Below are 42,828 nucleotides of genomic sequence, written 5' to 3' on the forward strand. Positions count from 1 at the left end.
GTCTTGCGTGGATTCCCTGTGCATCTGTTACTACATACTTAAATTCTTTCATGATAAATTCTCCTCTTCTTTTTTCATTTTAGTTTATCTTTTGACAGTACCTTGCTTTTCAAAGCGCCGCCATTATTAAAACAGCTTTTGCTGTTCTATTCTACTGTATCTACGGCAAATAATGGATCGCCGGCTTTAACTTCTCCCGTCGCAAGGAGACGTACTCTCTGATTCTCTTCCAGTTCTGTACAAAGTACCGGTGAACAAAGAGACGGTGCATGTGAAGCCAGGAATGGAATATCGATCTTCATAAGCGGATCGCCTTTTTTCACTTTCTGACCATTTTCTACAAATACTTCAAATCCTTCACCGTTCAGAGATACGGTATCAATACCGATGTGAAGCAGCATACCAAGTCCGCTTTCTGTCTGGAACCCAAGTGCATGCTTTGTTTCAAATACAAAAAGCACTTCTCCATCTTCCGGTGCGCATATCACAGCATCTTCCGGTGTAACAATGGCTCCGTCACCCATCATTTTTCCTGCAAATCCTTCGTCCGGACAGGTTGTAATATCGCCTGCCATACCGGTGATCGGGCTGGATACAACAATTGTATTTACCACTTTTTCCTGTGTTTCATTATTTACATTTACAGTATCTGTATTTTCTTCGGCTGAATTCTCTTCTGACACGGCAGCGCTCTCATAATATTCATCCGGAGCTGTTTCCAGATAATCTTCCAGTTTAGACTTAATCACAGTTACCTGAGGACCATAAATGATCTGGACACCCTGTCCCTTTTTCACAATTCCTCTGGAACCTGTTGTCTTGATGATCTCATCATTTACGCGGGCTGCGTCATGGACTGTGATACGAAGTCTCGTTGCACAGCAATCCACATCACTGATATTTTTCTTTCCGCCAAGTCCCTGTGTGATTGCCTCACTTACCGGATCTGCGGCCCCTGTATTTCCTGCTTTTTCTTTTCCTGCTTCTTTTCTGGCATTTACATCTGCCTTTGTATATAATTTTGTCTCTGTATCATCATCTTCACGTCCCGGTGTCTTGAAGTCAAACTTCTTGATCAGGAAGCTGAAAATAAAGTAATACAGGAAGAAATAAATAATTCCGACCGGAATGATCCGAAGCCAGCTTGTCTTTGCATTTCCCTGCAGGATACCGAAGAGAAACAGATCCAGAAAACCACCGGAGAAGGTAAGCCCTACTGCTATATTCAGGATATGTGCGATCATGTAAGCAGAACCTGCAAGTACTACCTGTACAGCAAAAAGTGCCGGTGCAACAAAAAGGAATGAGAATTCCAGTGGTTCTGTAATACCTGTCATCATGCAGGCAAGTGTTGCTGAAAGAAGAAGTCCTCCTGCCTGTTTTTTCTTTTCCGGTTTTGCACAGCGGTACATTGCAAGTGCCGCTCCCGGAAGTCCGAAGATCATAAAGATAAATTCACCGGAGAAATATCTGGTTGCATCTGCGCTGAAATGTGCAATATTTGCAGAATCAGCAAGCTGTGCAAAGAAGATGTTCTGTCCTCCCTGTACCATCTGTCCCGCAACTTCCATTGTTCCACCGACTGCTGTCTGCCAGAATGGCATATAAAATACATGGTGAAGTCCGAACGGAATCAAAGCTCTCTTAATAATACCAAAAATCAGGGTTCCCAGATATCCGCTTCCGGTTACCAGTCCGCCAAGTGCATAAATTCCATTCTGTACAACCGGCCAGGCAAAATACATTCCAATTCCAACGAACATGTACACCAGTGTAGAAATGATTGGAACAAATCTGGATCCTCCGAAGAACGATAACGCATTTGGAAGAACGATTTTGTGAAAACGGTTATGCAGAGCAGCAACACCAAGTCCTACAATAATACCACCAAACACACCCATCTGTAAGGACTGGATTCCGCAAACAGAAGTGATGGTTCCTTCCAGTACATTCGATGCGATCGTTCCATCTGCGGTAATCTCGCCTGTGATCACAAGCATCGCATTGATCGCAACATTCATAACAAAGAATGCAATCAATGCAGAAAGTGCCGCTACTTCTTTTTCTTTCTTTGCCATACCGATCGCAACCCCAACCGCGAAAATCAGTGGCAGGTTGTCAAATACAGCACTTCCTACTTTGTTCATGATAATGAGTAACGAATTCAGGATGGTTCCGTCTCCTAAAATTTTCTCCAGACCATAAGTCTGGATTGTGGTAGCATTGGTAAACGAGCTACCGAATCCCAGCAGCAGACCCGCTACCGGAAGAATTGCGATTGGAAGCATGAAGGATCTTCCAACTCGCTGCAATACACCAAAAATTTTGTCTTTCATTGCATGTACTCCTTTTCCTCAAGAAATTTTAATTACCTGGCTTATGCCAATGATATTATTTTCTTTCGTGGAAGCCTTTTGTCCGAATTTTTGACACAAAAAAAGGCACTAACCCCACACAAATATCAAAATAATATCTATGTATGGTTAATGCCTGCCGTACAGTTACACACCAAAATCTATAATTTACAATAATTTATTTTTCACTAAATGTCAAGCCTTTTCTAAAATTTTCTTTTTATAATCCTACGGACTGGGCTAAAAGAACCAGAAGCATCAATGGCGCAATTACCTTGATCATTGCAATATAAAGTTTTTCTCTTCCAAACCTGTAACCGCCAAGTGTCACTTCATCGATGATCGCTTTGGGTTTTACAACCCATCCGATCAGAATACAGGTAAGCAATGCCACCATCGGCATCAGGCAGTTATTGCTGATATAATCCATCACGTCCAGAATCTGCGCTACCGTACCGTTCGGAAGTTTAAATTCGAAATAAAGCTTGTTGTATCCAAGACATACGATCACACCAACGATCATTCCATACAAAGTAGTCAGGATCGTTCCTTTTTTTCTGGATACATGGAATTTATCCATCATGCTTGATACGATTGCCTCCATAACAGATACAGAAGAAGTAACTGCCGCAAAAGATACCATCAGAAAGAATACAGTTCCTACCAACACTCCTGCTGACCCCATTGCTTTAAATACTTTTGGCAGAGATACAAACATCAGTCCAGGTCCTGCAGACATTCCTTCAGTTCCCATAAAAGTATAAACAGCCGGAATGATCATAAGTCCTGCCAGAAGCGCTACAAGCGTATCAAAAAACTCAATCTGGTTGATCGACTTCATCAGATTGGTCTCTTTCTTCGCATAGGATCCGTAAGTAACCATAATTCCCATCGCCACACTGATTGAAAAGAAAAGCTGTCCCATTGCATCCATCACAACCGAAAGGAAACTTTTAATCGTCATCCCTGTAAAATCCGGGATCAGGTAAATCGCCAGTCCCTGCATACCGGTTCTCGTCACTCCATCTGCGTTTGTATGTTTCAGGGTAAGGGAAAATACAGAAATCCCGGCGATCAGTACAAACAGGATCGGCATCAGAATCTTACTGTATTTTTCAATTCCTTTATTTACTCCTTTATAGACAACCGTTGCCGTAATAAGCACATAGATCAGCATCCATATGATCGGCTGTCCGACCTGTGTAATATAACCTGTAAAATATCCGTCTTCTGCAGCCTGCGCCCCATGACCTGTAAGAAATACCGACAAATATTTGAGTACCCATCCACCAATCGAGCAATAATACGGAAGAATGATAACCGGTACTGCACATGCAAGCACACCGATTCCTCCCCATCCTTTATGCATCTGCTCATATGCAGTAAGCGGACTCTGTCCTGTCTTACGTCCGATCGCGATCTCTGTTGTCAGCAGCGTAAACCCAAAGGTAAGTGCCAGTACCACATAGCACAGGATAAACACTCCTCCTCCACCTTTTGCTGCCAGATACGGGAATCTCCAGATGTTCCCCAGTCCGACTGCACTTCCTGCAGCCGCCAGCACGAATCCGATCGAACCGGTAAAATTACTTCTCTTCTTTTCCATCTCTTCTACTCTCCTTTTGCGGTGGTACCTCCGTACACACCGTTCCCAGCTTTTTAATAATATAGATCCTATAAGCCAAAAACACCTCCGCCGTGTGGCGAAGGTTCCTTCTTTAGCTTTCTTCTCATTTTAACAATCGGATATAGGAAAGTCAATGGAAGTATTTTACTCATTTTCTTGATCTTTTTTACACCGGGGCAGGCTCTCACCTGCCCCTTTATGAGTAGTATATCAATAATTTTTACAAAACGTCTTATTTTATGCAGTTGCCGGAAGAACACGGGATAAGAATGTCTGTGTTCTTCTCTCTCTTGGTGCTGTAAAAATTGCATCCGGTCTGCCTTCTTCAACAACATATCCGTCTGCCATAAAGATGACCCTGTCTGCCACATCACGTGCAAAGCCCATTTCATGTGTTACAACGATCATCGTCATTCCTTCTTTCGCAAGAGATTTCATAACATCAAGAACATCTCCTACCAGCTCCGGATCCAGCGCAGATGTCGGCTCATCAAACAACAACGCTTTCGGTTCCATCGCCAGTGCTCTTGCGATCGCAACTCTCTGCTGCTGTCCACCTGAAAGTGTACTCGGATATACATCCGCTTTATCCTTTAATCCTACCTTATCCAGAAGTTCCAGTGCTTTTGCATGCGCTTCTTCCTTATTCATGTGTTTGGTAAGGATTGGTGCCATCATAACATTCTGCGCAACTGTCTTAAGCGGAAACAGATTGAATTTCTGAAAAACCATTCCGACTTCCTCACGGAATTTGCGAATGTCACAATTCTTATCAAGAAGATTTTTTCCCTCATACTGTACAGTCCCGCCTGTCGGTCTTTCAAGCTGATTGATACATCTTAAAAATGTACTTTTTCCCGATCCGGAAGGGCCGATGATGCAGACCACTTCGCCTTCATTGATATCAAGATTGATATCCTTTAATACCTCCAGGTTCCCAAATTTCTTCGACAAATGCTTTACTTTAATCATACCAATCACCTCATTTTCCTTTCTATCTGTTTCTGGACAATTATCAGTACCGAAAGTATCACCAGATAAAACGCAGCCAGTGCTGTGTATGTAGGAATTGCCTTAAAGCTCAACGCTGCATACGCCTGTGCCTGATGCGTGATCTCATTAACCGCAATCGCAGATAAAAGTGCGGTATCCTTAACAGAAATGATAAACTGGTTAAATAATGCCGGAAGTGCCGCTTTAAATGCCGGCGGGATAACCAGATGGATCATCGTCTGCGTGCTTGTAAGTCCAAGTGATGCACCTGCTTCTTTCTGTCCCGGATCAATGCTCATCAATGCACCCTTTACAATTTCTGAAATAAATGCACCGGAATTCAATGCGATAACGCCAATTCCCACTGCAGTGCTTCCAATATCGACACCCAAAAGCTTCGGAATTACAAAATATCCGTATAAAGCCTGCACCATAAGTGGGGTTGCCCTGATGATCCAGATGTAAACCTCTGCAATCGCTTTTCCTATTTTATATTTTGACTGAAGCAGGTATCCGCACAGGCTTCCGATCAGGAAGCCAATTGCGATACCGACAACAGCAATTAAAATCGTAAGTTTTAACCCGTCAAACATCATCGGGAGTAAAACATCCAAAAATTTCATATCCATATACTATCTCATCCTATCTGCTGTTTTTTGTTGCTGTCTGTTTCTGCTTATTCACACCATTTAGCGTAAAGTTCATCAGTTGTTCCATTATCAATCAGTACCTTTACAGCTGCATTGATTTTATCATAATATTTGCATTCTTTAGAAATTGCTACGCAATACGGTGCCTGGCCCTGATTAAACTCATCCCCGACTACCTCCAAGTTGCTTTCCGGTGTTGTCTTAATATAGAAATATGCTCCAGGTCCATCCTGAATAACAGCATCTACTTTTCCCTGCTCCAAAGATTCATATGCAGTTGTGATCGTGTCATGTACTTCAAGTGTTGCACTTGTAAGATTCTTGCTTGCATAAGTATGAGATGCGGTTCCCTTTTCAACAGCTATTTTTTTATCCTTCAGATCATCAACACTCTTAATTCCTTTATCGTCGTTTTTATTTACCATAACAACCTGACCGGAATCACAATAGATATCACTGAAGTCCATAACTTCTTTTCTTTCATCTGTTGCACAAAGTGCTGCTGCTCCGATGTCCAGTTTGTTTTCAGCAAGTGAAGTAGTAAGTGCCGAATAATCCATTGCCTGGAGACCACCATCGATTTCGAATCCCAGAAGCTCCTGCAGATCATTTAACAGATCAACATCATATCCGATCAGCGTCTTTCCGTCCTCATCATAGTATGTAAATGGCCCGAAAAGTCCGGTTGTTCCGACTTTCAGTTTGACACCTTTCATGCTGTCCTTCAGCTCGTCTTCTGTATATTCTTTCTTTGTATCAGAGGTTTCCTTTGTATCTTCTTTTTTACTTCCACATCCTGCTCCAAGGACTGTTACCATTGCTGCACACATTAAAACTGCTATTAATCTTTTTTTCATAATAATAATCCTCCTTAACTGTGTAGTGAAAACGTAAGGGCGCATCACAAATTCTTTTGTAATGCGCCCTTGCATTTCCGTCCGCAGACACTCTCTCGTTCCCGGGATTGTTCGAGAAATTACTTTGCACTTCTGATTACTTTCTTTTCTGAAATACAAAAAGGATGCCGCATCTGATGCGACATCCTTGTCTGTTCGGTTCTTTATGAACTTGTGATTATTCTACCGTACTTTCACACTTTAGTCAATGAAACTTTTATCCAAAATTGCCAGTTTTATATATCTCTTTTAAGTAAATTTTCACAAAATTGATTTTCTACAGTATATGTGATACACTATTTCCATATTCATGATCTGGAAAAAGAATATGTCAAGGCACATTCCTTCATCAAAAATGAAGTACTTTTCCAGATCCAAACTGACTGCAAAGGAATTCCTGCGCAAAAAGAATACAAAAAAGGAGATTACAAAACTATGAGTCTTAACAGCACCCCTTCTGCTGACCGCGTACATATCGGTATCTTCGGTCGCAGAAATGCCGGCAAATCCAGTATTATCAACGCTATTACCGGACAGAATCTTGCCATTGTATCTGATGTTCTCGGAACAACAACCGACCCGGTTCCAAAGGCAATGGAGCTTCTCCCACTCGGTCCTGTCGTGATCATTGACACTCCGGGACTTGACGACACTGGAGAACTTGGACAGCTTCGTGTCAAAAAAGCTTACCAGATTTTAAATAAAACGGATATCGCCGTTCTGGTGATCGATGCCTCTCTTGGCATGACACCAGAGGATTTATCCATTTTAAAGAAAATACAGGATAAGAAAATCCCTTACGTTGTGGTAAATAATAAATCCGATCTCTGCTCTTCTGCTGAAAATGGCACAGTCTGTCCGAACCCGGATACGCTACCGGATACTTCTTTTCATTTAGATGCTTCCAACAGTATCGATGTCAGCACCGTAACTGGATATCATATCCATGAATTAAAAGAGCTGATTGCAAGACAGGTGTCAGAAGACGAACAGGACAAGTATCTTGTCCGCGATCTTTTAAGTCCGAATGATTTTGTCGTTCTGGTCGTCCCGATCGACTCTGCCGCCCCGAAAGGACGTCTGATTCTTCCGCAGCAGCAGACCATCCGCGATGTACTGGAAGCCGGTGCAATCTCTATTGTAACCCGTGACACAGAACTGAAAGAAACCCTCGCATCCCTCGGCAAAAAGCCACGCCTTGTCATCACAGACAGCCAGGCTTTTGCCAAAGTATCTGCCGATACACCGGAAGAGATTCCTCTGACTTCTTTCTCGATCCTTCTTTCCAGATACAAAGGAAATCTGAAACTTCAGGTTGAAGGAGCACAGATGCTGGACAAGCTGGAAGATGGCGACAGGATTCTCGTCTGCGAAGGCTGCACCCACCACAGACAATGCGATGACATCGGAACAGTGAAGCTTCCCCGCTGGATCCGCCAGCACACAGGCGATAAAAATCTGGACTTTGTCTTCACCAGTGGAACCGAATTCCCGGTAGATCTGTCACCATATAAACTCATCATTCACTGCGGCGGCTGCACCCTGAACGAACGCGAAATGCAGTACCGCCTCAAATGTGCCGAAGACCAGGGAGTGCCGATTACGAACTATGGAACCGCAATCGCTCACCTGAAGGGCGTACTGGAGCGGAGTCTCATCCCGGTGAGTGGAAGTTTGGAATAGACCTTCGGGCTAAGCGGGGACGAGGTGGCAGTTTCACGCCGGTCTTCATCGCCTGCATTCTGTAAAATTTAATTGGGACGGAAGTTGCGACACCGGACTGATTCGACGGAAAATCTAATGATTTTCCATCTCAGGCAGTCCTCAGATTCCGTACTTGTAGTACGAAATCCGGTCACAATTTCCGTCCCAATTAAATTAACAGACTGCACGGCTCTTACGAATGGCGTGAAACCGTCACCTCGTCCCCGCTCAGCCCTTACGTTATTCAAAGCTTCCGCATTGGCGCATCGTGGATGCGCCTCGCTGTGGATGGAAGGATTGTTTGTTCAGAATTGAAATCCATTCTTATTATATTTACTTTTGTTCTGGTTTATATGTTATGAGTGATTTTGTTTTGGTATAGACACACATAACGGTTGAATAAAGCTTAAAGCCAGGTATCGTTTTAAATTGTCTGCAGCGCCCAGGGCGTCGGATCACGGTGTGGATTTGGCGGTATATGGCGGCGTGTTACAGCCTGTTAATGAAAAAAAGAGAAAAGTGTGATCGGATTTCGTACCACAAGTACGAAACTCCGAAGACTCCTGAGATGGAAAATCATCAGATTTTCCGTCGAATGAGTCTGGTATCACACTTTTCTCTTTCTTTTCATGTTACAGGCTGTTCACGCCAGAGTCCACCGCCAAATCCACACCGTGATCCGACGCCCGTCCCTGCAGCCAAATTTTTTTCAATTAAATATTCTCAATTCTCTTGATTGCTTCCAGCGTATTCTCGTAACTTCCAAATGCTGTCAGACGGAAGTATCCTTCCCCGCTCGGTCCAAATCCCGATCCCGGAGTTCCGACTACATTTGCTTTTTCAAGAAGGAAATCAAAGAATTCCCATGAAGTCATGTTATCCGGTGTCTTTAACCATACATATGGTGAGTTCACTGCTCCGGATACCGTGTATCCGGCATTCTTCAGACCTTCATAAATCGTTTTTGCATTCTTCTGATAATATGCGATCTGCTCTTTGATCTGTGCTTTTCCGGCCTCTGTATAAACAGCAGCTCCGGCTTTCTGCACGATATAAGGTGCTCCATTGTATTTTGTTCCGTGACGTCTTGCCCACAGTGAATGAAGCATCACATCTCCGCACTTAAGATCTTTCGGAATGATTGTTGCGCCAAGACGTACTCCTGTAAATCCGGCATTCTTAGAAAAACTTCTAAGTTCAATCGCACAGGTTCTTGCTCCTTCACATTCAAAAATACTGTGTGGTACATCTTCTTCTGTGATATATGCTTCATATGCAGCATCATAAATGATCACTGCCCCGTTTTTATTTGCATAATCTACCCATTTCTGGAGTTCATCTTTTGTGATAGCCGCTCCGGTCGGGTTGTTCGGGAAACATAAATAGATCATATCCGGTACTTCTTTTGGCAGTTCCGGTACAAATCCATTTTCTGCTGTACAAGGCATGTAGATTACATTGCTCCATGTTTCTGTCTTTGGATCGTATATTCCGGTACGTCCTGCCATTACGTTTGTATCTACATATACAGGATATACCGGATCTCCTACTGCGATTCTGCAGTCAGGTCCAAAAATCTCCTGGATATTTCCAGAATCACTCTTTGCTCCGTCTGAGATAAAGATCTCATCTGCTGCAATATCGCATCCTCTTGCCTGGAAATCATTCTTTGCGATCGCGCTTCTTAAGAATTCATATCCAAGATCCGGTGCATATCCGTGGAATGTCTCTGCGTGTGCCATCTCATCAACTGCACTGTGAAGCGCTTCGATGATTGCAGGTGCAATCGGCTGTGTGACATCACCGATTCCAAGACGGATGATCGGTGCATCCGGATTCGCTGCCGAGAACGCTGCAACTTTTTTGGCAATATTGGAAAACAGATAGCTTCCCGGTAACTTTAAGTAGTTTTCATTTACACTGTACATATGTCGTCTCCTTTGTGATTTGGTCTTTATAGTACACCATCAAATACTTTAACCGCAGGTCCCTCCAAAAACACATGATTTACCTTACGGTCCCATCTGACAGATAACTCTCCACCTAATAATTTAACGATTACTCCCTCATCTGTCAAGTCATTCAGCACAGAAGCCACAACTGCTGCACATGCTCCGGTTCCGCAGGCAAGCGTTTCACCAACCCCCCGCTCCCACACACGAACCTCCATCCGGTCCCTCGCAGTCACATGACAGAACTCGATATTCGCCCTCTCCGGAAATCTCGGATGAAATTCCAACTTCCTTCCTGTCTCCTCCAGAGGAATCCCGTTTATCTCTTCTGAAAAGATTACCGCATGCGGATTTCCCATCGAAATCCCGGTCATGCGGTAGTTCTTCTCCTGTACCTCAATCGGATCATTGATCACCAGATCCTTTTCACTCAGGATCGGAATGCTGTGTGCGTTCAGTCTTGGAACACCCATATCAACCATAGCACCGCAGGCTTTCCCACCATGAATCTGAAGGTGCATGTTACGAATTCCGGATTTCGTCTCGATACTGAGTGTTTCCTTTCCGGTAAGTCCGTAATCATATACATATTTTCCCAGGCATCGGATGCCATTGCCGCACATTCCGGCAACAGATCCATCCGAATTGTATATCTCCATTTTAAAATCAGACACCTTTGACGGACATATCAGAATCAGACCATCCGCTCCGATCCCGTAATGCCTGTCACAAAGTGCTCTTGCAAATCCAGGTGGATCTTCCACCCTTTCTCTGAAGCAGTTTATACACACATAATCATTTCCAAGACCATGCATTTTTGTAAAGATCATATATCCTGCCTCTTCAATCTCCTTTATTCCGCCATAATACTAAGTACCATCTGAGCTGTCTCCACCATATTGACACCGCTCTCCATACTACATTTCTGCAGATAGCGATGCGCTTCTTCCTCCGTCATATTATTACGTTCCATCAGAAGACTCTTTGCCTCTTTTACAAGTGCCTGCTGCTCCGGATTCCGGTTCTTAAGCTCTGCTCTTCTTTTCTTTCTCCGCCTGCTGATCGATTGTGCCATCATCTCGATCGTATTCATCAGATCAAAGACCTTAAACGGCATCGACAGGCTGATCACTCCCGGCGTCCTGTCACTGCATTTTTCCGGCGATGCGATCAGAAGCATCTCAATCGTACCCGGCAGATAATCTCTCAGTTCATTATATAACATATCTGTCATTTTATAACCACAAACTACAATTCCATCATCCAGATTATCTGCCAATTGAACCGCCTGCGCTCCGGTTACCCCCACACCGATCACATCAAATCCATTTCGTACCAGTATATTGCGAATATTGGTTGCAATCTCCTTTTTTGGAAATACAACAATAATACTGCTCATAATACCAGCCTCCTGCCTTTAGAATTGGAAAGTTTCTTTAGAATTTCTGTAAGTACTCATTAATTTCCCATTCTGTAACCTGAGTGCGGTATTCTCTGTATTCTGCGCGCTTTGACTCGATCAGCTTCTGTGACAGTTCTTCTCCTAATACTTCCTGCATAAACTGATCTTTCTGGAATTCTGTGATTGCTTCTCTCAGGCTTGCCGGAAGCTCCTCAATTCCAAGTGCATTTTTCACCACATCTGTCATTTCGTAAATATTCTCATCCACACTCTCCGGCGGCAGGATCTTGTTTTTAATTCCTTCCATTCCGGCAGCCAGACATACGGCAAGTGCCAGATATGGATTTGCTGCCCCATCCGGACTTCTGAGTTCGACTCTTGTGCTTTTCCCTGACACCCGTGGAATACGGATCAGAGGAGTCCGGTTATTCGCTGACCAGGCAATATATACCGGTGCCTCATATCCGGGAACCAGTCTCTTATAGGAATTCACGATCGGATTTGTGATAAAGCTGATCGCTTTGATATGTTTCATAAGTCCGCCGATAAAATAATATGCCTCCTGGCTCAGACCATTCGGATCTTTTTCATCTGCAAAAACATTCTTTCCATCTCTTGACAGAGACATATTCAGATGCATTCCTGAGCCATGGATACCATCCTTTGGCTTTGGCATGAATGTAGCATGAAGCCCGTGTCTTTTTGCGATTGTTTTGGTAACAAGCTTAAATGTCATGATATTGTCCGCTGCATCCAGCGCCTCTGTATATTCCAGGTCGATCTCATGCTGTGCCGGTGCCATCTCGTGATGAGATGCCTCCACACCGTACCCCATATCTTCCATTGTAAGAACGATATCACGTCTTGCATTCTCTCCCTGGTCCAAAGGTCCCAGATCAAAATATCCTGCACGTTCATTGGAAATCGTCGTCGGATTTCCCGCATCATCCGTTTCAAACAGGAAAAATTCGCATTCCGGTCCTACGTTAAAGTCATATCCCATCTCTTTTGTCTCGGAAAGTACCTTCTTAAGAACATGTCTCGGATCGCTTTCGTAAGCTGTTCCATCCGGTCTGTAAATATCGCAGATAAATCTTGCAACCTTTCCCTGCTGCGGCCGCCACGGGAAAATTTCAAATGTATTCAGATCCGGGTGCAGATACATATCCGATTCTTCGATTCTGGCAAATCCTTCTATCGAAGATCCGTCAAACATGCATTTGTTATCCAGTGCTCTCTTAAGCTGGCTTACTGTAATCGCTACATTCTTCATTGTTCCGAAAATATCGGTGAACTGCAGCCTGATAAATCCTACGTCTTCTTCCTCGACAAGATTCAGGATATCTTCTCTCGTATAATTTTTCATACTCATACAAATCCTCCTGTTTTTACTACTCATAAATAAAATATCAAAAAGTCTCATGTTAAAGACTGATGATAATCGAGCAGGCTGACTCCTACTCGATTCGTATACTTTGCGCACCATCTCGCTTAACAGCCAGGTGATGTACATTCGCCAAATGCAGATTCTTGTGCAAGCACAAATCTGCACTTGGCTCATCGTATACACAAAAAGGGCGTTCTCAATCCCTTTTGAAAACGCCCTTGTTTGTTATATTATAATTTTCGTCTGAATATTTGTCAATACTCTTAGTCTTCTACGAGTGCTGCTGTGATGATTGCCATAGAATAAACCTCTTCTGCATTGCATCCACGGGACAGGTCATTGATCGGTGCATTAAGGCCAAGAAGGATCGGTCCGTATGCATCAAAGTTACCAAGTCTCTGTGCGATCTTGTATCCGATGTTACCTGCGTTGATATCCGGGAAGATAAATGTATTTGCCTGACCTGCTACTTCACTGTTCGGGCATTTTGTTCTTGCAACACGCGGAGATACAGCTGCATCAAACTGAAGCTCTCCTTCGATTGGAAGTGAAGGATACAGTTCTTTTGCTTTTGCTGCTGCATTGCGCATCTTATCTACATCTTCTCCTTTTCCAGAACCAAGTGTAGAATAGCTCAGGAATGCAACTTTTGGATCGATACCAAAATGTTTACCACATTCTGCTACTTCCCATGCGATTTCTGCAAGCTGATCCTCTGTTGGTTTGAGGTTGATCGCGCAGTCACCCATAGCAAGAACTTCGTTCTCACCTGTAGCTGACGGACGAACCAGAATGAAGCAGGAAGATACACAGCTTGATCCCGGTTTGGTCTTGATCAGCTGAAGTGCCGGACGTACGGTGTCTGCTGTAGAGTAAGTAGCTCCTCCAAGAAGTGCGTCTGCAACGCCCATCTTAACCAGCATAGTTCCAAAAAAGTTGCTGCTCTTAAGTGTCTTTGCTGCCTGCTCCGGTGTAACCCCTTTGCTTTTACGAAGTTCGCAGAACAGTTCTACCATCTCATCGAATCTGTCATAGTTGTCCGGATCGATGATCTCTCCGCCACGAATGTTGTATCCATATTTTTCTGATGCTTCTAATACTGCTTCTTTATTTCCAACAAGAATTGGTGTAAGGAAGTTTCCTGCTAAAAGACGGGAAGCTGCCTCAAGAATTCTTTCATCTGTTCCTTCTGTAAAAACGATAGTTTTTGGGTTCTCTTTCAGAGCATGAATCATCATGCCGAAGCCTTTCATATTGTCCATTATATTGCCTCCTTATTTCGTGTGTTCGATACTTTCACATATACTTTACCACGTTTTTTTTGGATTGCAATCTAATTAAATTTTTAACAAGGATTGTATTTAAAAATAACCAAAAACCGACGTTTTTCCCCTATTTACGGTATCCTTTATAGCCTTTCAGATTGTTGGCAAGAGCCATAACGATCGTATCCACATCATCTACCATCAGTTTTACACGTTCCGTAATCTGCTCTTCCTCAATCCCGTTTTCATATACATCCTTGAAATAGCCTTCAAAGAGCATGCACACCATCCGGTTTAATTTTACTGCATTGTCATATGTAATACCACCGACATTGATACACCGCTTGCACATCTCAAAATCACGAGCAAGAAAGCTTGGTGTCTGAAGCATATTGTAGAAAAAACGGTTAACATTTACAATGTCCTCCGGAAACATTTCATAATATTCCCGCATTGCTTCTTTGAGCTTTACATTGTTATACTCAAAAAATAACAGATTATATGCTTCCGGATTATGAAATGCCTCCGTTGCATAACAATCCCACACCCCTACATATACCTGCCACATATTCTTCCAGGATTTTTCAGCCTCATTCAGCCTGTCAATGTAACCGGTTAAAATTCTGAGTTCTGCATAGTATAAAAGTTCAGACACATTATCAAAGTACCTGTACAGACTTGCTGATGAGCACCCCATCTCCTTAGCAATCCTGCGGATAGATACTGCCTGAATCCCTTCTTGCTGAATGATCTCATGTGCTTTCTGGATATAATCCCTTCTGGATAATCCTTTAAAATAATTGCTGCTCGTACTCTGTTTCTGTTCTTCCATAGTTGCCTCTCATTTTCCATGTGAATCTCTACACAGATTGTATCCGGCACTCTTCCGTACCGAATTCAACCATTTTTTAATTTTAGTCATATTACTTTTTATTATACATGATTCTGTTTTTGATATAAAATAGAAAAAAGCTATAATATCTCATAGCTTTTTTCTATACATTATACCTTTATTTTCCCACTTGTAAACAGTTTTTTAACAATGAAAAATAAGCTCCATTTTTGTTCCTTTTCCTTCTTCACTTTCCACATGGATTTCTGCATTATGCAAAAGTGCTCCATGCTTTACAATCGAAAGGCCCAGACCTGTTCCGCCGGTCTCTCTGGAATGGCTCTTATCCACCCGGTAAAAGCGCTCAAAAATACGGTCCTGATGCTCTTTTGGGATTCCGATCCCGGTATCCTGGACAATGACCTTTTTCCCGTTCAGTGTATTTCCAACCCAGATATTTACTTTTCCATTTTCTTTATTGTATTTGATGGCATTTTCACAGATGTTGTAGATCATCTCATCCAGGATCTGACGGATTCCAAAACATTCCACATGTTCTCCTACCACTTCAACCTGTATTCTGCGTTTTTCTGCCTGAAGCGCCAGACGGCTCACGATCTCCCTTGTCATCTGATACAGATCCACATTCTCTTTTTCAAGCTCCACACTGCCCTCATCCAGCTTTGACAGCTTGATAATATCACCGACCAGAGTGATCATCCTGCTTGCCTCTTTATAGATCCGTTCACTGAATCCCTGCATATCTTCCGATTTTACAAGACCGTTCATCATAATTTCTGCATATCCCGAAATTGAGGTCAGAGGCGTCTTCAGCTCATGAGAAACATTTGCAGAGAATTCTCTCCTCATCTGTTCAATTGCTGCTTTTTCTTTATTCTGCCTGTCAATTCTTTCAAGCAGCGGATGTAACTCTTCATATACATCATTTTCCAGTGGTTCTTCCAGATCCAGATTGTTAATCGGTGCAATCAGTCTTTTCACCTGATGCCTTGTCATAAACCACGCAACACATGCCATCATGACCCCGATCGCAATCATATACGGTAAGATCATGAATGCTGTATTCCAGACCGTATCCATGCCTTTTGACACACGCAGGACAGAGCTATCATCCATCTTCAGCGCATAATAGTACATCTCCTGTCCTTTGCTGTCTGACATACGGATATCCTGTCCACTGCCATTTGCCAATGCCTCTTTGAATTCTTTTCTTGATTTGTGGTTTGCCAGCGTTTCCTGATCATCTCCGGTATCATAAAGTACTTTTCCGTCTTTATCGATCCATGTTACCCGGGTATTCTTGCTGACCTTATCCATGGTACCAAAATATTCTTCTCCGGATATATCTATTGCCGCCCGGATATATTCTGCCTCCTGAACCAGTTCACTGCGCCGGATATCCAACGCCTGCCGGTAAATAACCAGAGTAACCAGAATATATGAGATCAGAAGTGACATCGTAACCACAAAAATCATACTTTTCTGGATTCTATTTCGCATCGATCTCTCCTATACGGTATCCAACTCCACGGACAGTCTCAATATATTCTCCTGCCTGTCCCAGCTTCTGGCGCAGGGTTCTTACATGGACATCTACCGTTCTGGTCTCACCGTCAAAATCATATCCCCAGATTTCTTCCAGTAATTTATCTCTTGTCAGAACAATATTCTGATTCTCCATAAGTTTTCTCAACAGCTCATATTCTTTCAATGTTAATGCTACCGGTTCTCCCGCTACCGTTACTTCATGCTTTTTACGGTCCATGCGGATCTCACCCAGCACATAGGTATCATCCTCTTCTTTTTTCGATGTCCGTCTGAGTACTGCACGGATTCTGGATACCAGTTCCATCATTCCAAATGGTTTGGTCACATAATCATCTGCTCCCGCATCCAGTCCCATGACCTTGTCATATTCTGCACCCTTTGCCGTAACCATGATGACCGGAATATCTTTGGTTCTCCCGGAAGTCTTCAGCTTCTTCAGGATCTCCATTCCATCTTCTCCCGGGAGCATGATATCAAGCAAAATCAGCTCTGGCAGTTCCTCTGCCAGAGCTTCAAAGAATGATGTGCCTTCTTCAAATCCACGGGCCTCAAATCCCGTAGTTTCAAGTGTATATACTACTAATTCCCGGATATTCGCTTCATCCTCCACACAAAAAATCATTCTCGTTCTCCTTTAATCTCTTTTAGATTGCAGTTCCGCCTGCATGAATACCTGTAATTGAAAATTCAACCCACTCTGCAATATTTGTTGCATGATCTCCGATCCTCTCCAGATATTTTGCGATCATGATCAGGTCGATTGCCTCATCTCCGGCATTTCCTTTGTGATCAGAAATAAATTTTACCAGATCTCCTTTTACCAGATCAAAAAGATCATCTACCTCATCATCTGCTGCCATGACTCTTCTCGCAAGCTCCAGATCTTTCTGTACATAGGCAGATACACTGTCTCTTACCATCTTTACTGTCGACTCTGCCATCCGGTTAATATCCTTCAGACTCTTTTCCTCTGTTGATTTCGTTGCAATCACAATATCTGCAATATCCGCAGTCTGATCTCCGATACGTTCCATATCCGTGATCATCTTAAGTGATGCCGAGATCCTTCGCAGATCCCGCGCTACCGGCTGCTGCTGAAGTAAAAGCTTCAGGCAGAGATTTTCAATTTCTTTTTCCATCTGATCGATCTCGCTGTCTGCTGTAATGACAGCCTTTGCTCTGGCAATATCATGTCCTTCCAGGGCTCCTGTTGCTTCCTCGATTGCCGTCTCGCAAAGTTCTCCCATATGAATAAGCATCTCATTAAGTTCTTCCAGCTGTCTGTCAAATCTGTTCCGCATTTAACCAAACCTCCCTGTAATATAATCTTCTGTCCTCTTATCGGACGGGATCGAGAATAATTTTTCAGTATCATTATATTCTACAACTTCTCCAAGAAGGAAAAATGCGGTGTTGTCCGACACTCGGACTGCCTGCTGCATATTATGAGTTACCATAACGATAGTATAATCTTTTTTCAGTTCCATCGCAAGGTCTTCTATCTTGGATGTTGAAATCGGATCCAGTGCGGAAGTCGGTTCATCCATCAGAAGTACTTCCGGCTCTACTGCAAGTGCACGTGCAATGCAAAGTCTCTGCTGCTGTCCACCGGACATACCAAGTGCACTCTTTTTCAGACGGTCCTTACACTCGTCCCAGATAGCTGCATTACGCAGTGATTTTTCTACAATATCATCCAGTTTTGCCTTTGAACGGATTCCGTGCGTTCTCGGTCCGTAAGCAATATTATCATAAATGCTCATCGGGAATGGATTTGGTTTCTGGAATACCATTCCGACTCTTTTTCTCAGGACATTTACATCCATTCCTTTAAAAATATTCTGTCCGTCCAGAAGGATCTCTCCGTCAATCCGGCATCCTTCTACCAGGTCATTCATGCGGTTGATCGACTTGAGAAGTGTGGATTTACCACAACCACTTGGCCCGATAAACGCTGTGATCTTATTTGGCTCAATTTCAAGATTGATATTTTTCAGTGCTTTGAAATCGCCATAATATAAATCAAGATTTTTTACACTTATCTTTGACATTTTCTTTTCCTCTCTATGCTTTCGTCAGTTTCTTCGCAACCACGCCGGAAAGGGTGTTGATCGTAACAACCAGTACAAGCAAAATAACTGCTGTCGCATACGCCTGGTCCATATACAGTCCTTCACTGGACAGCATATACATATGGATCGCCAGTGTACGGCCGGAACCAAGTACATTCTTTGGCACCTGTGCAACCGTTCCTGCTGTGTAAATCAGTGCTGCCGTCTCTCCTACGATACGTCCGATGGCAAGGATCACACCTGCCAGGATTCCAGGCACTGCTGATGGAAGTACAATACGGAATACCGTACGGAGCTTTCCTGCTCCAAGTCCAAAGCTTCCTTCTCTGTAAGAATCCGGAACCGCTTTGAGTGCTTCTTCTGTCTGGCGCATGATCAGCGGAAGAATCATGATCGATAAGGTAAATGCACCTGCCAGGATGGAAAATCCCCATTTCAGTGTATTTACAAAGAACAGCATACCGAACAGTCCATATACGATTGACGGAATACCGGAAAGTGTCTCCGTAGTAAGACGGATCACTTCAATAAATTTATTTCCTTTTCCTGCATATTCTACAAGGAAGATCGCTGAAAAAATTCCAAACGGTACTGCAATCAGAAGAGAAAGCAGTGTCATAACGACCGTATTGATCAGCGCCGGTATAACGGATGCATTCTCTGAGGTATAATGTAACGAGAACAAAGACGGCTTGATATACGGAATTCCATTTACCAGAATATAAAAGATCAGGAACAAAAGCAGTGCAAATGTGATAAATGCTGCAAGCATTACCAGAAGCATCAAGATCATGGATCCCGGATGTCTTAAATAGCTCTTTACCTTATCTGCAAAATTTTCCCGGTTGACTCCCACAGTTTTTTTCATCTGATTACTCATGTTCACCCCTCCTCTTAAGCAGCGCAACACTAAAATTGATGATCAGGATAAATACAAAAAGTACGACTCCTGTTGCAATCAGCGCTTCCCTGTGAAGTCCGGTCGCGTATCCCATCTCGATCACGATGTTACCGGTCAGGGTACGGACACCGAGTAAAATATTATTTACCAGTCGTGGCTGGTTTCCTGCGATCATGATCACCGCCATCGTTTCACCGATCGCACGTCCGATTCCAAGGACAACCCCTGTGATCACACCGGACTTTGCCGCCGGAATCACAACTTTGAAAATACTTCTTTCCTGGGTTGCGCCAAGTGCCAGCGAGCCTTCATAGTACTGTGGCGGCACTGCACGCATTGCACTTTCTGTTGTCCCGATGATCGTTGGAAGGATCATCATACCAAGTACAATTGATGTAGTCAGGATTCCTTTTCCATCGCCGGATTCTTCAACCAGTCCCATCATCTTTAAAGTTCTTCCGAAGTCCCGGATGATCGGAACTACGATCACCATACCGAAGAAGCCATATACAACCGAAGGAATACCTGCAAGCAGTTCGGTTGCTGCTTTTAACGGCTTATAAATCTTCTTCGGACAATACATTGCCATGAATACCGAGGTCAGGATTCCGATCGGAACTCCGAATATGATCGCCCCTGCCGTCACATAGATACTTCCAATGATCATCGGGAAGATACCGAAGAGTTCATTTCCAGGCCGCCAGATATCACCGGTTATAAATTTTACAAATCCTATCTGTCTGATTGCAGGGATTCCATTTGCAAATAAGAAGATGCAAATGAGAGCTACCGCCAGTACCGAAGCACAGGCGGCAATGAAGAACACTCCCTGCATGACTTTTTCAGTCCATGCTTTTGATTTCATTCTTTAATTTCCTCTTTGATTTATTTGGAAACTTCATCCCATGTAGTAACATCTCCAACGTAGATGGATTTCACCTGATCTGCTGAAAGTTCATCTGCCGGGTTTGCTTTGTTTACGATAACTGCGATACCATCTGTTGCGATAACAGTTGCTTCAAGTTCTGCTGCTTCGTCATCTTTCAGTTCTCTTGATGCCATACCGATGTCATAGCTTCCTTCGATTGTAGATGTCATACCTGTTGTAGAATCTGATGTCTGAAGTTCGATTTCTGCATTCGGGTTTACTGCTTTGTAAGCTTCGATCAGTTTTTCCATCAGTGGTGATACAGAAGAAGATCCACCAACTACACATTTACCAGATGGTTTTGATCCTGCATAATCTTCTACATCAGATACCGGAATGTATTTTTCATCAGCAACCACTTTCTGTCCTTCTGTGCTCATGATGTATGCCATGAAATCTTTTGCTACTTCGTTGTCAAGATCTTTCTTGATTGCAATGTTGAATGGTCTTGATACTTTGTAAGATCCGTTTTCAATGTTGTCTGCTGTTGCTTCTGCTCCGTCGATTTTTAATGCTTTTACGCTGTCATTTAAAGAGCCAAGGGAAACATAACCAATTGCATATTCATCACCTGCTACTGTTGTAAGCATTACAGATGTATTGTTTGTGATCTGTGCATCTGTTGTTGTCATATCAACCTTTGTTCCATCATCCTGTTTTTCTTCAATTCCGAACAGTTCGATGAAAGCTCCTCTTGTACCGGATCCATCTTCACGGGATACGATTGTAATGTCGTTTGATGTATCGAAATCACTTCCGCTGTCTGTGCTGCTATCTGCACTGCTGTCTGCGCTCTTATCAGATGATGATCCGCCGCATCCAACTGCCATTGTTGCTGCCATTGCTGCTACAAGTGTTACTGCCATTAATTTTCTGAATTTCATAATACTAAAATCCTCCGTTTTATGTGTTTTTGTTTTTTCTTTTCTTCACGGTCTCTATCATATAAAACGGTTGTAAAATCTGAAATCCTGGACGTGTAAAGTTTTTGTTAAATGTGATTTTTCCTGTTTAATCTCGCATTTCCAATTCGAAACTCACTGCGTTCCGAATTGAGTTGTACATATTATAGGCAAAAAAAGGATCAGCCAATTAACTTTGAGGGTATTCCTCAATAGTCAGTTGACTGATCCTGCTTCTTTATAATTCTTTTCCTATCTCTCTTTTTATCGTATCATCGGATTATCAATGATCTCCGCATCCACTTCTTCTGTCTTCTCCGGAATCGGCTTCTCGCCGCCCTCTTTCAGGCATTCCAGAATCGCCTCATTCAGTGACAGCATCTTATCATCCAACGCCGATACCATGTCCGCGCATTCTTTTAATTCCCGGCTGATATACTCTGGTGCCTGTCCTTCAAACTTGTAATAAATCTTATGCTCCAGACTCGCCCAGAAATCCATCGCAATCGTCCGGATCTGGATCTCGACCTTTGTATCTACCACACTGTCCGACAGAAAGATCGGAACAGACACCAGCATGTGGTAGCTTTTATATCCACTCTCTTTTGGATTCTTGATGTAGTCTTTGATCGACAGAACCTTTAAGTCGCTCTGATTCCCGATCATCTCTGCAAGCCGGTAAATATCCGATGTAAACGAACAGATCAGACGGACTCCTGCGATATCATTGACATAACGCACCATGTTCTCGATGCTTGTCTCATATCCGTACCGCTTCAGCTTCTTCACAATACTTTCTGCGGATTTGATCCTGGTCTTGATATGCTCGATCGGATTATATCTGTGTACATGTTGAAATTCATCGTTCAGTATCTCCAGCTTTGTCCCTACTTCTTTCAATGCGGAATTGTAAAGAAACATGACGGTCTTCCAGCTGTCTACATCATCGTAATACTTCATTGCTGACTGCATGTAATCTCCCCTTTTTATGTATACTTCCCTCCGGAATCTATCTCCCTTTTTCGTCCCGAAAGTAAAATCAGTATACCATTTTTTCTCTTTGAAATCTATACAGCCGGGGCAAGCTTCATAGTATTTTAATAAATTAGACAATCTCAATCTGACACATTTTCATAGTCTCTAATGCCGCCTGATGGGTCGCCGGTGTCACACCTGCGCAGCAGGATGCATCCACCTGGATCCTTGCTTCCGGAAGTACCGCCTTTAACAGTAACGCATTCGATACCACACAGATATCTGTACAAAGTCCGACAAGTTCAATGTCTGTATATCTCATCTTTTTTGCAATTTCTGCCAGCTCCGTACTTCCAAATGTTGGCTTATCAATCTTCTTTAATACATATGGCTTTAACGCATCGATAATTTCCCATCCATGCGTACCCTGTATACAATGTTCCACCGGAAGCTTTTTTCCTTCCTGAGTCTGCAAATAATCTGCCTGATGGGTATCTCTTGTAAAAATAATATCTGTCTCTTCTTCTCTTGCATCCTGCACTTTTTCAACTACACTACTTACGATTTCCTGTGCTTCTTTTGTTCCCAGGCTTCCATCCACAAAATCATTTTGCATGTCCACTACCACTAAAAGTTTTTTCACAATGTACCTCTTTTCTTTCTTTTATTTTCGCATTGCATGAATCATTTCTACAATGTCGTATCCATAACGTTCACCGGTTGCCCAGCCATACCCTTCCGGGTTCTCTTTCTGCCCCAGCCATTCCACATATGGTGCACTCCCCTTTGTCACATAAGAGTACCGGTCATCCACACATTCCCCGGCAAGTGCTTCGTCTGTCGCATAAGCTTTCAGATGCTGGATCTGCGCCCGGATCCCGGTTCTTACATTCGGGTAGGAATTTCCCGGTACACCTCCTCCCGTCGTCCCGATCCCGGCAAAATTATACTGGGTAATCTGCATATCCCCGCCATACTGCAGCCAGCCTGTCTCTTTCATCGCCTGTGCAAATGCGACTTCCGGACGAACGCCTTCTGCCGTGGCTTCTTCATAATACATCTGTGCAAATGTCTCGATATCAGGGGCGCCTCCCTGCGCCAAAACTTCTGCCGGATAAGTGCTTCCATGCGCTTTAAAATAATTTACTAATTGCCATGCGCGGATACTGCTGATCCCCATCACCGGATACTGTCCCGGCTGGATGGATGCCTCGATAGCTTCTGCCTCGGCAATTGCTTTTGCTTCGGTGCCCGATACCTGCTTCTGTTCTGTCATCTTAGTTTTTACTGTGCTGTCCTGTTTTGCTGATCCCGTGCTGTCGTTTTCGCTTTTCTCTGCCTTCTTCTGCTTTGCATTTTTTTCTGATTCTTCTATATAAGTTCTGTCGTTTCCATTTGCATTCCCGGCTTTTGACTTACCATATATCATACCAATCGATACAACTATCATACAGATTCCCAGTATAACCCGGATTATAGTTTCTCGTTTTATTCCAGACATTTTTCTGATTCCCTGTCTTTTTTCTCTATCCTATTCCATGTTCTTGATAAAGATGCTCTTTCTTTCATAAACTTTAGTATCAAAAGAGCTTCTTTTAAGCTCATTGAGTTCATTATTAGGTTCTTTATTAAGCTCATTAGGCTCATTATTTGGTTCTTTATTGGGTTCATTGACCTCAATGATCCCATTCCGACCGCTCTACAACTTAATCCAGAAAGACTACTTCATACCATAAAACACAAAATATATCACCCTCTTAAATATAGCACATCATATCATAGAATAAAATCTGTCAGATGTTAGATTTGTTGACCTATTTTTGACTTATAAAATATATAATCAACTTTTAAGATGTTTCTTGTTGATTTATTTTTAGTTTTTGCACTTTTCGATCAACTTTCAGGACCTACTTTATTGACTGATTTTTCATTTTTCCAATATATAGTCAACTTCTAAGGCTTGTTTTGTTGACCTATTCTTTGCCTTTATCTTTTTCAATCAACTTCCTAGCCTTATTTTCTTGATCTATTCTTCGCCTTTATCTTTTTCAATCAACTTTCTAAGCTTATTTTGTTGATCTATCTTCAACTTTTCTTCTTTCCAATCAATTCAACCTCCCTATCAACTTACTTTCAATGTACTCATGTACTCCTCTGACTATGATCTTATAACTCTCCTTTACTTTCTCCCTCAAATCCGCTATACTGAAAATCACTTGATGCAGAAATATTCTTGCCTTAACTGGCGCTTTTCATAATTTTTATAAGGAGGATTTTACCATGTTCCGCTTATGGGGAAAAGAATTTAAAGACAACCGTATGATCAAAGACACTACCATCTGTGATGACAGTGACGATACCAGAACACACAAGATTTTTAATGCTCTGGATGAAATCTGCTACGAATTTGATCTTAGCAAACCAATCTGGCTGGATGTCAATATCAACGAATTCAAACGGCATTCCAAAGCAAGATTCTACCAGGACAGCTTTGTGGATTCGATCGATTTTGATTTTCTGGAAATCCAGGTGATTGAAGAATAGAAAAAGAGAGGATTTTTCAGCCACATGAAAAATCCTCTCTTCTTCTATCGTTTCGTCTCATCCGAATAAATTCCACTGGAAAGATATCTCTCTCCACTGTCCGGCAAAATTACAACCAGATTCTTCCCTGCATTTTCAGCTCTCTTTGCCACCTTGATTGCAACCCAGAGCGCGCACCTGACGAAATTCCAACCGAAATTCCTTCTGTCTTTGCCGAAAGTCTTGCTGTCTCATAGGCATCTTCATCCGTCACAGTAATAATCTCATTAAATAATTCCTGCCTTGTCACCGGAGCGATCATTCCACCACCGATTCCCTGGATCTTGTGCGGTCCAGGCTCTCCACCGGAAAGCACCGGGCATCCTGCCGGTTCCACTCCAACGAATTCCACATCCGGATTCTTTTCTCTTAAATATTCACCAAGTCCAGTCAGGGTTCCACCGGTTCCTACTGCTGCAACCACAATATCCACTTCTCCTTCTGTATCTTCCCAGATTTCCGGTCCTGTCGTCTTAAAATGTGCATTTGGATTGTTCAGGTTTCCACCCTGACCGATCACGACACCTCCCGGTGTTTCTTCCAGAAGCTGTGCTGCCCTTTCACCTGCACCACCCATATTTTTCTCAGCCGGTGTCAGATAGACTTCTGCACCATAGCCGTTCAGAATCTGAATTCTTTCTTTTGACATATTTTCCGGCATGCAGATATACGCCTTATATCCTTTAGCAGCCGCTGCCATTGCAAGACCGATCCCGGTATTTCCTGAAGTTCCTTCAATGATCGTTCCACCCGGTTTTAATTTTCCTTCCTGTTCTGCTGCCTCAATCATGTTCACTGCAATCCGGTCTTTTACACTTCCACCCGGATTAAAATATTCCAGTTTCCCAAGGATCCTTGCCTGGCTTCCCTCAAGTTTCTCAATTCTGTGAAGCTCCACAAGCGGTGTTCTTCCTGTAAGTTCTAATATGCTGTCATAGATTCTTCCCATTTTTTCTTCCTCTTTCCGTTTTCTATTTCCATTTGATCAGACTGCTCTCCAGTTTTTTTACCAGCACATCAATGATCGTAACCACGATTCCCATCAGGACAATTCCGGCTATCACATTGGTATAATCTGCATAATCCGAAAATTTCTTTACAAAATATCCAAGACCGGATGTTGCTCCGAGTAGTTCTGCTCCTGTCAGACACAGGAACGCTCCTCTAAGTGTTCCCGGAAGTCCTCCAATAATATCCGGTAACGTATAAGGAAGAATGACCTGAAAAAGCATCTTCGGAGTCGATACGTTCATAACCTTCGCCGACTGAATGATCTTCGGATCCATCCCACTGACTCTGGCGATCATCGTCTGAAATGTAGGCCAGAACACTGCTGAAAAAATCACAAAAATGGATGCGATTTTAAATGTAGGCATCACCGCTACCACATAAGGCGTATATACAAGTGGCGGAATCGGGCTGATCACATTGGCGATCGGTACGACTGCTTCTCTAAGTCTTGGAATCCATCCGGTAAAAAGCCCTAAAAACACGCCCAGAATTACCGCCAGTCCAACGCCCCACGCCAGCAGGACAAGGGAACTTACAACTCCGGCAAGCATCAGCTCTTTCTGTTCGATAAAGACATAAAATACATTTTCCGGTGCCGGCACCAACACAGGATGTGTAAACCCAAGCTTATAAGCACTTTCCCATATTCCTAAGAACAGGAAGGTAATAAATGCAATGTCGATCGCACTTTTTCTTCTGTCTTTTATGTATTTGACTAAAAATAAAACTTCTGCAAATACAATCACCGCCAGATATGCTATCGGTGATTCCACTTCCTGGTCTGTTTTCAAAAAGAGAACCAGAAAAATATTGATAAGAAACGCTATATTTGCACGATTTACCAGAATACTCACAGAACCACCTCCTCACCGATTTCTTCTGCCACACGGTTATGAAACAGCGAAATCAGTTTCTGATGAAGTTTTCGATAGTCATCCGTTCCGGCAAGCTCTTCTTTTCTTCGCGGATAAGGGATCGTAACCGGAATCTCCGCACGGATTTTTCCGGGTTCCATCACAACGATCCGGTCCGCAAGAAGAATGGCTTCATCAATGTCATGGGTAACGAAAAGAACCGTTTTCCCTTTTTCTTTACTGAGCTTTGAGAAAAATTCCTGAAGCTCCTGCCTGAGCTTTGGATCGATCGCACCAAAAGGTTCATCCATCAGTAAGATGTCTGCTTCCATCGCCATCGCTCTTGCAATTGCCACTCTCTGCTGCATTCCACCGGAAAGCTGGGATGGATACTTTTTCGCAGCCTCTTCCAATTCCACACTTTTCAGATAGCCATCTGCAAGCTCTTTTCTTTCTGCACGGGTATATTTTTTCCCGCTTTGCTTAATTCCGAAGATTACATTATCTCTGGCTGTCAGCCACGGGAAAAGGGAATAATGCTGGAATACAACGGCGCGGTTCTTTCCCGGTCCTTCCACCTTTTCTCCATCAATCAGGATCTCTCCGTCCGTACTTTTTTCCAGACCTTCCAGCACGGTTAAAAGGGTGCTTTTTCCGCATCCGGACGGTCCGAGAATGCATACAAACTCTCCCTCCCGGATCGACAGATCGATCTTTTTCAGAGCCTCAAACCTCTGATGATTATCTTCATATGTAAATGACAGATTCCTGATTTCTATCTTACTCATGGATTCTCTCCTTATGATGTTCCTCTACTTGTTGTACTTGTTAAATGTTGTAAGCTGTTCCTGATAAAATGCATCATCCGGATTTTCTTTGATCAGTTCATCCAGTGCTGTTTTGTAAATCTCAGTATCAATATGATCATCAATATCTACCTTTGTGTCATCCTCAAAGAATCCGGAATCCTTAAGTGACTGATAATAAGTCTCGATTCCCTGTTTGTTCGGATCCAGTGTCAGTACGGTGCGGTTTACAAATAAATAATTTTTTACATAGTCCTCATCCTGACCGGAAAAATCAGCCAGTTTTTTCACGATATCATCCTGATTGGCTTCATCACTGTAATATTCCCATGCCCGTAAATTTGCCTTTGTAAATTTGACAAATGCATCATGCTTTTCTTCCAGTTTCTTCTTTGAAGTTACCTGACGGCAGCATACATACAGTGGAGAAAGCTCTCCTACCTGATATACCTGCTCAATTCCGATATCTGCATAGGAATTTGCAAATTCAATTGGAAGGAATCCAACCTCCGCTTCCCCTTTTGCAACTGCCTGTGCCACATTTGCCTGGCTGTCTACTTCTACAAGCTGAACGGAATCTACATCTACGCCTTCTTCCAGAAGCTTCGCTCTTGTTACTACCCAGGCGGAGTCACCACGGACCATTGCTGCTTTGATTCCTTCATAATTTTTCAGATCTTTGAATTTGTCCACATCTTCCGGTTTGGAAATGATGGCTCCGCCTTCTGCTGCGGTTCCTCCGAAGATCACCAGATCCGAACCATTTGCAATAAATGTAAGATCCGATACAACTCCGGTTCCCAGAACATCTACATCTGATTTCCCGGAACTGATAGCAGTTAAGGTAGCTGTTCCATCCTGTGTCTCCGGAAATTCAACATTCACGCCTTCTTCTTTGTAATAACCGAGTTCATTTGCCAGAATCACAATTGCTGTTCGAATAGTTCCCGGCTGAATCGCAAATTTGATCGTACTATTTTCAGAGTCCACAGATGCTTCCTTTTTGGAACTGCTCTCTGATGTCGTTTTGCTTCCACAGGCTGTGAGCCCCGTTACTGCCAATATTGCTGCGATACTAAGTGCTGTTACCTTTGTTGTAATGAGTTTCAATTTCATCATCTTTGTCCTCCTTTTTCTTTTCCTTATTTACCTATCTATTTAATAGGTTTTTGTTGTTTTGAATTATATCGTCTTATAACATATATGTCAAGTAGGAAAACTATGTTTTTATTTTCATACAATCTGCACAACATCTTTGCTGGCACTTTTCCTGTTAAATAAAAAAACAGAAATCCCAGACATTTCTGCTTTTGCATCTGTCTGAAATTCCTGTTTCCTTTTATGTTTCTCTCAGATTTTTTATTCTTCTACAATCTTCACGCCAAACTTCGGAAGCTTTTCTCCCTTTTCAACTTCATTTCCACTTAAAAGATCCTTCTTTCCTGCAAATTCTTCCGGAATTTCCAGTTCTTCATCCTTGAAGTTCATCACAAAATAGAAGCTCTTTCCTTCTCCGTTACGTTTTACGATCTCCAGACCGTTTCCATTTCCCGCAACCGGATTTGCTCCTGCATCCTCTGCTGCCATCGCAAGCACTTTATCAGTACCTGCATCTTCCATACAGCTTCCAATATAATACAGCTTTCCATTTCCATAGGTATTTCGGGTTACCGCAGGCATACCAGCATAGAAATCTTCCGCATATTCTCCAAGTGACTCCGCACCTTCCAGATGCATCAGATCGCATACGATCTTACATTTGCTCTGGCTTCCATCTTTGAAAGTCACCACATTATACTGTTCCGGTGCGAGGGCATCGATTTCTTCTACCCAGATACCGGCCATCTCCTTTAACGGTCCCGGATATCCGCCCAGATATACATTGTCTGACTCTCCGACAATACCACTCATGTAGGTTGTCACGAGAATTCCACCATTTCTCACATATTCTTCCAATGCTTCTTTCATTCCCGGTTTCACCATATAAAGCACCGGTGCAACGACCATCTTATATTTGGAGAAATCTGCATCCACCGGAATCATGCTGACACCGATATTTTTCTCATAGAAATAACGATAATAATGATGAATCTGCTCCACATATTTGAGGTCAATGGACGGACCGCTTGTATATTCCAGAGCCCAGTAGTTATCCCAGTCAAAGATCACACCCACCTGTGCCTCATTTGCAGATCCTGGTATGATATCGCTCAGCTGTTCAAGCTCTTCACCAAGCTGCTTTACCTCGCGGAATACTCTTGTATTTTCTGTTCCTGCATGGGCAATGACTGCTCCGTGGAATTTTTCGCATCCGCCTACGCTTCGACGAAGCTGGAAGAACTGGATCGTATCCGCACCGTGTGCCATGGTCTGGTAGCTCTGTGCCCGCATCTGTCCCGGACGCTTGAGGGAATTGTACGGCTGCCAGTTCTGCTGGCTTGGTGTCTGCTCCATCAGCATAAACGGCTCATCCTTAAGGCCACGCATCAGATCATGTCGCATTGCAACCAGACTCCACGGCGTATCATATGCCGGGTAATTGTCCCAGGAAATCACATCCATTTCCTTCGCCCATTTGAAATAATCCAGTCCCTTAAAGGTTCCCATCATATTGGTTGTGATCGGGGTCTCTTTGTCGTATCGGCGGATCGCTTCTTTTTCCATCTTAAAATTATTCAGCATTCCATCGGAATTGAACCGGCAGTAATCAATGGAAATTCCTGCAAATGCCGTCATATGCGGTTCTGCCGCATCTTCGATTCCGTCACCAAGCGCATTTGGAAGCACCACTTCATCCCAGTCATAAATGGTATGTCCCCAGAATTCCGTATTCCATGCTTTATTCAGTTCATCCAGTGTCTGATATTTTTCGCGCAGCCATACCCGGAACGCTTTTTCACAATTCTCGCAGTAGCATTCTCCGCCATACTCATTGCTGATATGCCAGCAGGTCACATGCGGATTATCCCCGTAACGCTCAGCGAGCTTTCCTGCAAGACGGGATGCAAATTTCTGAAACACCGGTGAATTCGGGCAGGCATTATGTCTCTGTCCGAATTTGTGATGTCTTCCTTCATAATCCGTCCTTGCCACTTCCGGATAACGTTTTACCATCCATGCCGGGAGCGCTCCTGTGGAAGTTGCAAGCACGATATCATAATTTTCCCGGCTTAGCATATCGATGATCTCATCCAGCTCTGTAAAATTATAGGTCTCTTCTGACGGCTGGATCTTCGCCCAGGAAAATACATTGATCGTTGCACTGTTGATACGAGCATCTTTGAAAATGCGCATATCTTCTTTCCAAATCTCTTTTCCCCACTGGTTTGGATTGTAATCTCCGCCGTATAAAATTCTCTTAAATGGTCGTTTCATAATATCTCCTTTTATTTCTGTCTGTCACACGTTCTGTCAGGCTGCTTTTCCTGTGTTTCTTCTTGATTATACTAAAACTGGACAGAACTTTGTATAACATGATAAACTAATAATATAACATTTTGAAACAGGTGATATGATGCCAATTTTTTTCAGAAATCTGCCCTCATCGGAGCCGTTTACCTTTGATTCTGTTGGAAACGACCGTATTCAGGAGGCTGTAAACCGCCCACGGGGCTATCCTTTTTACCATTACCTCCAGACGGAAACCGGAGAGGGAATCGTAAAAGTACAAGAAAAAGAATATCTGCTAAAAGAAAATGAAGGAATCCTCATCGCACCCTCGATCCGGCATTCCTATCAAAGCCTCCATGTCTCTCCGGACTGGAAAACGTGCTTTGCAACATTTACCGGATCCCTGGAAAGCTCGATTGGGGATATTACCGGGAACCAGCCTGTTCTCCTCATATCCAGCGAACAGGGGATTCCCATTTCAACGATTATAAAAAAGGTGGTTACACAGTATCAGAATCCGCCTCTGGATCCTCTGTCACTGTCTTCCTCCTGTTATCAGCTCCTCCTGCTCCTCGCCGGCGGAACTGCCGTTCAGGCTGCCACAGATCCTTTGTATCAGCAATATCTGGTTCCTGTTCTTCATGAAATGGAAACAAACTATGATTCTCCTCTTACGATTCAGGAACTCAGCCGGATGGTCTATGTCACACCACAATATCTTTCCCGCCTGTTCCGACGCTTTCTCGGATGCTCTGCTTACGAATATCTGACCAGTTACCGGATCGCCAAAGCACGGGAACTGCTTCTTTCCTCTCCACGTAGCGAAGTACAGGAAATCGCACGACAGACAGGATTTACAGATCCCAGTCATTTTATTGCGGTATTCCGTAAGATTACCGGGGTTACTCCACTGGAATTTCGGAAATTAAATTAACTTCTGTATGCACGAAAGAACCGGCAGTCCAAAACCGCCGGTCCTTTCGTCATATTTTATCTCATGGCATGTGATGTAATTATGCAAGTTTTTCGCCTGTGAGCATCTCATATGCCTGCAGGTATTTTTCGATTGTCTTATCCACGATTTCCTGTGGAAGTGTCCAGTTATTATCCGGATTGGCTGTGAGCCAGTCACGTGCGAACTGCTTGTCAAATGACGGCTGTCCATGTCCCGGTTCGTAACCTTCTGCCGGCCAGAATCTTGAACTGTCCGGTGTCAGCATCTCATCACCGATCACCATGTTGCCATCTTCATCAAGACCGAATTCAAACTTGGTATCTGCAATGATGATTCCTTTGCTGAGTGCGTATTCTGCACATTTTTTATAAAGAGCAATCGTGTTGTCACGAAGCTTTTCTGCTAATTCTTTTCCTCTTCCCGGGAAATATTTTTCCAGATGATCGATACTCTGTTCAAAAGAAATATTCTCATCATGATCACCGATCTCTGCTTTTGTAGATGGTGTGTAAATCGGTTCAGGAAGTTTGTCTGATTCCTGTAATCCTTCCGGAAGTTTGATTCCGCATACAGTTCCATTCTCTTTGTAGCTCTTCCAGCCACTTCCTGTGATATAGCCACGAACGATACATTCGATTGGAAGCATGTTCAGCTTCTTGCACATCATGGATTTGCCTTCGTATTTCTCCTGCTGGAAGAATTCCGGCATATCCTTTGTATCTACAGAGATCATATGGTTCGGAAGAATCTCTTCTGTCATGTCGAACCAGAATTTTGACATCTGTGTCAGAACAGTACCTTTCTTAGTTACTTCATTATTCAGAATCACGTCAAAGCAGCTGATACGGTCTGTTGCAACCATGATCAGGCTGTCGCCATTGTCATAAATCTCACGTACTTTACCTTCTTTGATCGGTTTTAATTCCTGCATGTTCTTACACCTCATTGTTTTATTTTCTTGTAAACTGAGTTTTATAAAAACTCTCAAAAGCGGTGCACTTTGAATGCCGTATTCTCAGTATCTGCACCATATCTTGCATCCTAAATAACCGTAACACCGAACATAATGAGTGTCAAGAGAAACAAGGTTTCTGGCTTATTAGCATTTTTTATTAGCATTTATTACTTTCAGAATGAACTCTTGACATTTCCCTTTTACTGACTATACTGTATTATAATAAATCAATATCATAAATACATATTTAATATACTAGACATATATTTATGGTATATCAAAAGGAAGTGCATTTTATGCAGCAAGGCATTATAGAAAAAAACCATATGGATATTCTCTGGCATGATTATGCTCTGAATAAAGAAGATACCATTCCGATCACAGAAGCCAGCCTTATAGAAAAAGCTTCCATCGTCGGAAGAACCGGTATGATGCTTCTTTCCTGTGGTACCGGTGCATGGCGTGTCCGCAGTTCTATGAATACGCTTTCCCGTGAACTCGGAATCACCTGTACCGCTGATATCGGTCTGATGTCTATTGAATATACCTGTTTTGACGGAGAAAACTGTTTTTCACAGTCGCTGTGCCTGACCAATACTGGCGTCAACACCTCGAAACTGAATCGTTTAGAGAACTTTATCAATGATTTTCCAACAAAAGAAAAATATCTTTCCGGAGAGCAGCTCCATTCTTACCTGGATGAAATTGAGCGGATCCACGGTCTGTATTCCCCGATCGCACTCGGATTTGCAGCTGCACTTGCCTGTGGCGCATTTACCTTTCTCCTGGGTGGCGGTCCGGTGGAAATGCTTCTCGCTTTCTGTGGTGCCGGAATCGGTAATTTTGTAAGGTGTAAACTGACCAAACACCATTTCACCTTATTTTTAGGTATTACAGCCTCTGTGGCAGCTGCATGTATGGTATATGCCGCACTTTTAAAATTGACAGAAGTCCTGTTTGGAATTTCACTTGAGCATGAAGCCGGATATATCTGTTCCATGCTTTTTATCATACCGGGATTTCCATTCATCACCAGTGGTATTGACCTTGCAAAACTGGATATGCGGTCTGGTCTGGAACGCCTGACTTATGCAATGATCATTATTCTTGTCGCAACAATGACCGCATGGATCATGGCGCTGATCCTTCATCTGAAACCAAATGATTTCCCGTCTCTGTCACTCACACTCTGGCAGCATATTCTGTTCCGGCTTCTCGCCAGCTTCTGTGGAGTCTTTGGTTTCTCGATCATGTTTAACAGTCCAAAAGAACTTGCCGCGACTGCCGGGATCCTCGGTGCAATTGCGAATACCCTCCGGCTTGAACTTGTTGACCTGGCATCCCTGCCGCCTGCTGCCGCCGCATTTATCGGCGCACTGACTGCCGGAATTCTGGCATCTGTCTTAAAAAGCCGGATTGGTTATCCAAGAATTTCGCTGACCGTTCCATCCATCGTCATCATGGTACCCGGACTTTACCTGTACCGGGCAATTTACAACCTGGGCGTCATGTCACTCCAGACTTCCGCTTCATGGTTTGCGGCAGCACTACTTATCATTCTTGCTTTACCACTTGGACTGATCTTTGCAAGAATCCTGACAGACAAGACTTTCCGGTATTGCACGTAAAACGTTTTTTTCGATAAAAAAATGGTGTATGAAAAATGTTTTGTCGTTTTCATACACCATTTTTATCTGCTTTATTTCCTGTATATAATCTGGTCTGCCTTTTCAATATGTCTTTCCAGCCTGTCGGAAAAATGTTCAAGCGGAAGAAATACCCCCATTTCATCGTATCGCTTTCCGTCCTCTTCCAGCGAATCCTGTCCATAATACACAACCGATCTTGGAAGATCCTTCTGAAGCTCCATCATGATATCCCACACTGCTGCATAGGCTTCTGCTTCTGTCTTTTTTTCTTTTACCGTATCCGGAAGTTCATAAATCAGAAGAACTCCGTTATGTTCTCCCATCTTGTACTCCTGCGCTTCCATTGTATCCAGATCATAAGAGTGTCTTTTTCGATAACCGTGAGCCAGATACATTTTTACTTTGTCACGCTTCTGGTAAACTTTGCAGAACTTTTCATATTCTTTTTCTTTTACGCGAACCGGCAGATCCTCCAGCAGATTTCCATCTTCATCCGTCAGAAAATACGGATTCATCTGACCGTCCGCATTAAACTTAAACGGCACAAGAAAAGCATTTCTCAAAAGATCAAACATACTGTTCTGGCACACCGCCATCAGAAATGCTGTCAGATCTTTATTTTCATACGCATCAAATAATGCACTCGTAAACTGCTTTGCCGGAAGATTCTCCGTCATAAATTCATCTCCGGAATCAATTGCATCATAAAAAGTGCTTTTCAGGCGTCTGCATGCCTCCGGGTTTTCCAGTATTTTGTCAAATAACATCTCAGCCTTTTCTTCTCTTGGAAAAATCGTTGCCATATCTATCCTTCCTTTACTTCCTAATGATATGATTTCTTTAAATCCTACTATATTATAGGTTTATCCAAGTGATTCGTAAATTGCATAATTTGTATTGTAACTATATCACTGTGACATAATGACGATTTTGTATTTTTTCAAAAAATCATACCCGTATTCATTTTCAGAATCCCCTCTTCTCTTTACTTTTCCGGTACAGATGTTAAAATAATTTCAGTAAATACTTTTGGCTGCCATGCAGCCAGGCAGAAAGGATTCTATCTATGTCAGATTATTATATTTCTCAAATCTATCCTTCCGACAAAAGAGCCAATGACGAAGTGGACGCGCTGCTTGTCTCAGAAGGAATCCGCAGGGATGCCAACCTGGATTACACCTGTGGAATGTATGACGATGAGATGCACATTATCGCAACCGGAAGCTGCTTTGGCAACACCTTACGATGTTTTTCCGTAAGCCATGAACATCAGGGTGAGGGACTGATGAATTCCATCGTCTCACATCTGATCGAGTTCCAGTTTTCAAGAGGGAATACCCACCTCTTCCTCTATACCAAATGTAATTCGGCAAAATTCTTCGGCGATCTTGGATTCTATGAAATTGCCCGGATTGAGGGGCAGATTGTCTTCATGGAGAACCGGAAAACCGGATTCCAGAACTATCTGAACAGTCTTGCAAAGGATCCGCTCCCGGAAGGGTATGCTGTAGCTGACTCATCTGCCGCGCCAAATTCAGAGTCGGACACTGACGCTTCATGCGATTGTTCAGATAAAAAAGTTGCCGCACTCGTCATGAACGCCAACCCATTCACCCTCGGCCACCAGTACCTTGTCGAAAAAGCTGCCGCTGAAAATGACCTGCTTCACCTCTTCATCGTCAGTGAGGATGCAAGCCTGGTTCCGTTTCAGGTAAGAAAACGGCTCGTCATAGAAGGAACTGCACATTTGAAAAACATCTGCTATCACGACAGTGGTCCGTATATCATCAGCAATGCCACCTTCCCGAGCTATTTCCAGAAAGATGAAAATGCAGTCATCGAAAGCCATGCCATGCTGGATCTGACTGTATTTACGCAGATTGCAAAGACACTCGGCATCACACGCCGCTATGTGGGGGAAGAGCCGACAAGCCTAGTTACCGGAATCTACAACCAGATCATGTCTGAGAAGCTGCCGGAGCAGGGAATTGAATGTATCATCGTACCACGAAAGACCTGTGAGGACACACCGATCAGTGCTTCCAATGTACGTCTTGCCCTGCAAAATGATAATTTCGATACACTTGCAAAGCTGGTTCCACAGACCACACTGGATTACTTCAGAAGTCCGGAAGCTGTGCCTGTGATCGAGCGGATTAAAAAACAGCAAAATGTAATTCATTATTAGGAGGAATCAAAATGGAAGGACAGGAAGTTGTATTAACCGACATGCTCGCCTGCCGAGAGCGCCGCGTCAATACGCAGAACGCATATATTCAGAAATACCATTGCCCGGTGATCTCATTCTGCATGAATATCCCGGGACCAATAAAGACAAATGACAAGATCAAAAAAGCATTCCTTTCCGGGAAAAAAGCTCTGTTCGATGCATTACAAAAAGAGAACATTCCGGTTCTCTCACAGATTGAATTTGATGATAAGACCGGAAATGAAATCCTTCTTGCAGTTGACTATCCGGCAGATAAGATCAAAGAACTAACTACAGAAATTGAAGAAATGCATCCGTTTGGACGGCTTTTTGATATGGATGTAATCGGAACGGACGGGGAAAAACTCTCCCGCAGTGTCTACCGTAAATGCCTGATCTGCGGCTGTCAGGCACAGGAATGTGCCAGGTCGCGGAAACATACCGTTTCTGAGATGCAGGCTAAGATTGAAGAAATATTATTGTAATACAATAAAAATTTGTCATATAACGGTTGTTCTTATCATTCACATCGTTATATGGCAAATTTTTTATTTAGCTATTTAAATCTCAAGTTTTTCTTTTTACTCATTTCCTTAAATTTCTTTAAAACGCTTTACCGGCTCCGGTTTTTCCGGATGCTCTCCGATCATCTTCTCCATCCAGACCATATGATACCATCGTCCAAATTTGTAACCACACTTTCGGAATTCTCCGATCAGACGATACCCCAGATGCTCATGGAACTGCTCACTGTTCTTTGTCAGATATTCATCATCCACCTCGGGATAGCCGATGCACGCATACAGATTGATGATATTCTGCGCTTTCAGCGCATCCTCCAGTGCCTGATAAAGTAATTTCCCAACGCCACTGTGTCTGCAATCTTTCTTAATGTAAATCGTAGTTTCCGCCGACCAGTCATATGCAGCCCGGCCATAAAAAGCTCCGGCATATGCATAACCGATGATCTCCCCATCTCTTACCGCCACCAGATACGGATATTTCTCCAGTGTATGGTGAATCCGCCCGGTAAACTCTTCCAGAGTCGGCACGTCATATTCAAAGGTAATTGCTGTGTCCGTAACATACGGTGCATAGATATTTAAAATTTCTTCCGCGTCCGCCTCAGTTGCCGGGCGGATCCTGATTTCATTTGTATCCATTTTTCTACTCCTGATCCCTATATCCAGTTGCTGTCAATTTCTTCTTTCAATTCACAGAACATTTTGTAAAACTCCTGTTTTGCCAGCGTAATGATTCCCATCGCAATCTTCCGGTTATAAGAATGTGTTACATTATTTCTTTCATCATCTTCCATGACTGCTCAAAAGTAATTTCATATAATCCAACCAAACCAGTTAAAACGACATTATCACACGGTGTATATTATATTTTTTTACAAATGAAATGATTTCATCTATAACTTCCATTTTTATTCCGGTATTCACAAAAGTCTGCATCATTTTCCTTCCATATCAAATGCGCGTTCCCCCAGAATCCGCATCCATCTTTTTCTAGTCTTCCTCACACACTTCAATCTTAAACACATTGATCGTATCCACATCCGGACAGCAAAATACTGCCGTTCCTGGCTCCTGTCCCGGAATATTTCCGCCGTACCGCAGGATATCCACATATGGAAATGCCACATGCATCGCCATCGGGCAAAGTTCACCTCTTTGGGTATCAAAATCATAGCTGTCTCCAATCTTATGTCCTCTGTGACATCCAACCGGTCCTTTCCGGTCGATCAATGTAATTTTTATCTTCGGTCTTCTGCTCATTATACAATTTCCTCCAGATACTGTTCAATTGGAATTCCTTTGTATTTATCTTCGTTATCCTTATTTTTTGCAATCAGCTTTTCCACTGCATTCATTGCAAGCCGGACACTTTCTGTCAGCGGCGTTCCGCTCTTGAATTTACCGATCAGGACAGAAGAAAAAATGTCTCCTGTTCCGGCAAACCGAACCGGAATTTCTGTATATGGAAGGCTGGTGATCTCGCCATTTTCTCCATCCAGAATCATCGTACAGGAGTGTCCATCGATCTTCATACTGGTAATAACTACCGTCTTTGCTCCATCTGCATGAAGCATCCGGATCAGATCCTCTGCTTCTTCTTTTGTAAGATCCATCTTGTCTGTATACTTTCCTGCAAGAAAAGCTGCTTCCGTATAATTCGGTACGATCATATCTGCCACCTTGCACATCTGACGCATATAAGTAACGGTCTTCTCCGTCACACCATTGTAAAGGTGTCCGTCATCTCCCATGATCGGGTCTACGAAAATGAAAGTTCCATCCTCTTTTTTCTTCTGACAATACTCGGAAACCAGCTTTGTCTGTTCTTCAGAAACCAGAAATCCGGTACTGATCATGTCAAACTTAAATCCAAGCTCGTCCCAGATCCGCATACTGTTCTTCATATAATCCGTTGTTTCCAGAATGTCGAATTTTCCGTAGTCCAATGTATTTGACACCAATGCTGTCGGAAGGTTGTATACTTGGAATTTCATGCTGGAAAGGATTGGTATCATCGAAGATAACGCGACCTTTCCATAGCCTGCCATATCGTTGATAAGTAATATACTCTTCATGTTTTATCCTCTTTTCTGGAAATTTTCCGCACTTTTTTCTACTATAAAATTTATCATACCATGAATCAAATTTGTATACAAGCAATGAAAAAGATAGAAGCCTTCTCATATTCCGTCAGCATTTCCCGCATTACCTTTTTCCACATAGAAAAAGACTAAATATTATTCTTACTCTTGACACATCTGTACTAGCTGTATATACTGTACCTATACAGTTAAAACATGTAAAAATGAGGTGAAGACGTGAATATTTTCATAGATAACAAAAGTGGTGCACCCATCTATGAACAGATTTACACGCAGCTTAAGTCTCAGATCATCAGCGGAACGCTCCTGGAAGATGAAGCCCTGCCTTCCATCCGAAGCCTTGCCAAAGACCTCCGGATCAGTGTCGTGACCACCAAACGGGCTTACGATGAACTGGAAAAAGAAGGATTCATTTATACAATCGCAGCAAAAGGCTGCTTTGTCGCTCCGCTTAACACGGATCTTCTGCGTGAAACCAATCTAAAGAAAATTGAAGACTATATGGAAAAAATAGTACATCTTGCAGCTTCCTGTAATCTCAGTGAACAGGAGCTTACCGAGATGCTTCATTTCATGATGGAGGAATAACTTATGACCACATTTGAAACAAATGCATTAGAACTAAAAGATCTGTGCAAATCCTATCCCGGATTTTCACTGGATCATCTGAATCTTACACTTCCAAGCGGCTGTATCCTTGGACTGATCGGGGAAAATGGTGCCGGAAAGACGACCGCAATCAAGCTGATTCTGGATATTATCAGGAAAGATTCCGGTACCATACGGATTCTTGGGAAAGACTGCTCTACCGAAACTTCTATCCCAAAAGAAGAGATTGGCGTTGTTATGGACGAAGTCGGTTTTCCAGAATGCCTGACTCCGACACAGATCGGGCTGATTATGAAGGATTCTTTCAACAACTGGGATTCTTCTTTGTACAGCCAGTATCTCCAGACTTTTCATCTTCCGGAGAAAAAAGAATTTGGACAGTTCTCCAAAGGAATGAAGATGAAGCTCGGGATCGCAGTTGCCCTCTCCCACCATCCAAAGCTTCTGATCCTTGATGAAGCAACCAGCGGACTGGATCCTGTGGTACGGGATGAGATTCTCGACATTTTTAACGATTTCACACGTGATGAATCGCATGCGATCCTGATTTCTTCCCACATTGTAAGTGACCTGGAAAAAATCTGTGACTATATCGCATTTCTCCATAAAGGAAAACTGGTTCTTTATGAAGAAAAAGACCGGCTCCTGGAAGAATATGGCATTATCCAGTGTACAAAGGAACAGTTACAGGAACTGGATCCTTCTGCGATTATCGGAGTCAAACAGACTTCTTATAATACGGAAGCTGTTATCCTCCGAGATCAGATTCCGGAAGGCTTTTCCGTTCAGCCGGTCAGCATTGAAGACCTGTTTATATTTATGATAAAGGAGGCGCACTGATATGAAAGGACTCTTACGCAAAGACTGTTATCTTATGATGAAATACTGCCGTGTCTTTTTTCTGGCAGTACTCATATTTACAATCGTCGGCATCAAAAACGATCAGGTCTTTTTCGCCCTGTATCCGATTGTACTTTCCAGCATTATTCCGGTAAACCTGCTTTCTTACGATGAAAAAGCACACTGGAACAGCTATGCCTGTACTTTCCCATATACCCGAAAAGCTATCGTATCCTCCAAATACATTTTAACCTTATGTGTCCTTGGAGCATCAAGTTTACTAATTATTTTTGCACAGGTATGTAATATGTTAATAAACCATAATTTTCAACTTTTTGGCTTATTCTCAACTTTTGCAGTGATACTTTCCTGTGGTTTATTACCGCCGGCATTTATGTTTCCATTTACATTCAAGCTTGGAAGTGAAAAAGGCCGCTTTGCCTATTATACGGGATTCGTTCTCTTTTTTGTAATCCTGGCTTTCTTTCAGGAAGTTACGGATAATCTCTCACTTCGTATTACACAAATGGCAGTTCCACATGCCCCAATCGTAATTGTCTTTCTGATCGTATTCGGACTCTATGGACTTTCATGGTTTCTATCTATGAAATTTTACCAGAAACGGGACTTGTAATTCTTTCTATAATAACAAAAGCGATTTACCTCAAAGTAAACCGCTTTTGCTCGTTTATTCCATAATCGTTTCCATTCGCTCTTTAATAATATCGGCAATTTCCCATCCCGCATACTGTTCACTGATGCAGTCTCTTGAAATCACACCACCGGCTTTGTCCATATGCCCTCCGCCGTTTCCAATTCCATCACACAGCTTCGCTGCAACCTTATTTGCCAGATAATCTCTGTCTGCACTTCTTACCGAAATCTGATAACCACTGTCAATATCTGTATATGCAATACTGATCTTCGCTACATCGACTTTGATCGCCATATCGCCGATAATTCCAAGTACCGACTGTTCACAATGCATGGCACTGATCAGAAGATACTGCTTATCCTGGTCGAAATAAGCATGATGTAGAGCTTCTCCGGCAATCATAAGATCTTCCAGACTCATACAGGATTTCTTCAGACGCTCCAGCTCCGGATAATCATCCCGTAATTCATCACGCATGGCAATATCATTCTTCTTATAGAGATCCACATACGATGAAGTATCTGTATACAATCCATATAAGAACGCAATACTCAGTCCTCTGTTTGCCTTCACGTCATATCCTTCTTCTTTCAGAAGTTCCCATACAATTGTAGAACAGCTCTGATAAGAATTGTCGATCAATGTCTGCGGTGTCTTTTTCATAAAAGGCATGTGATGATCGATCACCACTATATTGTCTGCATCAAAGTGATATACATTCCCCTGACCGTATTGTCCATCAACGAGTAGCAGAAGCTCTGTATCAGGAAGCTCCTTTACATACTCTGCCGGGATCTCACAGATATTCAGCATATACAAAAGATCCTTCTTCTGTATCTCCCGTTCTCCACCGTAAATAATCGACGCTTTGATATCATGCAGTTTTAAATATGTATATACGCCATATGCCGCCGCCAGTGCATCTGCATCCGGACAGTTATGGCACTGAATACATACTTTTTTGTACTTTAATAGCTGATTTAAAAAACCCATTTTCTCCCGCCTCTTAGATTACTCTCATTCTTTCAGCATATTACCACATTTTTCCTTAAAGGTAAATAAACTAAATTTATTCTTTTTCATGTTCATGCTTTTTCATGAAAAATCAAATACCTTTTGTAAAATAAAAAAACTGCAAACCCTTATGGTCTACAGCTCCCTTACTTTTCTCATGTACCTTCAAAACCACATACAAATTTAAATCTTTACTCCATCCATTTTCTCTTACCCTGTCCTACCTTCTTGGTTATGCCCTCGACCGATTAGTAACAGTCAGC

Annotated in this window: 42 protein-coding genes and 1 pseudogene; 9 read left to right on the top strand and 34 right to left on the bottom strand. The window is 42.8% G+C overall.

Features of this window, described 5'->3' with window-relative positions; genetic code table 11:
* Positions 1-146: 146 nt before the first annotated feature.
* The 5 genes from G4407_RS13520 to G4407_RS13540 form a co-directional block, all read right to left on the bottom strand.
* Complete coding sequence (locus G4407_RS13520; RefSeq protein WP_173689288.1) at positions 147-2,336, bottom strand: PTS transporter subunit IIABC; 2,190 nt, start codon at positions 2,334-2,336, stop codon at positions 147-149.
* 238 nt (positions 2,337-2,574) lie between these two features.
* A complete protein-coding gene (locus tag G4407_RS13525; protein ID WP_173689289.1) occupies positions 2,575-3,960 on the bottom strand; it encodes a sodium-dependent transporter in 1,386 nt (461 codons plus the stop codon).
* Between the two features lie 258 nt (positions 3,961-4,218).
* Positions 4,219-4,962, bottom strand: coding sequence for an amino acid ABC transporter ATP-binding protein (locus G4407_RS13530; protein WP_334297102.1), 744 nt, complete (start codon positions 4,960-4,962; stop codon positions 4,219-4,221).
* Positions 4,959-5,603, bottom strand: a complete 645-nt coding sequence (locus tag G4407_RS13535) for an amino acid ABC transporter permease (RefSeq protein ID WP_173689291.1) — start codon at positions 5,601-5,603, stop codon at positions 4,959-4,961. The genes G4407_RS13530 and G4407_RS13535 overlap by 4 nt, the downstream gene beginning before the upstream one ends.
* A gap of 47 nt (positions 5,604-5,650) precedes the next feature.
* A complete protein-coding gene (locus G4407_RS13540; RefSeq protein WP_173689292.1) occupies positions 5,651-6,481 on the bottom strand; it encodes a transporter substrate-binding domain-containing protein in 831 nt (276 codons plus the stop codon).
* A 474-nt stretch (positions 6,482-6,955) separates the two neighbouring features.
* On the opposite strand from G4407_RS13540, the gene hydF reads away from it, so the two are divergent.
* On the top strand, positions 6,956-8,203 hold the full coding sequence (gene hydF / locus G4407_RS13545; protein ID WP_173689293.1) for a [FeFe] hydrogenase H-cluster maturation GTPase HydF: 1,248 nt from the start codon (positions 6,956-6,958) through the stop codon (positions 8,201-8,203).
* Positions 8,204-8,937: 734 nt separating this feature from the next.
* Here the strand turns inward: hydF and G4407_RS13550 are convergent.
* The 17 genes from G4407_RS13550 to G4407_RS13630 form a co-directional block, all read right to left on the bottom strand.
* Positions 8,938-10,152 (bottom strand): LL-diaminopimelate aminotransferase, encoded by a 1,215-nt coding sequence (locus tag G4407_RS13550; protein ID WP_173689294.1) that lies wholly within the window; start codon positions 10,150-10,152, stop codon positions 8,938-8,940.
* Positions 10,153-10,178: 26 nt separating this feature from the next.
* Positions 10,179-11,006, bottom strand: a complete 828-nt coding sequence (dapF, locus tag G4407_RS13555) for a diaminopimelate epimerase (RefSeq protein ID WP_173689295.1) — start codon at positions 11,004-11,006, stop codon at positions 10,179-10,181.
* A gap of 23 nt (positions 11,007-11,029) precedes the next feature.
* Entirely contained in the window at positions 11,030-11,575 is a 546-nt protein-coding gene (locus G4407_RS13560) for an ANTAR domain-containing response regulator (RefSeq protein WP_173689296.1), read from the bottom strand.
* Between the two features lie 37 nt (positions 11,576-11,612).
* On the bottom strand, positions 11,613-12,944 hold the full coding sequence (gene glnA / locus G4407_RS13565; protein ID WP_173689323.1) for a type I glutamate--ammonia ligase: 1,332 nt from the start codon (positions 12,942-12,944) through the stop codon (positions 11,613-11,615).
* 284 nt (positions 12,945-13,228) lie between these two features.
* Positions 13,229-14,218, bottom strand: coding sequence for a phosphate acetyltransferase (gene pta, locus G4407_RS13570; protein WP_173689324.1), 990 nt, complete (start codon positions 14,216-14,218; stop codon positions 13,229-13,231).
* 139 nt (positions 14,219-14,357) lie between these two features.
* Positions 14,358-15,062: a TetR/AcrR family transcriptional regulator gene (locus G4407_RS13575; RefSeq protein ID WP_173689297.1), complete on the bottom strand. Its 705-nt coding sequence runs from the start codon at positions 15,060-15,062 to the stop codon at positions 14,358-14,360.
* A gap of 204 nt (positions 15,063-15,266) precedes the next feature.
* Positions 15,267-16,583 (bottom strand): sensor histidine kinase, encoded by a 1,317-nt coding sequence (locus G4407_RS13580; RefSeq protein WP_173689298.1) that lies wholly within the window; start codon positions 16,581-16,583, stop codon positions 15,267-15,269.
* Positions 16,573-17,253 carry a winged helix-turn-helix domain-containing protein gene (locus G4407_RS13585; protein WP_008368508.1) on the bottom strand — a complete coding sequence of 227 codons (681 nt, stop codon included), beginning with the start codon at positions 17,251-17,253 and terminating at the stop codon, positions 16,573-16,575. The genes G4407_RS13580 and G4407_RS13585 overlap by 11 nt, the downstream gene beginning before the upstream one ends.
* 22 nt (positions 17,254-17,275) lie before the next feature.
* A complete protein-coding gene (gene phoU, locus G4407_RS13590; RefSeq protein ID WP_173689299.1) occupies positions 17,276-17,932 on the bottom strand; it encodes a phosphate signaling complex protein PhoU in 657 nt (218 codons plus the stop codon).
* Positions 17,933-18,682, bottom strand: coding sequence for a phosphate ABC transporter ATP-binding protein PstB (gene pstB, locus G4407_RS13595; RefSeq protein ID WP_055158199.1), 750 nt, complete (start codon positions 18,680-18,682; stop codon positions 17,933-17,935).
* Positions 18,683-18,695: 13 nt separating this feature from the next.
* Positions 18,696-19,571 carry a phosphate ABC transporter permease PstA gene (gene pstA, locus G4407_RS13600; RefSeq protein ID WP_420315004.1) on the bottom strand — a complete coding sequence of 292 codons (876 nt, stop codon included), beginning with the start codon at positions 19,569-19,571 and terminating at the stop codon, positions 18,696-18,698.
* A 4-nt stretch (positions 19,572-19,575) separates the two neighbouring features.
* Positions 19,576-20,469, bottom strand: coding sequence for a phosphate ABC transporter permease subunit PstC (gene pstC, locus G4407_RS13605; RefSeq protein ID WP_173689301.1), 894 nt, complete (start codon positions 20,467-20,469; stop codon positions 19,576-19,578).
* A gap of 20 nt (positions 20,470-20,489) precedes the next feature.
* Positions 20,490-21,416, bottom strand: coding sequence for a substrate-binding domain-containing protein (locus G4407_RS13610; RefSeq protein ID WP_173689302.1), 927 nt, complete (start codon positions 21,414-21,416; stop codon positions 20,490-20,492).
* A 282-nt stretch (positions 21,417-21,698) separates the two neighbouring features.
* Positions 21,699-22,406: a GTP pyrophosphokinase gene (locus tag G4407_RS13615; protein ID WP_173689303.1), complete on the bottom strand. Its 708-nt coding sequence runs from the start codon at positions 22,404-22,406 to the stop codon at positions 21,699-21,701.
* A 133-nt stretch (positions 22,407-22,539) separates the two neighbouring features.
* Complete coding sequence (locus G4407_RS13620; protein WP_173689304.1) at positions 22,540-23,052, bottom strand: cysteine hydrolase family protein; 513 nt, start codon at positions 23,050-23,052, stop codon at positions 22,540-22,542.
* A gap of 21 nt (positions 23,053-23,073) precedes the next feature.
* Positions 23,074-23,859 carry a glucosaminidase domain-containing protein gene (locus tag G4407_RS13625; protein WP_243259262.1) on the bottom strand — a complete coding sequence of 262 codons (786 nt, stop codon included), beginning with the start codon at positions 23,857-23,859 and terminating at the stop codon, positions 23,074-23,076.
* Positions 23,860-23,897: 38 nt separating this feature from the next.
* Positions 23,898-24,080, bottom strand: a complete 183-nt coding sequence (locus G4407_RS13630) for a hypothetical protein (protein WP_173689286.1) — start codon at positions 24,078-24,080, stop codon at positions 23,898-23,900.
* A gap of 609 nt (positions 24,081-24,689) precedes the next feature.
* Between G4407_RS13630 and G4407_RS13635 the strand changes: the two genes are divergently transcribed.
* Complete coding sequence (locus tag G4407_RS13635; protein ID WP_173689306.1) at positions 24,690-24,953, top strand: hypothetical protein; 264 nt, start codon at positions 24,690-24,692, stop codon at positions 24,951-24,953.
* 44 nt (positions 24,954-24,997) lie between these two features.
* On the opposite strand, the pseudogene cysK reads toward G4407_RS13635, so the two are convergent.
* The 5 genes and pseudogenes from cysK to G4407_RS13660 form a co-directional block, all read right to left on the bottom strand.
* A pseudogene (gene cysK, locus G4407_RS13640) lies at positions 24,998-25,941 on the bottom strand (cysteine synthase A).
* Between the two features lie 22 nt (positions 25,942-25,963).
* Positions 25,964-26,857 carry an ABC transporter permease gene (locus tag G4407_RS13645; RefSeq protein ID WP_173689307.1) on the bottom strand — a complete coding sequence of 298 codons (894 nt, stop codon included), beginning with the start codon at positions 26,855-26,857 and terminating at the stop codon, positions 25,964-25,966.
* The gene (locus tag G4407_RS13650) at positions 26,854-27,645 is read right to left on the bottom strand and encodes an ABC transporter ATP-binding protein (RefSeq protein WP_173689308.1); all 792 of its coding nucleotides are present in this window, start codon (positions 27,643-27,645) and stop codon (positions 26,854-26,856) included. The genes G4407_RS13645 and G4407_RS13650 overlap by 4 nt, the downstream gene beginning before the upstream one ends.
* A 24-nt stretch (positions 27,646-27,669) precedes the next feature.
* A complete protein-coding gene (locus G4407_RS13655; protein WP_173689309.1) occupies positions 27,670-28,782 on the bottom strand; it encodes an ABC transporter substrate-binding protein in 1,113 nt (370 codons plus the stop codon).
* Between the two features lie 240 nt (positions 28,783-29,022).
* Positions 29,023-31,038, bottom strand: a complete 2,016-nt coding sequence (locus G4407_RS13660; RefSeq protein WP_173689310.1) for a beta-galactosidase — start codon at positions 31,036-31,038, stop codon at positions 29,023-29,025.
* 136 nt (positions 31,039-31,174) lie between these two features.
* On the opposite strand from G4407_RS13660, the gene G4407_RS13665 reads away from it, so the two are divergent.
* The gene (locus G4407_RS13665) at positions 31,175-31,987 is read left to right on the top strand and encodes an AraC family transcriptional regulator (RefSeq protein ID WP_243259263.1); all 813 of its coding nucleotides are present in this window, start codon (positions 31,175-31,177) and stop codon (positions 31,985-31,987) included.
* A 79-nt stretch (positions 31,988-32,066) separates the two neighbouring features.
* Here the strand turns inward: G4407_RS13665 and G4407_RS13670 are convergent, their stop codons facing one another.
* Positions 32,067-32,939: a phosphoribosylaminoimidazolesuccinocarboxamide synthase gene (locus tag G4407_RS13670; protein ID WP_173689311.1), complete on the bottom strand. Its 873-nt coding sequence runs from the start codon at positions 32,937-32,939 to the stop codon at positions 32,067-32,069.
* Between the two features lie 320 nt (positions 32,940-33,259).
* On the opposite strand from G4407_RS13670, the gene G4407_RS13675 reads away from it, so the two are divergent.
* Entirely contained in the window at positions 33,260-34,591 is a 1,332-nt protein-coding gene (locus G4407_RS13675) for a threonine/serine exporter family protein (protein ID WP_173689312.1), read from the top strand.
* 71 nt (positions 34,592-34,662) lie between these two features.
* Here the strand turns inward: G4407_RS13675 and G4407_RS13680 are convergent, their stop codons facing one another.
* Positions 34,663-35,415 carry a DUF4866 domain-containing protein gene (locus G4407_RS13680; RefSeq protein ID WP_173689313.1) on the bottom strand — a complete coding sequence of 251 codons (753 nt, stop codon included), beginning with the start codon at positions 35,413-35,415 and terminating at the stop codon, positions 34,663-34,665.
* A gap of 263 nt (positions 35,416-35,678) precedes the next feature.
* Between G4407_RS13680 and G4407_RS13685 the strand changes: the two genes are divergently transcribed.
* Positions 35,679-36,800 carry a [citrate (pro-3S)-lyase] ligase gene (locus tag G4407_RS13685; RefSeq protein ID WP_173689314.1) on the top strand — a complete coding sequence of 374 codons (1,122 nt, stop codon included), beginning with the start codon at positions 35,679-35,681 and terminating at the stop codon, positions 36,798-36,800.
* An 11-nt stretch (positions 36,801-36,811) separates the two neighbouring features.
* On the top strand, positions 36,812-37,306 hold the full coding sequence (citX, locus tag G4407_RS13690) for a citrate lyase holo-[acyl-carrier protein] synthase (RefSeq protein ID WP_173689315.1): 495 nt from the start codon (positions 36,812-36,814) through the stop codon (positions 37,304-37,306).
* 108 nt (positions 37,307-37,414) lie between these two features.
* Here the strand turns inward: citX and G4407_RS13695 are convergent, their stop codons facing one another.
* The 4 genes from G4407_RS13695 to G4407_RS13710 all read right to left on the bottom strand — a co-directional run bounded on the left by G4407_RS13695 (position 37,415) and on the right by G4407_RS13710 (position 39,420).
* Positions 37,415-37,984, bottom strand: a complete 570-nt coding sequence (locus tag G4407_RS13695) for a GNAT family N-acetyltransferase (RefSeq protein ID WP_173689316.1) — start codon at positions 37,982-37,984, stop codon at positions 37,415-37,417.
* A gap of 17 nt (positions 37,985-38,001) precedes the next feature.
* Positions 38,002-38,139 carry a hypothetical protein gene (locus tag G4407_RS13700; RefSeq protein WP_173689287.1) on the bottom strand — a complete coding sequence of 46 codons (138 nt, stop codon included), beginning with the start codon at positions 38,137-38,139 and terminating at the stop codon, positions 38,002-38,004.
* Positions 38,140-38,335: 196 nt separating this feature from the next.
* Complete coding sequence (locus G4407_RS13705) at positions 38,336-38,605, bottom strand: TIGR04076 family protein (protein WP_173689317.1); 270 nt, start codon at positions 38,603-38,605, stop codon at positions 38,336-38,338.
* Complete coding sequence (locus tag G4407_RS13710) at positions 38,605-39,420, bottom strand: pyridoxamine kinase (protein ID WP_173689318.1); 816 nt, start codon at positions 39,418-39,420, stop codon at positions 38,605-38,607. The genes G4407_RS13705 and G4407_RS13710 overlap by 1 nt, the downstream gene beginning before the upstream one ends.
* Before the next feature lie 243 nt (positions 39,421-39,663).
* On the opposite strand from G4407_RS13710, the gene G4407_RS13715 reads away from it, so the two are divergent.
* Genes G4407_RS13715 through G4407_RS13725 form a run of 3 tightly spaced genes read left to right on the top strand, consistent with a single transcriptional unit; the run spans position 39,664 to position 41,530 of the window.
* Positions 39,664-40,035, top strand: coding sequence for a GntR family transcriptional regulator (locus G4407_RS13715; protein WP_173689319.1), 372 nt, complete (start codon positions 39,664-39,666; stop codon positions 40,033-40,035).
* A gap of 3 nt (positions 40,036-40,038) precedes the next feature.
* Positions 40,039-40,896 carry an ABC transporter ATP-binding protein gene (locus G4407_RS13720; protein WP_173689320.1) on the top strand — a complete coding sequence of 286 codons (858 nt, stop codon included), beginning with the start codon at positions 40,039-40,041 and terminating at the stop codon, positions 40,894-40,896.
* Between the two features lies 1 nt (position 40,897).
* Positions 40,898-41,530, top strand: coding sequence for an ABC-2 transporter permease (locus tag G4407_RS13725; protein ID WP_173689321.1), 633 nt, complete (start codon positions 40,898-40,900; stop codon positions 41,528-41,530).
* A gap of 54 nt (positions 41,531-41,584) precedes the next feature.
* Here the strand turns inward: G4407_RS13725 and G4407_RS13730 are convergent, their stop codons facing one another.
* Complete coding sequence (locus tag G4407_RS13730; RefSeq protein WP_173689322.1) at positions 41,585-42,544, bottom strand: DHH family phosphoesterase; 960 nt, start codon at positions 42,542-42,544, stop codon at positions 41,585-41,587.
* Positions 42,545-42,828: the final 284 nt, after the last annotated feature.

Origin of the sequence: Allocoprococcus comes (genome assembly GCF_013300725.1) — a bacterium.
Classification (GTDB): domain Bacteria; phylum Bacillota; class Clostridia; order Lachnospirales; family Lachnospiraceae; genus Allocoprococcus; species Allocoprococcus comes_A.

Bases quoted from the DNA above. Each gene is read 5' to 3' on its own strand.
- G4407_RS13520 (WP_173689288.1), bottom strand. From the start codon at position 2,336: ATGAAAGACAAAATTTTTGGTGTATTGCAGCGAGTTGGAAGATCCTTC.
- G4407_RS13525 (WP_173689289.1), bottom strand. From the start codon at position 3,960: ATGGAAAAGAAGAGAAGTAATTTTACCGGTTCGATCGGATTCGTGCTG.
- G4407_RS13535 (WP_173689291.1), bottom strand. From the start codon at position 5,603: ATGGATATGAAATTTTTGGATGTTTTACTCCCGATGATGTTTGACGGG.
- G4407_RS13540 (WP_173689292.1), bottom strand. From the start codon at position 6,481: ATGAAAAAAAGATTAATAGCAGTTTTAATGTGTGCAGCAATGGTAACA.
- hydF (WP_173689293.1), top strand. From the start codon at position 6,956: ATGAGTCTTAACAGCACCCCTTCTGCTGACCGCGTACATATCGGTATC.
- G4407_RS13550 (WP_173689294.1), bottom strand. From the start codon at position 10,152: ATGTACAGTGTAAATGAAAACTACTTAAAGTTACCGGGAAGCTATCTG.
- dapF (WP_173689295.1), bottom strand. From the start codon at position 11,006: ATGATCTTTACAAAAATGCATGGTCTTGGAAATGATTATGTGTGTATA.
- G4407_RS13560 (WP_173689296.1), bottom strand. From the start codon at position 11,575: ATGAGCAGTATTATTGTTGTATTTCCAAAAAAGGAGATTGCAACCAAT.
- glnA (WP_173689323.1), bottom strand. From the start codon at position 12,944: ATGAAAAATTATACGAGAGAAGATATCCTGAATCTTGTCGAGGAAGAA.
- pta (WP_173689324.1), bottom strand. From the start codon at position 14,218: ATGAAAGGCTTCGGCATGATGATTCATGCTCTGAAAGAGAACCCAAAA.
- G4407_RS13575 (WP_173689297.1), bottom strand. From the start codon at position 15,062: ATGGAAGAACAGAAACAGAGTACGAGCAGCAATTATTTTAAAGGATTA.
- G4407_RS13580 (WP_173689298.1), bottom strand. From the start codon at position 16,583: ATGCGAAATAGAATCCAGAAAAGTATGATTTTTGTGGTTACGATGTCA.
- G4407_RS13585 (WP_008368508.1), bottom strand. From the start codon at position 17,253: ATGATTTTTTGTGTGGAGGATGAAGCGAATATCCGGGAATTAGTAGTA.
- phoU (WP_173689299.1), bottom strand. From the start codon at position 17,932: ATGCGGAACAGATTTGACAGACAGCTGGAAGAACTTAATGAGATGCTT.
- pstB (WP_055158199.1), bottom strand. From the start codon at position 18,682: ATGTCAAAGATAAGTGTAAAAAATCTTGATTTATATTATGGCGATTTC.
- pstA (WP_420315004.1), bottom strand. From the start codon at position 19,571: ATGAAAAAAACTGTGGGAGTCAACCGGGAAAATTTTGCAGATAAGGTA.
- pstC (WP_173689301.1), bottom strand. From the start codon at position 20,469: ATGAAATCAAAAGCATGGACTGAAAAAGTCATGCAGGGAGTGTTCTTC.
- G4407_RS13610 (WP_173689302.1), bottom strand. From the start codon at position 21,416: ATGAAATTCAGAAAATTAATGGCAGTAACACTTGTAGCAGCAATGGCA.
- G4407_RS13615 (WP_173689303.1), bottom strand. From the start codon at position 22,406: ATGCAGTCAGCAATGAAGTATTACGATGATGTAGACAGCTGGAAGACC.
- G4407_RS13625 (WP_243259262.1), bottom strand. From the start codon at position 23,859: ATGATAGTTGTATCGATTGGTATGATATATGGTAAGTCAAAAGCCGGG.
- G4407_RS13630 (WP_173689286.1), bottom strand. From the start codon at position 24,080: ATGAACCCAATAAAGAACCAAATAATGAGCCTAATGAGCTTAATAAAG.
- G4407_RS13635 (WP_173689306.1), top strand. From the start codon at position 24,690: ATGTTCCGCTTATGGGGAAAAGAATTTAAAGACAACCGTATGATCAAA.
- G4407_RS13650 (WP_173689308.1), bottom strand. From the start codon at position 27,645: ATGAGTAAGATAGAAATCAGGAATCTGTCATTTACATATGAAGATAAT.
- G4407_RS13655 (WP_173689309.1), bottom strand. From the start codon at position 28,782: ATGATGAAATTGAAACTCATTACAACAAAGGTAACAGCACTTAGTATC.
- G4407_RS13660 (WP_173689310.1), bottom strand. From the start codon at position 31,038: ATGAAACGACCATTTAAGAGAATTTTATACGGCGGAGATTACAATCCA.
- G4407_RS13665 (WP_243259263.1), top strand. From the start codon at position 31,175: ATGATGCCAATTTTTTTCAGAAATCTGCCCTCATCGGAGCCGTTTACC.
- G4407_RS13670 (WP_173689311.1), bottom strand. From the start codon at position 32,939: ATGCAGGAATTAAAACCGATCAAAGAAGGTAAAGTACGTGAGATTTAT.
- G4407_RS13675 (WP_173689312.1), top strand. From the start codon at position 33,260: ATGCAGCAAGGCATTATAGAAAAAAACCATATGGATATTCTCTGGCAT.
- G4407_RS13680 (WP_173689313.1), bottom strand. From the start codon at position 35,415: ATGGCAACGATTTTTCCAAGAGAAGAAAAGGCTGAGATGTTATTTGAC.
- G4407_RS13685 (WP_173689314.1), top strand. From the start codon at position 35,679: ATGTCAGATTATTATATTTCTCAAATCTATCCTTCCGACAAAAGAGCC.
- citX (WP_173689315.1), top strand. From the start codon at position 36,812: ATGGAAGGACAGGAAGTTGTATTAACCGACATGCTCGCCTGCCGAGAG.
- G4407_RS13695 (WP_173689316.1), bottom strand. From the start codon at position 37,984: ATGGATACAAATGAAATCAGGATCCGCCCGGCAACTGAGGCGGACGCG.
- G4407_RS13700 (WP_173689287.1), bottom strand. From the start codon at position 38,139: ATGGAAGATGATGAAAGAAATAATGTAACACATTCTTATAACCGGAAG.
- G4407_RS13705 (WP_173689317.1), bottom strand. From the start codon at position 38,605: ATGAGCAGAAGACCGAAGATAAAAATTACATTGATCGACCGGAAAGGA.
- G4407_RS13710 (WP_173689318.1), bottom strand. From the start codon at position 39,420: ATGAAGAGTATATTACTTATCAACGATATGGCAGGCTATGGAAAGGTC.
- G4407_RS13720 (WP_173689320.1), top strand. From the start codon at position 40,039: ATGACCACATTTGAAACAAATGCATTAGAACTAAAAGATCTGTGCAAA.
- G4407_RS13725 (WP_173689321.1), top strand. From the start codon at position 40,898: ATGAAAGGACTCTTACGCAAAGACTGTTATCTTATGATGAAATACTGC.
- G4407_RS13730 (WP_173689322.1), bottom strand. From the start codon at position 42,544: ATGGGTTTTTTAAATCAGCTATTAAAGTACAAAAAAGTATGTATTCAG.